A 57,671-nucleotide genomic window follows, 5' to 3' on the forward strand; every position below is an offset into this window, starting at 1 on the left:
CTTCGTTTCTCGATAAAAAATTTCGATGATTCAATGAGTAAGTTACTATCTTGTTTAGCTAAACCCATGTAGTACATTTTGAAAGGACTATTTAATTCTACATTTTCCAATAATTTTATTGCTTTATCGTTATTTCCTTTTGCAATTTCAATATGAGCTTGTTCCGTAATATCATTGGAAGTGATTCCATTTACTTTTTTAAAGATGGCTGATAGAAACGGAATGTTATAGTTCTCGATGGAATAAATTCGTTGCTTTAAATTATATCTTTTTGCAATTTTTAATGCTTCTTTTAAATGGTACATCCCTTGATAATACGTATCAAATGAATAGGTTAGCCCTAAGTTGATATGCATGTTCAATTTTGTTTTTGGGCTATTTGTCTGATTGATAGCACGGAATGCATACTTTCGAGCCATGATTAATTCATTTCTTTTCCAATAATAAATAAATAATTTCTGGTACAACCGTAAATTAAAAGAAGAAAGCATAAAATGGTCATCAATTGCATCAAACAACACTTGCTGCTTACTTAAAAAATTTCCAATTTTACTAAAATCGAGCTGATCATAATACGTATCGACAATTACAAACTCTTTGAGACATTTTAATTCAGGTTCATCAGTTTTTATCCGCTGCAACTCATGTCGTAATACTTCTGGAGGATATCGTTTGATACGTCTATCCAATACAATTTGGTAAACTTTCGCCCATAAACGATTAGAAATAGATTCTGACTCCTCATTGATATATATCAATTGCTGTAAATCATCATAAAAATTATTGATATATAAAAATTCCAAACCCTTCTTCTGAATTTCACTTGAAGTAGACTGCAAACAATATTTTCGTGTTAGATCGATAGCTACTTGATCATCATGTTCTTGGCTTAACAATAAAATCACTTGTCCCATCGTCAATTCTGTCATTGTGGACATATAACTAGTCGTTAACTTGATATTGTCAGAGTTCATCATCGGTGATCCTGCCTTTCCAATCTTAAGGAGATTTATTTCTAGCGCGTTGTAATCACGTAACGTTCTTTGGGGTGTTTGTCATTAGTAGTTTTTTCCTATTAGAAGAACACAAAAAAATAATTTTTTATGGATTTTGTTTCTGAAGAAGTATATCTTAGAAAATTATTACGATTTTTTTGCTAGATTCCTGAAATATGTGTAAGATAAACTAATATTATCACATATATCTCTAAAAACAAGGTAGAATCGTTCGACAATTTTCTAGGAAAATGATTGATAGAGAGAGTCTTTTGTCGAAGAGTGGTGAATAAATAGGATACTTTACACATAACCATGTTCCCATTCACCCGATTTGCCACCTAATTACCTAGTATTCTTCATCACTTCTACTAGTAAAGGCCCAAAAAAAAATCCTAGTAAAATAAATTTACTAGGATTAAAGTAAGGATTTACTCCTCATCGTCTGTAGAAATACTGCTTGTTTCTTCCTCATCTGACTCTTCGTCAGAATCATTGTCTGGTTCTTCCTCGTCTTTGTTTTCTTGTTGATCGCCACTGTTTTCTTCACTATCTTCTTCTTCAGTCGCGCCCTCATCTCCAGAAGCATCTAGCTTACTTAGAGGCTGGTTAAAAAAGTCTTCCGGATTTACATCTTGTCCATCTTTACGTAATTCAAAATGAACATGTGTCCCATTATCTTTTCCGAATAAATTTTCTCCAGCTGTTCCAATAACGTCACCCTGTTTTACTTCATCGTCTGGTTCTACATTAACTTCTCCAAGACTAGCATAATAGGTTGTAACATCATTAGCATGTGATAAGACTACGACATTTCCAAGTAAAGGATCTTCTTTTACCTCCGTAACCGTACCACTTAAAGATGCTAAAACGTCAAATGCATTGTCATCAGCAAATTTAATGTCAATACCTGTGCTCTGATAATAACGGTTGTTATACAGGATCAGTGCATTTGCTTGATCCGCTTCGTCTGCGTTGTAATCATAGTATTTAGTTACGATTTCTGCTTGGTCGTGATCATTTACAGGCATTTTAATAACCTCTTGCTGATCCATCACAGTTTCTGCATCACCATGTTCACTTGGTGAATAATTCTCTGTTAACTCATCGCCATCGGTAACTTCTTCTGGAATTTGATTATCCAGGTTTTGATACCATACAACTACAGCTAACAAAATTGCAGCAACCGTTAAATAAACTGCTGGGAAGAACCATTTTTTGCGGAAAATATTGCTCCACTTATTTTTTGAAGCGCCTTTGTTTTCCTCTTTCATTGATCATCACCTCAACAACCATTGTGATCAGAAAAAGGGAAAACTATACATCCAATACAATTTTTTTTACGTTTTTATGAGTTTTTTGTGAAAAATTGGGGATATTAAGCGTTTACTGCTATTATATGAAGCTTATTTTAGTAGTTTGGTTGGTATTTTGAACTAAAATAGCCAGCCTACTGACTGGCTATCTTCTATCTTACTACTAATGCTGGCGCAGAATCGGAGACTGTACTTATTTCTACATCTGTATAATAATATTGTACAATGTCCTTGTACGTTTTTCCTTCCTTCGCCATGCCGTTTGCTCCATATTGACTCATTCCTACACCATGCCCATTACCCTTTGTTCTAAAGATCAGGTGTTCATTCTTTTGTTCAACGGTAAAATCACTTGATCGTAATTCAAGTGCCTCTCGCACATCTCTTCCGGTAAAAGTATGATCTCCTAGTTTCAGTTCTTTTACACGATTACTTTCAGTTCGAGTTACTTCAATAGCAAATTGATTATTATCTGGAAGGTCCATTCCTAGCTTTCCTTCAACATCTTCAATCGTGAACGTCTCTTGGTCTAAAAAGTATGGCGAGCTCTCTTTATCCCAAGGACTTGCGACACTTCGTAAATAAGGCATTTCATTCTTATAATAGTCTTCAGAATTCTCGGTATAACCATTACTAGTAGAAAAAAACTGTGGGTCAATAGGTACATTATTATATGTCAAAATTTCTCCTTCTGTTGCAGCTACTGCTTCCATAATTTTTTTCATATTAGCATTATATTTATTCCCCCAGTTATCTCGAAGCTCACTTTCGCCTTTATATACTTGATCAAATTTGGAATCACTCACATCGGATTCTGCCCCTTCTTTTTGGTACAACAATTTATTCACGATATAGGTTCTAGCTGCAAGGGCTTGCGATTTCAATGCTTCCATCTCAAACTCCGCTGGCATTTCAGATGCCACAACTCGAGATACATAGGTTTCTAATGGTACATCTTCAACGCTTTCTGTCTGAGTACGCATAACGGAAACCGTAACTGCTGAGTCAGATTCCAGTATTTCCTCATAATTCGATTCCTGTTCAACTGTAGAAGCCTCATATGGGTCATTAGAAATGTATGGCACAACAATTAATGTAGGAATAACTAGAATGATAAATACGAGGCCAATAATGAGGACGCTTGGCAGTTTCCATTTTGAGTGGCCCTTGTTCATTTTTGCACCTAATGTTTTTTTCGGAATAGGCAGGTTATGATTAGAAGGCTTTTTAACTATTGATTTTTGGTGCAAACTGTTTTTTTGTTTTAATTTTTTCTGGATTAATTTATTGTAGTATTTCCTGTTTCGCACGATTGGGAACCCTCCTTTAAAATGATTTCACATTGATTACAGCATGTATAATTAATCTTTCTAGTATCCCTACTATTAAACTTATACAAGTAGAGGAAACAATAGAACTTGAGATTTATAAAAATCACGGAGAGAGCCTAGTAATAAAAATAGAGGCTGTCCAGGTCGGCAGCCTCATCTGATATGAACAATTGTTTCTTTCTTATGTTGATTTTCTACATCGTCTTGATATAAATGACATGCAACATGATGATTTGTTTCTACTTCCTGCCATTCGGGCTGTTTCTGTGAACAAACTTCCATGGCAAATGGACATCGTGTTCGGAATACACATCCGCTTGGAGGATTGATTGGGCTTGGTAGCTCCCCTTCGAGTATAATGCGCTCTCTTGATTCCTCGACGTCTGGATCTGGAATGGGAATCGCTGATAGTAGTGCTTGTGTATATGGATGTAATGGTTTTTTATATAAATCTTCACTGGTCGTCAATTCGACCATATTTCCTAAATACATAACACCGATTCGATCGGAGATTTGTTTAACCATAGAAAGGTCATGGGCAATAAACAAAAAGGTGAGTCCTTTTTCTTGCTGAAGTTCTTTTAATAAGTTAACAACTTGAGCTTGCACCGAAACATCAAGGGCTGAAATCGGCTCATCAGCTATAATAAAATTCGGTCGTAACGCTAAGGCGCGAGCAATTCCAATCCGTTGTCTTTGTCCGCCACTGAATTCATGGGGATAGCGATTAGCATGATCACGATTTAACCCCACTTCTTCCAATAATTGATACACTTCGTTTAGTTGCTCTTTTTTATTTTTATACATTTTATGAACTTCCATCGGTTCTGAAATTACTTCTCGAACGGTTGATCGTGGATTTAAGGAAGCATAAGGGTCCTGAAAAATCATTTGCATTTCCTTGCGAAGATTAAATTTCCTTTTTCCTTCCAATTCATGCACATTTTCCCCATCATAAATCACTTCGCCTGATGTACGTTCATACAATCCCATGATTGTTCGTCCGATGGTAGATTTCCCACAACCAGACTCACCAACAAGTCCAAATGTCTCCCCTTTATTAATATAAAACGTTACATTAGTGACCGCTTGGAGAATGCGGTTTTTACCAAGGTTAAAATGCTTCGTGAGGTTGTTTACTTGTAAAACCTTGTCACTCATTTGCTCACCTCCATTTCCAATACCGTTTTACGCTACAAAGTTCCTTTTCGTAGTTTGTATGATTTATGTTAGTGATTTCTATTGCTTTCCCTGTCTGTGGCGAATGGATCATCTTATCTTCACCACTATAAATTCCTACGTGATGGATACTTCCTTTCCCCTCCTCATAAGCAAAAAACAGTAAGTCTCCTGGGAGAATTTCATTTAACGGTATGTCTTGACCGCCATTCGCTTGATCAGTAGCATCACGTGGAATGAGATATCCGTTTGCTTTATGCATGGCATAAACAAAACCAGAACAGTCATAACCAAAAGCACTCATGCCGCCCCAAAAATATTCTAGGCCTAAAAATCGCTTGGCCATATCTACAATTTCATCACCGCTTCCTACTTCTGTAATCCCATTATTTGTATGAAATACAGCTACACTATCTTCAGGTAAAAAATAATGCCCATCAGGCGTTTTTACTTTGATCCGATCTGCAACCTGATTAATAACTGGCAAACAAGTCATAAAACTGACCTGTAGATGTTTTTCTCCATTTGCTGCTTCTAACCATATTTTCGGCTTGGTAACAGCAGCTGTTTTAGAACGATACCATTCATTTGCCTCAAATTTTTTTAGCTGCTTTCGTGGTACCCAACCTGGATAGCCTCTACTATCTTTTTTCGATGGTTGGGACGGAATAACGACATGTGCCCACTCGCCCTGTACTTCCGTAACGAGCACCGCTTCTCCATATAAGAGTTGCGTTTGCACCCGATTTTCATCACATAAGGCAACACTAGTTTCATAAGTTAAGCTATTGATCCATTCCTCCATATTAGTCGGGTTTTCTATTCCCAGAGAATCTATTTCTCTAGCTGACTCAGGGGATGTCCATACGGTAGCAACCTGAACTGCTGTAACCCATAATTTTTCAGATAATTGATTGAACGTTTGTTTAAACATGTAATAGTGCTCCTTTCTTTGCTTGCAGTGTGTGTGGATCGAGTTTTGGCGCGAGTCGCTCGACTTTGCGGGCGCGTGGGTCGAGTTCTGGCTCGGGTCGCTCGACTTTATGGCCGCGTGGATCAAGTTTTGGCGCGGGTCGCTCGACTTTGCGGGCGCGTGGCTTGACCGGTGTTCTCCCTAGTGCGTCCGATGTCCCACAAGAACACCATTTTGTGCTACTCCCTAACCCCTGGTGCCACACGTAGCAGCTTCCCAAATGTATCCAAAGTTGCCTCTACACCTAGTGGTACGGCAAAATGTGGATAACAATGGCCAATCTTAAATCCAGACATGACAGGAGATCCGAGTCCACCTAGGTAGTGATCAAAAACCTCCTGTAAAGTTAACGAGGGTTCTTTTTTTGGCTCTGACTTAGCAAAATCTCCTACAACAATTCCAACTGCTTCGTCTAATTTTCCTGCAAGTTTTAATTGATTTAACATCCCATCTACACGGTAAGGCACTTCATCAATATCCTCTAGAAATAAAAGCTTTCCGCTTGTATCAATTTCATACTGTGTTCCAAGCGTACTGACGATTAATGATAGATTTCCACCAACTAGTTCACCAGTTGCAATACCACTACCGATGACATGTAATGGTCCCATTTCTTCGGTATAGCAAAGCTCCGTTTCTTTCCATAATTGCGTGAACATGCTTGCAGATACCTCATCAAAATTGGGGTCAGCAATATCTGATGCTGGCATCGGTCCATGGAATGTTACTAAACCGGTTTGTTGATGGATCGCCGTATGTAGATAAGTAATGTCACTATAGCCCCATATGATCTTCGGGTTATTACGTATTTTTTCATAATCAATACTCGTAGCTATCCTTCCTGTTCCATATCCACCTCGGGCAAAAATAATCCCTTTAACATCCGGGTCTTCGATCATTTCATGAAAATCTGTTAATCGTTGCTCATCTGTACCCGCTAAATACCCATAAACTGCATCCACGTTGTTTCCCAACTTTACTTGAAGACCCATTTTTTCAAAAAAAGGAATGGCCATTCGTAAACAATACATATTGACAGAGCTTGCAGGGGCTACGATTCCAATTGTATCTCCTTTTTGTAAGGCTTTTGGATACAACATATGTATAACCTTCTTTCTATATACACTTTTTCCATGTAGGATAAAAAGGAGTGGCTCAGATACTTATGTAAATGAGCCAACACTCCTTTTTGTTAAAATTTTTATCGCTCGCTAGTTTAACTTAATTCTTATCTGCAAATTTCAAATCAAAATATCCAACTGGGTGACGTAAAATTCCATTTACGCCTTCCGCTTCTAATACGACCGTGTTATAGTAGCGAATTGGCATCGCAATCATTTCTTCTGCTAGCATTCTTTCCGCTTCATATAGGTATTCCCAGCGCTGTTCTTCATCTGTTTCCGATTTTCCTTTGGCAATTAATTCATCATACTCTGCGCTCGAGAATCCCGTGCGGTTCATGTAGGAATCCGTTATGAAGCTCTCTAAGAAGTTTACTGGATCACTGTAGTCATTGATGAATGAACTACGTGACAATTGCAATTCCAGGTTTTGCTGTGCTTCTGCAAAAACATTCCACTCTTGGTTTTCTAATGTCACTTCTACACCTAATGTTTCATTAAACATGCTTTGTAGTGCTTCTGCTACAGCTTTATTCGCATCACTTGTGTTATAAGACAAGACGATTTCTGGTAACTCGTCATAGCCTTCCTCAGCCATTCCCTGTTCCAAATAGTCCTTTGCTAATTCTGGATCAAATGATACCAGGTCACCGTTACCTTCACGGAAATCTGCACCAGTTGGGCTGGTGAATCCTGGTGAAACATAACCGTACGCTGGTTCTACACCATTTTTCACTACATACTCAGCAATGTCCGCACGATTAACAGCATATGCAAAAGCTTTACGAATGTTTTTGTTGTGGAAAGGTTCTTCCGTAATATTAAAGCGATAAAACTCTAACCCACCATAATCACCGATATATACATTGTCCCCATCAATTAACTCGTCGGATAATTCTGGTGGTATGCTCGCAGTGTCAAGCTCTCCACTTTCAAACATTTGATATTGGGTATTGTTATCGTTAACCATCGCAAATTCAACCTTATCCAACTTCACAACATCTGCATCCCAATACTGTTCATTTTTCGTAAATACCATTTCTACATCATGATCCCATGACTCCAATTTAAATGGACCATTTCCAACAAACGAATCTGCTTCCGCATGCCAATCTGTATTATCCTGTGCCACTTGATGATTGATCGGGAAAAATGCTGGATTTGTTAATAAATCTAAGAAAAATCCTGTTGGTGCTTCGAGTACAACTTCCAGCGTTTTTTCATCGACTGCCGTAATTTGGACATCATCTGCTGACCCTTCTCCACTATTGAACGCTTCTGCTCCCTTGATAAAGTATCCTAAAAATGCTGCAGAAGAAGCTGTTTCCGGATCAAGCATATATTTCCACGCATAGACAAAGTCTTCTGCTACGACTGGATCGCCGTTTGACCAATTAGCATTCTCTCGAAGGTGGAATGTATAGGTTAATCCATCATCTGAAATATCCCATTCCTCAGCGACTCCTGGTGCTGCTCTTGATTCTTGATCCAAACGGGTTAATCCTTCCATTAAATTGTTCAATGGATCCCATGATACTGCATCAAAGCCAATCGATGGATCAAGTGATGTTGGCTCGATACCATTATTTAATCGAAGGACTTTCTCTTCTGCTGGATCATCTGTTACATCGTCATCATTTGTATCTTCTTCGGTTGTGTCAGGATCTTCATTTTCCTTTGGATCTTCTCCAGCTTCATCATTGGCGGTACAAGCAGTAAAAATTAGAACCGTTAAAACTGCTAATAAAAATACGAGAAACTTTTTCATCCTTTCTCCCCCTTGGTAATTTATTTCGTGGCTGTACTAGCCAAAAGTTTTTTTCCCCGTTCATCCTGCAACCAACAGTACACTTGATGGGAATCATTAAGTTGCGTGGCATCCGGGTAAATTTTATTGCACACCTCCATTACTAAAGGGCATCTCGGTGCAAATGGACAGCCTTTTGGAGGTGAGAATAAATCTGGTGGTGTTCCATCGATTGGATTTAACTTCTCACCTTGTACATCCAATCTCGGAACAGATTTTAGTAACCCTTTCGTATACGGGTGTTGCTGTTCATAAAAAATATCCCGTTTTGTTCCTGTTTCAATGATCTTTCCGGCATACATAACAGCAATTCGATCAGCGATTTTTGCTACAACTCCCAAATCATGGGTAATTAGAATAATCGATACACCTGTCACTTCTTGAATTTTTTCAAAGAGCTCCAAAATCTGAGCCTGTATGGTTACATCAAGTGCAGTTGTTGGCTCATCAGCAATGAGTAACTCTGGTTCACAAATAAGTGCAATAGCAATGACGATTCGTTGCCGCATTCCACCACTAAACTGGTGTGGATACTGCTTCAATCGCTCCTCTGGATTAGATATACCAACGAGATCCATCATTTCTAACGCTTTTTGCTTTGCTTTGGCTCCAGATACATTTTGATGCTGTCGTAATCCTTCCATCAGCTGGGTTCCTATCGTAAGGGTTGGATTTAATGCTGTCATTGGATCCTGAAATATCATGGAAATGTCAACCCCACGAATGGAGCGCATTTTTTTCTCAGAAACGCTAGTCAAATCCTTTCCTTTGAAGAGAATTTTTCCAGCATTAATTTTTCCTGGTGGATTTGGTATTAAACGCATGATTGCATTGGATGTCACACTTTTACCGCAACCGGATTCCCCAACAATAGCAAGTGTTTCCCCTTTATTTAAATGAAAATCCACTCCACGAACTGCTTGGATCGTTCCTCCGTAAGTTGTGAAGGTTACATGAAGGTCTTTTACTTCAAGAATTTTTTCCATTATAGGCACCTACTTCCTCAGTTTCGGATCCAGTGCATCCTGAAGTCCGTCTCCTAATACGTTAAAGGCAAACATCGTAAATGATATGAAGAATGCCGGGAAGAATAATGTCCACCAATTTCCAGATAATATGGCACCTAATGAGTCATTGGCCATGACACCCCAACTCGCATACGGCGCTTGGATTCCTAGTCCAATAAAACTTAAAAATGCTTCAGCAAATATCGCAGATGGCACGGTTAAAGTCATTTGAACAATAATCGGTCCCATCGTATTTGGTAGTAGATTTTTCCTGATTATCCGTTGGGTTTTTGTACCAAACGATTTGGATGCAAGGACAAATTCATAGTTTTTAATCTGTAAAACCTGTCCTCTTACAATGCGGGCCATTCCTACCCAGCCCGTTACCGTAAGTGCAAGAATAATTGTCGATAAACTTGGACCTAGTACAACTAATAATAAAATGACGACTAATAAATATGGTAGTCCGTATAAGATTTCAATAATACGCATCATGACATTATCGGCTCTACCACCCTTATACCCAGAGAAACCACCATAGATAATTCCAATTGTCACATCAATCAGCGCTGCCATTAGACCTACAAATAACGATATTCTGGCTCCATACCATGTTCTCGTAAAAACGTCTCGGCCATGTAAATCGGTTCCAAACCAATGCTCCGCAGATGGAGGCTTGAATTGATTTGGTAGATCGGTAGTATTTACTTCATAGGGTGATAGAATCGGACCAAAAATGGCCATGATTCCAAGAACAATGAGAAAAAACAAGCCTGACATGGCTAATTTATTTTTAACAAGCCGTTTCCATGCGTCTTGCCAATATGACAACGATGGTCTGGACACCATTTCTGCTTGATAGTGATTTTTTTCTTTCCATCTGAACCATTCATCGGGCACTTCAGACCGTGCTTGAATGTGGCGGGGATTATGTTTCTGTTTCATGTTACTCCCCTTCCTTTTTATTTACTTTAATTCGTGGATCTAATATTCCATAGGCGATATCTACGAGGAATAGCATGATGATTAAAAATGCACTATAAAATACGGTCGTTCCCATAATGACTGGATAGTCTCGGTGATTAATACTTTCTACAAAATATTTCCCCATACCTGGAATGGCAAAAATTTGTTCGATCACGAACGTTCCCGTTAATATCCCTGCAAGCAAGGTTCCCATTATTGTAACTATAGGCATGAGTGCATTACGTAGTGCGTGTTTAAAAATAACCTTCCACGGTGTTAATCCTTTAGCTCGAGCCATTTTAATGTAATCTTGTGTCAGAACTTCTAGCATAGTAGACCTTGTTAGCCTCGCAATGATTGCCATTGGTCCTGTTGCTAAGGCAAGTACAGGTAATACCATATGTGCAGGACTTGACCAGGTAGCAACTGGAAACCACTCATTATTCACCGCTAGCTGTTGGATTAATAATGTAGCTAAGATAAAATTCGGGATGGATATACCGAGGACCGCAATCCCCATCGCTAAATAGTCGATAATCCCGTTATGTCTTAAGGCGGCTAATATCCCTAATACAATCCCGGAGATTACTGCAACAATGATTGTTACAATTCCTAGTTCAAATGAAATCGGAAATCCTCTTCCTAGTAGATCATTAACTGTTTGGTTTGGTTGTTTGATAGATGGTCCAAACTCCAATGTAGCAATGGATTTTAAATATAATAAATATTGAATGTGGTACGGTTTATCCAAATTATAATGGCGTTCTAGGTTGGCTTGGACAATCTCATTGGAAGTTTGATCACTATTGAATGGAGACCCCGGTATCGACACCATAAGCACAAAGGTTAATGTCACAATGATCCATAATGTAATAACCATAATGAGCAGTCGTTTTAAGATATATCGAAGCATTGTTCCCAACTCCTGTATCCTTCTTCATCTATTTGTCGTTAACATTGGAGCATATTTTTTTGCAGTCTACCTTACTGATACACTATGCTTGTTTCCTTTTAATTATTCAAAAAATGATAGATTTCAAGTCCGATGTCGGAGAATACTTGTAATGAGTGATCATCCTCGAGATCCTTTGATAGAACAGATGCAATCATCATTCGCTTACCAACATAAAAAATTCCAATTTCATGCCTAATGTGTGTGACACTCCCTGTTTTATGTGCAAATTCCCATGGATTGTTTTCACCTATAAATCGAGTATCCTGAGGTGGTAACTTTCCTGGAAGTCCGTTTCTGATTTGTTGTTGCTTTAAAATTGCTATCATTTGTTCACATGCATGTACAGAAATTACTTTACCTTCGGATATTTTTTTCAATAAGCTTGTTAATTCAAAGGCTGTAACCGTATTAATTCCTTCCCTATTGACCGGAACAGTCATTAATTTATGATAAAATGTGCTCGTTGATAAGCCTGTTTTTCGCATCGTATTTTGGATAGTAGGTTTACCTAGTTGTTCAATTAACATATTTGTCGCTGTATTATCACTTTGGATAATCATTAACGTCGTTAAATCATAGATGGATAATTCCATACCAGGAGTGAGATGTTGCAGTACGCCACAGCCTCCAACGATATCTTCTTTTTTCAAAATTAACTTCTTATCTAATGAAAGACTCTCATTCTCAAAAGCATGAAAAACAGCAACCATAATGGGAACCTTTATAATGCTTGCTGCATAGAATGGTTCATTTTCATTCCAATTCCATGAATCGTTCGTATTTAAATCCTCTATGGAAATACCCCATGTGCCTCCAGCTTGCTTGATTATTTTTTCTATACTTTCTGATAGTTCCTTCATCACTTCACACCCTTAGGAAAACTTAGTACACAAGGCTAATTCGATCATAACAAGCATTGCTTTATATGCTTCTATAATATTTTTCGCTTCATATCGAACTACCGTTGTTCCTGGGATAATTTCAGTTCCAGGCATTAAGTTTGCCCATTCTGCATGTCCATAGTTTGCAAATTCAATTTCTAAATTTGGATTTTCAGGTGGTAAAAGAGGTTCAACGTTGTGACGGTTTTCTAATGCTTGTGAAACTTTTTCCGTTAATAGTTCTCCAGCCTTTTTAGGGGTTAAACTTTTAACTGCAGACCGAGAAATTGCATTCTTAACAGTTGCAGTTGTTACGTTTGGTATTAGTTCAACCGCCTCGTTCGCAGCATGCTCATCCCCAGACACGAGAAGAATAGGAACACCATAATATCCAGCAACATATGCATTAAACCCCATTTCACCAACAGGGCGATCATTAATATAAAAGTTGCGGACAGCGTGAATCATGGAATGAGACATAACTCCTGGTTGTCCTGAACGTGCATGGTAACCAATAAGCACGGCCCCATCAAATGCGCTATCTAAGCCTTGAACCATAGACAACGGTTTTGCATCGCCAGTAATCAATTGTGCTTCTGGATGTAACTGATCTATTAACAGATTGTTCATTTTCGAATGACTATCATTTACTAAAATATCCGTACAACCATGCTTAAATGCTGCTTCGAGCACATAATTTGTCTCCTCCGTCATGATTTTACGAGCTCGTTCATAATTATGCTGAGATGAATCTACATATGTATAATCTGGCAGCCCTGTAATTCCTTCCATATCCACAGAAATATATAAGTTCATAGCTTATCCCACCTTTATCATTGTTTTTATATCTAGTATATGATTGGATGGTGCGATAGTATGCTGATGATGTTTAGGGATCTTGTACGTGGTTACTTTTTGAGGATATGAGGGGGGGATGATTTTGATTTTGTTTGTGGGTGGGGTTTGCACTCGGGCTCTTGGGTCCGATGTTTTCGCTCTTGAGTCCGATGTTTTCCCACGAGCGTCTGATGTTTCCACGCGAGCGTCCGATGCCACCTCGCGAGTGTCCGATGTTCCTGCTCATCCGTCCGATGTCACCTCTCCAAACACAAATTCTCTCCACAAAAAAATGAAGCCCCATCACTGAAGGGACTTCATCTTTAAATCTATTATGCTTTTATAATTTCAATCCTGCTACAATTCTATCAGTCTGAAAATCCATTTGAACTAAAGGATTCACGACATCACCATTTTCATCGACACGTTCAATGTCGGCTCCTAATGATGCGAGTTTACCCGAAAAGTCCACATAGCCACGGTCGAGATGAATCAATTCTGTAACTCTCGTTAATCCATCAGATCGAAGCCCAGCCAAAATTAATGCAGCTGCTGCTCGTAAATCTGTTGCAGCTACTTCTGCACCTTGTAGATCAGATGGTCCTTCGATAAACACACTTCTACCTTCAATTTTCATTCTTGCATTCATACGTCTAAATTCTTCCACATGCATAAAGCGATTTTCAAAAACAGTTTCGGTAATTACACTCGTTCCTTCAGCAAATAACATTAGTGCCATCATTTGGGATTGCATATCTGTCGGGAATCCCGGATGTGGCAATGTTTTAATATCAGTTGCCTTCAGTTTATCTGGTCCAATGACACGAATTCCGTTTTCTTCTTCTGTTACTGATACATTCATTTCTTGTAGTTTGGAGGTTATAGGACGTAAATGTTCACTTACTGCATTTTCTATCAATATATTACCACCTGTAATAGCTGCTGCAATCATAAATGTTCCAGCCTCTACCCGATCAGGAATAATTGAATGTGTTGCACCTTGTAGTGACTCTACACCTTCGATACGGATTGTATCTGTTCCCGCACCAACTACTTTAGCGCCCATTTTGTTTAAGAAGTTAGCTAGATCCACAATTTCGGGTTCTTTTGCACAATTTTCTAAAATTGTTTTTCCTTCTGCTAATGCAGCCGCCATCATTATATTTTCTGTAGCACCAACGCTTGGCATATCAAGATATATTTTAGCACCTTTTAAGCGACCATTAACATGAGCCTCCACGAAACCATTCCCAACGTGGACTTCAGCACCCATAGCTTCGAAGCCTTTTAAGTGTAAATCAATCGGACGTGAGCCGATTGCACAACCACCAGGCATGGCAACATTTGCATGACCATAACGTGCCAATAATGGACCTAATACAAGTACGGATGCACGCATTTTACGAACATATTCAAATGGTGCCTCTGTTTCTAATTTATTTGTAGCATCAACCATTACTGTATTTTCTTCAAAATTTACATCAGCATTCATATTACGTAGCACTTCATTAATTGTATAAACATCAGCTAGCCCAGGTACATCATGGATAACGCTATGTCCTTCACTAGCAAGAATACTGGCAGCAATGACAGGTAGTACTGCGTTTTTTGCACCTTCCACCCGAACAGTACCATTTAATTGCTGTCCGCCTCTTACGATGATTTTATCCATATTGCAATTCTCCTTCAGATCCAATTTCACTATATTAATATTCATTTATTAGGATAGGTGTTCCAATTGTGTATTTTTCATTGTCTTCATCAGTTTTTTCTACGACGATTTGTATATTTACAGGCTTATCCACGATGGTCATTTTATTTTTCCATTGTGACGTATAACCATAAATAATCTTTCTATCTTTTAATACCGTATCATCTTGTTTTCTAATATGTTGTAAATCTAGTTCTTCATCAAATTTAGACAAAAAATAATCACTTTTAATTATAGCATCATCACTCGTTGTCAGACAAGCAAAGATTTGAACATATTTTGTAAAATATTGACGTTGCAATGCATTTACCTTTTCCTTATAGTCTGCTTCACTCGTATTATTCCAAGAATCACCTTCAAGTACAGCAATGATTTCTGCTTGATATAATGGATTTTTAGGAATGACAGCACTATATCTTTCGATGACTTCTCCAGAATTGTGAGCGTCCCTAAATGAATATTTTATACTGTTTTCATCTTCCGTTCTAGTGAATAAATAACTATTTTTCAATTCTTGTATTACTTTTTCTACACTTGGTTTATCCATTTTTTCTTTAAGAATCACTTGCCAAGAATCAATATCCAAATCACTTTTCTGAACGATGGTTGCCATATCGATTAATTCATCAGTATAGGTTTCTTGTGCCATTACATTATTTGAAATTAGTAAAATAAATATGCTAATTAGTACCGTTTTCTTCATAGTTATATCTCCCTTGTTTAATATATTCAACAGTATGAACAAGAGAGTTAATTTACATACATAAAATCATAGATTAATAGAATCTAAAAAGGCAACACCGTTTTCACGATGCTGCCAACTAATTAAAATAGAAAATTCAAGTCTTGAGACCATTGAATAAATTCCAGGAAAAATCTACTTACTCCTGTTCCAATTACGATCGTAATAAGTAGCAGCAGAAGCTTTGCTTCGCCTGCTTTTCCTTTACGAATTAATGGATCCAGATTTAAGGTTTGAACTAATCTCCATGTAATTGTTATAAAAATTATATGTGAGATCATGCTCATTATCGCTATTTGACCAATTGAAGACATAATTTTACCACCTTGTTTTTCAGCTTATTAAATTCTAATCATCGATGTATAGAAATTTATCTTTAAAAAGCTTTGATCTGTGTTCAATAGTAACTTTGCCATTCATCGACTTAAATGTCAATAAAGAGACTATTATTGGATTTCGACATGGTTTTATTTTGACAACATATTATCCATTTCCCGGGAAATATCGACATAGTATGTGGAAATATTGTTGGTATCTTTGTAAGATATTGTCTGTGTGTCATAGTTTCGGTCTAGTTAAAGTGTGCGACACCGATATAGAAATGAAATTCCAATTATCCTATTTTAACCTAGGCTTTTCAAACCCGTCTACATACGACAAAAAATCCCCCACAAGTAATCATGGGAGATTTCTTCATAAACTATCGTTGAGCGGCATCAATTCGGTTTGCTGCTCGTTTGAGTGCTAATTCAGCCCTTAGGAAGTCGACATCGTCTTGATTAGACGCTAAGCGACGCTCTGCACGTTCTTTTGCTTGTTGCGCACGCTCAACATCGATATCTGAAGGTTTTTCAGCAGATTGGGCAAGAATTGTAACTTTCTCTGGTCTTACCTCTAAAAATCCACCGTTGATTGCTAGCTTTTGCACGTCAGAGCCATTTTTTAAACGGACAACGTTGATTGAAAGTGGAGCAACTAATGGAATATGTCCTGGTAAAATACCGAGTTCTCCACTTTCCGCTTTACAACTAACCATTTCAAAACTATCTTCCAATACCGGACCATCAGGAGTAACAACACTCACAGTTAGTGTTTTCAATGTAACCCCTCCTTTGACAGGTAGTTTAGATATCATGTTACGTAATATAAACGGACCATCGGATCACACAAATATTTTCGTAATTGTCTAAATTACCTTCTGTCTACATTATTATTCCATTGCTTTTGCTTTTTCTACAACTTCTTCAATACGTCCAACTAGACGGAATGCATCCTCTGGTAAATCATCGTATTTACCATCTAAAATTTCTCTGAATCCTTGTACTGTTTCGTTTACTGGTACATAAGAACCTTCTTGACCTGTAAATTGCTCAGCAACGTGGAAGTTTTGAGATAAGAAGAATTGAACGCGACGTGCACGAGATACGGTCAATTTATCCTCATCTGAAAGTTCATCCATACCTAGGATAGCAATGATATCTTGTAATTCTTTATATTTTTGAAGAGTAGACTGAACTTCACGTGCTACTTCATAATGCTCTTGGCCTACTACCTCAGGGTCAAGCGCACGAGAAGTAGATGCTAATGGATCCACCGCAGGATAAATCCCTTGCTCAGAAAGTTTACGATCTAAGTTTGTTGTTGCATCTAAGTGTGCGAATGTTGTTGCAGGTGCTGGATCTGTATAGTCATCGGCAGGTACGTAAATCGCCTGGATCGATGTAACTGAACCAGTTGCCGTTGATGTAATACGTTCTTGTAATTGTCCCATTTCAGTTGCTAGTGTTGGCTGATAACCAACGGCAGATGGCATACGACCAAGAAGTGCGGATACCTCTGAACCAGCTTGCGTGAAACGGAAAATATTGTCGATGAAGAACAACACATCTTGTCCTTGCTCATCACGGAAGTATTCCGCCATAGTAAGACCAGTTAAGGCAACACGCATACGTGCACCTGGTGGTTCGTTCATCTGTCCGAATACCATTGCTGTTTTCGTAATAACGCCAGAGTCTTTCATTTCGTAGTAAAGGTCATTACCTTCACGTGTACGCTCACCTACACCAGCGAATACGGAAATACCACCGTGTTCCTGTGCGATGTTATTGATTAGCTCCTGGATTAATACGGTTTTACCTACACCGGCACCACCGAACAAACCGATTTTACCACCTTTAATATATGGTGCTAAAAGGTCAACTACTTTAATACCTGTTTCTAAAATTTCTGTTTCCGTTGATAAATCCTCAAACTTAGGTGAATCACGGTGAATCGGATCTAAACGTGTGTCAGCTGGAAGTGGTTCATCAAGGTCGATTTTATCTCCCATTACGTTAAATACACGACCTAATGTTATTTCACCTACAGGTACCGAAATTGGTCTTCCTAAGTTTTCTACTGCCATACCACGTTGCACACCATCCGTTGATGACATTGCAATCGTGCGTACTGAATTATCTCCAAGATGAAGTGCTACTTCTAATGTAAGTTCTCCACCTACTTCTTCACCTTCAGATGCATTCAATTGGACAGTTAATGCATTATAAATATCTGGAAGCTGGCCGTCATCAAATTTTACGTCAACGACAGGTCCCATTACTTGTGTAACGTGTCCTTTGCTCATCGATTTCCCTCCTAACTAACTTTTTGAAGACTTGGATTACGCCAAGTCTTCAAGGCGAAAGACTAAGCCCGTCTTATGCAGGATAGAAGAGTTATATACTTTCCCATCTGCCATAAAGGTGAGAGCGCTATTCTAATGCAGCTACTCCACCAATAATTTCGGTAATTTCTTGCGTGATCGCTGCTTGGCGTGCACGGTTATAGGATAATGATAAGTCATCAATAAGTTCATTAGCATTATCTGTTGCACTACGCATCGCCGTCATACGAGCTGCGTGTTCACTTGCTTTACCATCTAGCAATGCCCCAAAGATAAGGCTTTCTGCGTACTGTGGTAAAAGTACTTCCAAAATTTGTTCTTGATTTGGTTCATACTCATATTGACTACCAGCTGAGCTATTTGCCATATCTGTAATTGGTAATATTTTTTTATTTGTTACCTTTTGTGAAATCGCACTTACATAGTGATTATAGAAAATGTTTAATTCATCAATTTCTTCATCACTAAACATTTGAACGGTTTCAGAAGCTAATTCTTTAATATCAGCAAAATCCGGTTGGTCAGATACCCCAAGTATACTTTTTGAAACTGGCAGCTTACGTTTTTTACAAAAATCAAAACCCATACGGCCAATTGCAATGATTGTATATTCATCAGAAGATTGATGACGCTCTTTTACTGTTTGATACAGGCTTCGTAACACACTACTGTTATAAGCACCTGCTAAACCACGATCAGATGTAATGACAAGATATCCCGTCTTTTTCACTTCACGTTTGGAGAGCATTGGGTGATCAGCATCTGTATTACCAGCGATACTTGCAACTACTTCTTGCATCTTTTCGCTATATGGCACAAATGATTTGGCATTTTGTTCTGCTTTACTCATTTTTGAAGCTGATACCATTTCCATCGCTTTTGTGATCTTTTTCATTTTAGTGGTCGAATCAATTCGACCTTTAATATCTCTAAGTGATGCCAAGCTATTTCACCACACTTTCATTGAAAGGTTGAAATTTATATTGAAGCGGGTAACTCCGGCTCTATGAGCAGTCGCCTCCGCTTTTGGTTTGACTAGCTTCATGAGCTAGCGCACCGTTTTCTATTTATTCCGTCGGCAAAAATGTTTTCTTAAATGATTCTACTGCATCGTTCATATCTGCAGCTTCTGGTAAGTTACCCGTTTCGCGGATGGATGCAAGAAGTTCTGCACGGTTAGAATCTAACCATGTATGGAATTCATCTTCAAAACGTACAACATCCTCAACTGGAACATCATCCAAGAAACCTTTTGTTAATGCGTAGATAATCATTACTTGTTTTTCAACAACTAATGGTTTATGAAGACCTTGTTTTAGTACTTCAACCGTACGTTCTCCACGGTTAAGTTTTGCCTGAGTTGCTTTATCAAGGTCAGATCCGAACTGAGCAAATGCTTCTAGTTCACGGAATGATGCAAGGTCTAGACGTAATGTACCTGCAACTTTTTTCATGGCTTTAATTTGTGCAGATCCACCAACACGTGATACAGAAAGTCCTGCGTTAATCGCTGGACGTACACCTGAGAAGAATAGATCTGATTGTAAGAAGATCTGCCCATCAGTGATTGAAATAACGTTTGTTGGGATATATGCAGAAATATCGCCTGCTTGTGTTTCAACGAATGGTAATGCAGTTAAGGAACCGCCACCTAAATCGTCATTTAATTTCGCTGCACGTTCTAATAGACGTGAGTGCAAGTAGAATACATCTCCTGGGAATGCTTCACGACCTGGAGGACGACGTAATAGTAATGAAAGTTCACGATACGCTGCTGCTTGTTTTGATAAATCATCATAAACAACAAGTACGTGCTTACCGTTATACATGAACTCCTCACCCATAGAAACACCGGAATAAGGTGCTAAGTATTGAAGTGGAGCAGGATCAGATGCACCAGCAGATACAACGATTGTGTAATCTAATGCACCATAACGGCGGAATGTTTCAACTGTACCACGTACAGTAGATTCTTTTTGACCAATTGCAACATAGATACAAATCATATCTTGGTCTTTTTGGTTTAAGATCGTATCAACAGCTACTGTTGTTTTACCTGTTTGACGGTCACCAATGATAAGCTCACGCTGACCACGACCAATCGGTACAAGTGCGTCAATCGCTTTAATCCCAGTTTGTAGTGGTTCATCAACGGATTTACGCGCCATAACACCAGGTGCTGGAGATTCAATTGGGCGTGATTTTGTTGTTTCAATTGGAGTTCCACCATCAATTGCTTGACCTAATGGATTAACAACACGTCCTAATAATTCCTCACCAACAGGTACTTGCATAATACGTCCTGTACGACGAACTTCATCGCCTTCTTTAATATCTGTATATGGTCCAAGGATAACGATACCTACGTTAGATTCTTCAAGGTTTTGCGCCATACCCATAACACCATTTGCAAATTCAACCAACTCACCAGCCATGACGTTGTCAAGACCATGAGCACGCGCGATACCGTCACCAATTTCAATAACTGTTCCGACATCACTAACTTTTAATTCCGAGTCATAATTCTCGATTTGCTGCTTTATAAGTTTACTGATTTCTTCAGCTTTGATGCTCATACCATTTCACCCCTATCTCATTTGTACGTTAGAAAACTTGGCTTTTCGCGGGTAGCAAAAGCCTAAGTTGTGCTTATGCAGCCTAAGAAAGTGTAAATTTTCTTAACTGCCAAGTTTCAGATTCCGCTCAAAGCTTCGTAGTTTACCACTAATCGTACCATCAATGATTGTGTTACCCATACGAATTTTCACGCCACCGAGTAACGAAGGATCAACTACATTTTCAAGGTTAATCTTTTGCTTATTAAAGCGCTTAGCAAATGTATTTTCAAGCTCCGTTTTCTCTGTATCTGAAAGTTCACGAACAGAATATACCTTTCCTTCTGCAATTCCTTTTGCATCATTTACCATTTGTGTAAAATGGTTAATTATTGCAGGGACAATTTCAGAACGACCGCGATCCACAAGTAACTTCAACGTGTTTAGAACTTCGGTAGAAAGTCCTTGGAACGCATTTTCAAGAAACTGCTTCTTCTTCGCATTATTTACACGAGGATGCTTTAGGAATATATTTAGTTGACTATCATTTTGAAATACATGTTGTACTACACGAAACTCTTCTAAAAGGTTATCCAGTGTAGATTTATCTTGACCTAGTTGAAAAAGAGCATCTGCATAACGTTTGGCAACTACTGCTTCACTCATCGCTCTTCTCCTACCTCTTTAATGTAATCGTTGATCAATTTCTCTTGATCTTGTGCACTAATTTCTTTTTCTATTACTTTACTAGCAATAAGAACGGATAATGATGCAACTTGATCTTGAAGTGCTTGTAATGCTTTCTCTTTTTCATTTTGAATTTCAGCTTGAGCCGATTCTTTAATACGGTTCGCCTCAAGACGTGCAGATTCAACGATGTCTTTTTCTTGCTTGACACCAGCGTTTTTAGCGTCTTCAATGATCTTTTGTGCTTCTTGTTTCGTTTGTTTTAATTGCTCTGCTGCATCCTTTGCTGATTTCTCAGCTTCAGCTCGGCTTTTTTCTGCAGACTCAATTTCATTTGCAACGTATTCTTCACGTTTTTGCATCATGTTCATTACTGGACCCCATGCAAATTTACCCACTAAAAAGAGTAGTACGATGAAGAAAAACAATTGCATTAACATGTCCCCTACGTTAAGACCACCAAGCCCATATATATATGAAGTTTCAGTGAATGCTTGCACAAAATTCACTCCTTTCACCCAGAATCGTGAACATTACTCTATCATTTAATAATTACAAGTATAAACAACGGCGAAGGTTCTAAAGGAAGATAATCTTCGCCATTCTTATTTTTGTTCTTTTAGAATAATTACATTACCATTAATGCGATAACTACTGCGATGATAGGCATCGCTTCAACTAAACCTACACCAATGAACATTGTTGTTTGCAGTTGACCTTTTAATTCTGGTTGACGAGCAATTCCCTCAACTGTACGACTAACGATTAATCCGTTACCAATACCTGCACCAAGTGCTCCTAAACCTACTGCTAATGCTGCTGCTAATGCTGACATAATATAATTCCTCCTTAATAATAATTGTATAATTTTTTAATAATTTCCCGTTTCAACAGGTCTTCCTATTAAAACTGGTTAATTAATTGATTAATGGTCCTCACTTACTTTATGCGACATGTAAACCATCGCCAGCATTGTGAAGATAAATGCTTGGATTCCTCCAATAAATATACTGAAGCCTTGCCATGCTAAGAATGGGATTGCCCCACCTAGGAAGCCAACTACTCCTGATGTTGTTAAACTTACCAATAATGCTAATAATACCTCTCCGGCATATAAGTTACCGAATAGACGTAAACCAAGTGTCAAAGTATTCGAAAATTCCTCAACTATTTTGATAGGAAATAGTGGCCACATTGGTCGGAAGTAGTCTTTTACATATTCTTTTCCGCCACGCAACTTAATTCCGTAGAAGTGTGATAACACAATAACCATTGCTGCTAGAGTAAGCGTAATACCCGGATCTGCTGTTGGTGATTTCCACCATACTTCATGATGCTCTCCTACCGTTCCATTTGTAATAACCCCTAACATATTTCCAACTAAAATGTATGAAAATATTGTTAGTGCCAGTGGTAAGAAAAGCTTTCCAGTTTTCCAGTCCATTGTGTCATTTACGATCCCTTTAACAAAGTCTAGGACCCATTCCATTACATTCTGCGCACCAGTTGGTTTCATTTGTAACTTTCTAGCACCTAATACACAAAGAATGAAAACAATTAATGAAGTAATGAACATCATCAATACATTTGACAAATTAAAATCAAGCCAACTTATACCAAAGACGTCATGTACTATCGGTGCTCCATGATCCACCTAATTCACCCCTCTTTCAAGCACTATCCTTATTTTTGAATAAAAGAAAATCTATCATAATGACTAGATAGGAAGTCATTAATCCAATAATGAGAGCAATCATATCAAAATATTCTTCGTAACGAAGTGCAATGATGACTGCTAATGCAGCTGCGGCAAGTCTCGATATAGAGCCTAACCCTTTTGCGGATTGGTTTTTAGCTACAGCATCTGCAAAGTCGCTCGTCTTTTTTTGTAATAAATATAGATTGTAAAAGCTGACGACACTTCCTAGCAGAAGACCGAGGAAAATACGTACATATGGGGTGAAGCCTGCCCCGAGCACCAAAATTGCGAGAAGAAATAACATCCACTTACGTTGTCTAGTAATCATATTTTCATATTGCTTCATGTATTATCTTCTCCTGTAAATATCCCTTTAACCAATCAATTGCCTTAAATTTTGAAGGTGGGTTGGCTTATGTAGAGACTAGATTTATCTCCACACAACTAATTTGATATCTATGTAAGAATAGATGTAAGAGTGAGGAAAATCACAACTTTTGTAGAATGATTGTGGGAAAATAATAACATAAGGTTCGCTATTTACTTTCTATATGAAACCCCTATCATTCCACACTTAGCAAGTGTACAATAGGCTCATGTTGTTGTCAATTGGTATATGGGTTATTTTACAGAGATTTTGTAACCCAATTTTTTCTATTCTAAGAAAGAAAAAATTCTTGTCGGGAAACCTACTAGAATAGGCTTCTTTTCTATATTATATCGTAAAGACAAACTAGCGTTTATGAACTTTCTGTGAACAGAGTTGTATACCTCCCTTTAAGGGGAGATATACAACTCTACTTCGTAACTTTCATATTTTCCACTTTCCAATTGGACCGTAATAAGAGCTTTATAATTTCCAGGATCTCCTATTTCGGATTTTTTCATGTATCCCTCATTCATTCCTACATTAACATCTTCTAAATGGAGTAACGTTCGCTCGTAGAGAAGTGAATCCGGATTATATAGGTCAACCTTTACACTTTCTGTTTTCTCCGTAAGATATATTTGATAAAAGTATTCTTCATCCGAAAATGTTTTCAAATGAAAGTCAAAACCTGCAGCTTTTGGATAATCTGCCGTTTCATTGATGAACAGATATGGTAAATGGTATTCCTCATTCTGTCCATGTATCTCCAACCACCCTTGATGAATTCCTTCTTCTAATTGTGATGCAGTCATAGACAATTCAATAGGAATGGTTTTCTTTTCCCCTTTTTCCAGGGTAATCGCTTGAGGTAACTTCCAACTCAGTCCCTTCTGCTTTTTCGGAATATCAATGTAATAGGTTTGTTGTTGGTCTGCAGTATTTTCCATCGTAATATCAATTGTTTTTGAATTATAAAAACCACCTATTTTTCCAAAGGCTAATAAAGGATTGTGGATAATCGTGGATGTTTCAATTGCTTTTTTCGGATCTACACTGCCCATTCCCTGGACTATAGGTTCATATGGCTCATCTTCCTCATTTTCCATTCTAAGTGCTGTCGTTCGTAATGCACCGAAAATCTGTTTATTTGTCCAATTCGGATGTGCTTCTTTTACTAATGCGATTGCACCTGTTACATGCGGCGCTGCCATACTTGTGCCCTGTAGTGCTTGGTATCCTCCTGGAACTGTGCTAATTATATTTGTTCCTGGCGCCAATACATCCGGTTTAATTTCCCAGTTTACTGTTACCGGTCCTCTTGAACTAAAGGCAGCAATCCCTTGCTCTGTTTGTTCAAACTTTGTATCTATATAGGAAAAACTACTTTGAGCATATTTTTCTAACCATTTGCCGTCCTTCTTAGATACAGAGACTACCGGAATTCCAATGGGATCCTCACCCTCGGCAATCGACCCTTGAAAACTCCCATCTTCATTATTGTAAATAAGTACAGCTACTGCTCCTTGTTGTTCTGCCTTTTTTGCTAAATCATAAAATGGAATTTCTCCTCGTGGGATAAGTGCAATTTTTCCTTGAATTGTTTGTTGAGAGGTATCGGTAAATTTCACAATTTGAAAATCCTTCTCTAGATCCCATGGTAATGACCCCATCATAGGCATCAGTTGTATCTTCTTGTCTTCTAAGGAATCATATAGATATGGTACTTCTTGCGGAATAGCCGTCGCCCCAACCGATAAAGCATTTGTGGCAGTTGCAGGCGCGCCTACTGTCCATCTATCTGGCCCATTGTTCCCGTTAGCGATAACCACTGCAACACCGTGCTCTGTTGCCCTATTCACAGCAATACTTGTTGGATAATCTGGTCCATTAACGGTATTCCCAAGTGATAAGTTTATAACTTCGACACCATCTTCTATTGCTTGTTCCATTGCCGCAATGATTTGAACAGAAGATCCAACTCCCCCTGGCCCAAGGGCACGATATGCATATATTTCTGCTTCTGGTGCAACACCTTGAAACATTCCGTTCCCTGCTATTATTCCAGCAACATGTGAACCATGAAGTGTTGGCATTCCTTCTGCTGCCAGTGTTTCCATTGGGTCATCATCCAAATCTACTAAATCATACCCGCCCATATAATTTATCTGTAAATCTGGATGCTTATAGTCGATACCTGTATCAATAACACCCACTTTTACTCCCTTACCTGTATACGTAGTATTATTTAATACAGATGGTAGCATGGTATTGGGCTGACTAGCTGCATTCTCATAGTCTGCTTCGGTAACATTGGTTATTCCATATTCACGAACGGGATGAATAGCTTTTACAAAATCTAATGCATCCACCTTCATTAGCCTTTCAGGTGGCGCTTGCAATGCGATGCCATTAAATAATTTATCATAGGTCGCAATAACTTCGATATATGGATGATAGGTTTCAAGGTACTTCTTATGTTCATGAGGGTCACCCTCTACTTCGATAATGATCGACTCTTTGTAGTCAGGCTCTTGTGCTTGAACGGTTGGGATAATTGCGGTGAAAGTAAATAGGATGAGAAAAGATAAAATGCGCATTAGGGTAACCCTCCTTTTTCTTTAGGTTGTGTAGTTTTAGGAGGAAACATACATACGTAAAAAGGGGAATCCGATATGTGATCGAATTCCCCTTTTTATAGTTTTATTTAAAATACGCCACAATTGCATCCGCAATTCGGCGCGAGGCTTCTCCATCTCCATATGGGTTGGAAGCCTTAGCCATGTTACGATGTGCATCATCATCAGATAATAACTCATTTGCTAGCTCAAATATTTTCTCTTCATCCGTACCAGCTAACTTTAATGTCCCAGCTTCAATTCCTTCCGGCCGTTCCGTCGTATCCCGTAAGACGAGAACCGGTACCCCAAGTGACGGTGCTTCTTCTTGCACCCCACCAGAGTCCGTCAAGATCAGGTGTGCTCGACTTGCAAAATTATGAAAGTCAACAACATCTAATGGCTCAATTAATTGAATGCGGTCATCATTTCCTAATACTTCATTCGCCGTTTGTTGTACTACAGGATTAAGGTGTACAGGATAAACGACATGAATATCATCATGCGTTTCTACTAGACGTTTGATGGCACGAAACATTTGTTGCATATTCTTCCCAAGATTTTCGCGACGGTGTGCAGTCATAAGTACAAGGCGTTTTTCCCCTAATTGATCTAGAATTGAGTTTGAATATGACTCATCAACAGTAGTTTTCAGTGCATCAATTGCAGTATTTCCAGTAACATAAATCGATTCTGCTGGTTTGTTTTCATCCAGTAGATTCTGCTTTGATTTCTCAGTTGGAGAAAAATGCAGATCTGCCATTACCCCTGTAAGTTGACGATTCACTTCTTCTGGATATGGCGAAAATTTATTCCATGTTCGTAATCCTGCTTCCACATGTCCAACTGCAATTTGATTATAAAATGCAGCAAGTGATGCAGCGAAAGTTGTACTTGTATCACCATGTACCAGTACAATATCTGGTTTTGTTTCTTTCATCACTTCATCCAGACCTTCTAATGCTCGTGTCATAATTTGAGCAAGTGTCTGTTTCTGTTTCATGATGTTAAGATCATAGTTTGGAGTGATATCAAAAATTTCTAGTACCTGATCGAGCATTTCACGGTGTTGAGCTGTAACCGTAACAATAGATTCAAATACATCGGAACGTTTTTGTAGTTCTAGGACAAGAGGAGCCATCTTAATCGCTTCCGGCCTTGTCCCAAAAATAGTCATTACTTTAATACGATTCACCATCTTGGACACTCCAACCTCATTATTTTTCCATCAATCGATCTTAATTACTTTGTACCAAATAAACGATCGCCTGCATCACCGAGTCCTGGCACAATATATGCATGATCATCTAACTTTTCATCTAATGCACCTAAATAAATATCAACGTCTGGATGCTCTTTTTTAATTACATCAACACCCTCAGGAGCAGCAATTAAACACATTAAACGAATGTTTTTCGCACCGCGCTTTTTCAAGGAAGCGATCGCATCATTTGCAGATCCACCTGTAGCGAGCATTGGATCAATTACAATCAATTCACGCTCTTCGATGTCAGAAGGTAATTTTATGTAATATTCTACTGGTTTTAATGTTTCTGGGTCACGGTATAGTCCAACATGCCCTACTTTTGCAGCAGGAATTAACTTCAGTACGCCATCAACCATTCCTAGCCCTGCACGAAGAATTGGAATCAAACCGATTTTCTTTCCAGCAAGTACCTTAGCTTTTGCTTCCATGACTGGTGTCTCGATCGTCGTTTCTTGTAACGGAAGATTTCTAGTAATTTCGAATGCCATTAACATCGCAACTTCATCTACAAGCTCACGAAATTCTTTCGTACCAGTACTTTTATCTCGAATGTGAGTTAATTTATGCTGAATTAACGGATGATCTAATACGTGTACATGTCCCATTGCTCACCACTCCTTAATTTTTATTTATATCTATAAAATTGTACTTAAAAAATGACACGCTTTCAAGTAAAGGGAGGTTTTTTTGAAGAATTGTGTTTTAAAATGTAACTAATTTGTTTATTGTGTTAGGAATTGTAGTGTGTTTGTGTCTGATGTTTAGGCTCTTGTGTCCGATGTTCTCGCTCGTGCGTCCGATGCCGCCTCTCTTCTACCAGATGCCTGCTCACCTAAGTCCAAACTAACAAAAAGGACACTCCACCTGGAGCATCCAACAATCATTTAGGCATATAGCGGAGACTTACTAGTTAATGCTAGTACTCGCTCTTCCGCTTCTGCTAGTACTTTTTCGTCCTCATGATTTTTAAGTGTTAGTGAGATAATTGCAGCAATTTCTTTCATTTCATCTTCTTTAAATCCTCTAGTTGTTACTGCTGCTGTTCCAATACGTATGCCACTCGTTACAAATGGGCTTTCTGTGTCAAAAGGTATCGTATTCTTATTCGTTGTAATGCCGATATCATCTAATACTTTTTCCGCTACTTTTCCTGTAAGATCTAGTGGAGTCACATCTAACAGTAATAGATGGTTGTCCGTTCCACCTGAAACAACGCGGATTCCTTCTGTTACTAAAGCTTCTCCCAACACTTTTGCATTGGTAATAACTTGCTGTGAATATACATTAAAGTCATCAGATAATGCTTCCTTGAAAGCCGTTGCTTTGGCTGCAATAATGTGCATTAAAGGTCCACCTTGCATACCAGGGAAAACTGACTTATCAATTTTTTTCGCAAATTCCTCTTTACATAAAATCATACCACCACGTGGTCCGCGTAGTGTTTTATGTGTTGTTGTCGTCACAAAATCAGCATATGGAATTGGGTTTGGATGCAGACCCGATGCTACAAGTCCTGCGATATGGGCCATATCTACCATTAAATATGCGCCAACTTCATCCGCGATTTCACGAAATCTCTCAAAGTCGATAGTACGAGAATAAGCACTAGCTCCAGCTACAATGAGTTTTGGTTTTACTTCTTTTGCTTTTTCAAAAATAGCATCATAATTAAGTTGCTCTGTTTCTTGATCTACACCATAATCAACAAATTTATAAAGCGTCCCACTGAAATTAACGGGGCTACCATGTGTCAAATGTCCTCCATGGTTTAAGTTCATCCCTAAGACCGTATCACCAGGTTCTAATACCGTAAAATAAACTGCCATATTAGCTTGTGCACCTGAATGTGGCTGAACGTTGGCATGATCAGCACCGAATAGTTTTTTCGCACGATCACGAGCTAAATTTTCCACAACATCAACATGCTCACAACCGCCATAATAACGTTTATCTGGATATCCCTCTGCATATTTGTTTGTAAGCACGGAGCCCATTGCTTCCATTACCGCTTCAGAAACAAAGTTTTCGGAGGCAATCAACTCAATTTTCTCTTGCTGGCGTTTTTTCTCTGCTTGTATTGCTTCGTATAGTTCCATATCTGCTTGTTTTACGTGATCCATTCGTAAAACCCCCTTGATCAAAATTTATTAAGTACACGATTTGTTATCTTTCGTAAGCTCGTACACTGCGCGACTTCCGCCGATCAGTTTTGGTCTTGTTCTAGCTGCATTAACACGGGCATTCCCGATATAACGATGATTCATGCGCAACGGAATAGCTACTTGTTTTAGATGCATGCCAATCATGGTTTCACCGATATCAATTCCAGCATGAGCATCCACTGCTTCTACGACTACTGGGTCATGTAAATTTTTATAGGCATAGGAAGCCATTGAGCCACCAGCAGCAGGAACAGGAATTACAGATACTTCGTCGAGCTGAAAGCTTCTCATCACTTTCCGTTCCATGACTAATGCTCGATTAAGATGTTCACAGCACTGAAAAACAAGATGAATTCCCGTATCTTTCGCTAGTTTTTTCATTGCCGTGAAAATATGTGCTGCGATATTTTCACTTCCTGCTGTTCCTATTTTTTCTCCAGCAACTTCACTCGTAGAACAGCCAACAACAAAAAGGTCATCCTCATGTAGGTAGGAAGACTGCAACCATTCAGAGATGATTGCATCTAAATCTTCTTGTATGTGATCCTGAATATTTTCCATCGATATCACCTACTAATTCTCATAGCATTACTGACCTTCGTATTCTGCGATTTTGCCAATGCGATTCGCATGGCGACCTCCGTCAAAATCTGTTTCCAACCATACTTTAGCAATTTCACGTGCCAAACCTGGCCCTATTACTCGTTCACCCATTGCAATCATATTGGAATCATTATGCTGACGTGTTAATTTCGCACTATACACATCATGTGTTAATGCACAGCGAATGCCTTTAACTTTATTTGCTGTGATTGACATTCCAATTCCTGTTCCACATATAAGTATGCCACGGTCAAATTCACCACTTGCCACACGCTGTGCTGCAGGAAGTGCATAGTCTGGGTAATCAACAGAAGTCTCACAGCTACAACCGCTATCTTCATAAGTAATACCCATTTCATCTAATAAATTCTTCACTTCATTACGGATTGTCATTCCGGCATGATCTCCAGAAATAATTACTTTCATATCAAATACGCTCCCTTACATCTTGATGTAATTATTATTGTACTTTAAATTTATGAATTTGTTTATTCAAGCTATTTGCTTGTTCTTCCAATGAATGTGCTAATGTCTCCACCATTTCAATTGTACTAGCCTGTTCTTGAATAGAAGCATTCACTTCTTCCGCACCTGCTGAAGTTTCTTCAGCAATAGCTGCAACCTCTTGTGATTGTGATGCTGTTGCTTGAATAGACTGTAATTGTTTATCTACTAACGAAGATATCGTATCAATTTCTCTTGCTACATCTTCTACAGAACCAGACATTTGTTCAAATGTTTGATTTGTGCTAACTCCGTTTTCCGCTTCTTTTTTCGCATATTGAACATTATCGTTAATTTTAGTAACTACTTGTTTAACGTCATCTTGGATTGCAGTAATTAGCTCTGAAATACGCTGAACAGCTTGGGCACTTTGATCCGCTAATTTACGAATTTCCTCCGCTACTACTGCAAATCCTCTACCGTGTTCACCAGCTCTAGCGGCTTCAATAGATGCATTTAGCGCAAGTAAATTGGTTTGTTCTGCAATTTCCCCGACCATCGAAATAATCGTTTCAACTTGCAAAGCATTTTCTTTTAAATGTTCGACATCCTGTAAAGATACCTCTTGATCACTAGCTAATTTTTGAATGCCAACAACTAATTGGTTTACTACGTTCTTACTATTATTTAGTGTTTCAAGCATCGTATTCGATTTTTCTTTCGATTGACCAGCTTTTTCTTGTACTTTCACTGCTAATTCTGAGGCTTCTTCAACAGCCTCTACTGTATTTTGAATCGCTTCGGAAGAACTTTCCGCACCTTTTGAAATATCGGTAATGGAGGAACGAATTAAATCGGAATGCTTTGCAACTTGGTCAGATGCATCTTTCATTTGAACGACAGATTGATTCGTATTTTCAAAGTGCACATCAATATTATGAACCATATCTTTTAAATTTTTAAGCATCGTATCAAATGATTCACTCAATGCATTGATTTCATCATCAGATCTTCCAATTTCTATCGTTTGATCTAAGTTTCCGCTAGCAGCCTGTGAAGCTGCTAGTTCAAGCTGTTTTAATCGTTTCGTAATAAAGCTAGCAGCGAAATATGACAGTAAACCAGACCAAATAATTCCTAACAATAGTGTGATAATCGAATAAACTTGAAATGATACTTGCCAAAAATCATTGATGTATTCATATAAAACATACATAAACAATGCACTAGTCGAATACGTAATAATTGCTAAAATTGTGGTGAAAAGCATCAATTTCACTCGCAAGCTAAAGCGGTATCTCTTTTTGTCCATTCTGTCTTCCCCCAAAAGTGTTGTTTATATTTTTTTTATTAATTGATCGATATAATCGTTTAGTTCTTCCAATGTATCCTGATATGTTTTTACGTCACCACCAAAGGGATCTGAAATATCATAATTGATCAGATTTTTTTCCAGCTGTTGAATCTCTTCCATATCTTCTTTTAAATAGTCCCGCAGTTGTTGATCAAGCACTATATTATCGAGTTTACGTTGATTATTTTGAATAAATAGAGATCGTTTTTCCTCAAACTCGGCATACCGTTTTTTGAGCTCATCCCATACCTCTTTATCGGATTCTGAAACGTATTCCTTAAGTGTGTAATATTTTTCTTGATATTTTGGGTATTGCAAGATTAGTGATTGTTTATGTTGTGTTGTCATCGTTAAGATAATATCTGCCCAATTCAGTAGCTTATCGTTTACTGCTTGGGAACGATGGTTAAGATCAATATTTTTTTGTTTTAGCACTTCAAGTGCATTATTGTTTGCTCTTTGGTTTTCCGCAGCAAAAATACCTGCTGATTTTACTTCAGCACCTGGCAGTTTATTTTTCACTAATGCTTCTGCCATCGGGCTTCGACATGTATTTCCTGTACATACAAACAATATTTTCATTTTTTGTACCTCCGAAAAAGAAGTAATTCCTATATAAAATATAACACAGAAGGGAAGCGTTGTCAGAGATAATAAGACAAAGAAAAAAAGACAGAACCTTATCTGTCTTCCGGTCATCCAAATATGATATGAAGGCCAAATCCACAAAGGATACTTCCTCCAAGTATTTCACTATAAATTCCTAATAATCCATGAACTTTTCTTCCTAATAACATTCCTGCCCATGTTAGCACTGTACTTGTTGCACCAAACATGAGTAAGGCAAGGGCTGTTTTCACACCAGATAATCCTAGACTTAATCCTACTGAAAAGCTATCTATACTTACACTAAGACCAAAAATAAAAAGACCAAATCCAGCTATTTGCATGACTTTTCTTTGTTCATGATTAAATGCAGATAATAGCATTTGTGTACCAATTCCAACTAACAGAAGGCCACCAGCCATTGTTGTTAAGTCACCGATTCGATTCGATATTGCTTGACCAACGATTATTCCTAAGAACGGCATAATCATATGAAATATTCCGATGATAATTCCGATAATTAATATTCGTTTTAATCTTATTTGCTGCATTCCGACTCCTAGACTGACAGAGAAGGCATCCATCCCTAACGCTACTGCCATAAAGAGTAACGAAATTAGTTCTCCTAAAGTGTGTGTTGACATTCACCATCCTCCTCGGACATGCTTATAAATTCTATGCATGTCCAAGAAAGAATATGTTAGCTAATTATTGTTCATCCATATAACGTGTTGCCGCTTTTCGCAAACGATTCATGACTGCTTGTCCTATACCTACCTCTGGAAATGCCTCACAAATGATTAAATCTACATCGCTTTGTTTGTACTTCCGAAGTCCATCATATAAATTGGCCGCGATTTCTTGTAAGGTATTTCCGAGTGAGATAGTTTGCTCGAATTCTAGTTGCTTTGCTGTATTGGTACTCACAAGCAATCCAATTCTTTTTCCAGTACTTATTTCTCTTGTCATTATATTTTTTAATTTATCCACAGAACCAGCTATAACCCATAACGGTACCTCTGGTGCATAATGAGTATATTTCATCCCTGGTGCTTTTGGTTTCTCTTGTTCATTTACTAAGGCAGGATCCACCATAACATGACCAACTACTTGTTCTAACTGTTCCTTTGTTACGCCACCTGGACGTAAAATGATAGGAATCTCTTGTGTACAATCCACAACGGTAGATTCAACTCCTACACCTGTAGAACCTCCATCAACAAGTCCAGCAATTTTACCATTCAAGTCATCCCATACGTGTGAAGCTGTGGTTGGGCTAGGCTTTCCAGATAGATTTGCACTAGGAGCCGCAATAGGAATATCGCACATTATTAATAATTGCTGTGCAACAGGATGATCCGGGATTCGAACTCCAACTGTGGATAACCCTGCCGTCACATTTTCCGCACACGTACCATTGCTAGGTAAGACAAACGTGATTGGTCCGGGAGTAAATTGATCGAGTAACTTATCCACATATCCTGGTATTTGTTCTACCAATTGCATGAGTTGTTTTTTTGTAGCAACATGTGCAATCAATGGATTATCCTGTGGACGACCTTTTGCTTGAAATATTTTGGCGACTGCAGCTTCATTTGTAGCATCTGCACCTAATCCATACACCGTTTCTGTTGGAAAAGCTACTGTCGAACCAGCCCTTAATAGCTGTGCAGCCTCCTCAATCAATTCTGTATTATTTATTTTATTATTTGTTACATTCCAGCGTATTGTTTCTGTCATCGAAGTCTACCTCTTTTCTACCCTACATTTTAAGCGATCCCCATTCGTTTCGCAAAAATGTTACCTTATCCACAACAAAACAAAAAATCTGTAGCATTTACCCACAGATTTTTGTTGATAATGTGAATATAAAACGATTACATCATAGAAATATATCATTTATACACAAAAATATTAATTAGTTCACAGTTTTTACACAAGTTATACACAAGTTGGTGTGGACAATGTGTATAACCTATCAGGAAACATCGTATGCCCACCAATTTCCTCGGGATCTAGGTGGATTATCAACAAGTAAGTCTCTCTCTTGTGGGTGAAATTGGAGCGCATCTAATAATATATCCACAACTGGCTGATGACTATGTACAAAAAGCTTTTTCGCGTGTAAACCTTTTGCCATCGTAATGATTGTTTCTAATAAAACGGGTAAATTAGCAGCTTCTTCTTGTGCCACATAGAGTTGTTTCAACCAAAATACTCCGTCATTTACTTGAGATAGCACAAAACAGCCCTTTATTTTCTGATCGATTTCCACGACATAGCCATCCTCCAGTAAACTATCTTTATGGATGTTATTTGGTGTCGTTTTTAAAAATTCCTCCAACTGAATGATAGGAGTGTCCTTTGCCGCTATAATGTTCATTCAAATCACCTCTACTTTTATTAATAGAAACTAAGAATTCTTTTTGTGTTTCTATCATTTTATGCATATAAGAGTGATTCTATGACCAACCTAACCATTCAAATAGAAAAAATTTTACTTTTACGGGTTCTTCTTCCTCTTCTTCTGGTTCCTCTTCCGATTCGTCTAAATCATCTGCACTAGCTTCCGCAACACTAATTCCATCACCAAAATCTAAAAAGCATAATGGTGGAAACAACACACACCACCAATTTGCACCTTGACCTTCACCTAATGTTATCAACACCGCTTCATATTCTCCTGCTGGATACAGATATGATCCATATAATTTTGTAGGAAAAGATACGTTCTTTCCATACTCTACATCGAAATCTCTTTTCTCTCCAGATTCTGCTAATGTGTTTTCTACAATGGATTCAATTTCCGGTATTTTACTTTCAATTAGCTTTCTTGCTTCATCGATATCGGTTAAATGGGCAACCCATTGATTAATTTCATCATTTACTTTATCTCGAACTGTATGTTTTATTTTTTGATCCGCATCCGTATCACTATTTGCTAAAATTCTTAGGCGGATCGCTTCATCAGGAATGACCTGGTAGTCCATTTCAGAAGCTGTTTGATTTCCTTGACCTTTAGCTGGCATCGATAAAAGTATAAAAATAAATATGAATACAAAAAATACTAGTTTCTTCATCTCATTTGCCCCGCTTTCCTTTGATTTACTATCAGTATGGTCAGCGGTAAAAGATTTTAAACTAGTAATCTAGTATTTTTTATTTTAATAGAATCATGATTTAAGTTGTGGCTTAAAGCCCAGTAGCCACAACCATTCTGTCCTTACCATTAATATCTTGGATTACGTTTATATTGCTAGTTGGAAACTGATTATTTAATAACGAAGACACTGCTTCCCCTTGTTCATGACCAATTTCAAATGCCACAGTAGCACCAGAATCAATTGCCTGCGGGAGTTGAGTAATAATCTTCTTATAGGCTGCGAGTCCGTTGTCATCTGCAAAAAGTGCAAGCTCCGGATCAAACTTTTTCACTGTATCCGTTAATGTCACTTCTTCTGCCTTCGCAATATAAGGCGGATTAGAAACGATAATATCAGCTTTTTTTTGATTAGAAATGAACGGTTGTAAAAAATCCCCTTGTAGGAAAGTAATGTTTGCTTGTAATTGGGTTGCGTTATGTTGCGCAACTGCAAGGGCTTGTTCAGAAATATCCGTTGCAAATACCGTTGTTTCAGGTAGTTCCTGTGCAAGGGTAATGGCAATTGCTCCACTTCCTGTACCAATATCCACGATCGTCTGTGACTTGTTCGGCATATTCTTAGACTGTTGGATTACTTGTTGTACAAGCTCTTCTGTTTCCGGCCTTGGAATTAGCACGTGTTCATTCACGAGAAATTCACGACCATAAAACGTTTCATAACCGATTATATGTTGAATCGGGACTCCAGTTTGGGCATGTCGCTCTATGTCTGTTTGGAAGCTTTGTACGATTTCGGCTGGCACTTCATCTCGCATTCGCATATAAAATTCGTTTCTAGATATGTTTAAATGGTGTTGTAGAAGTAATTCTGCAACACGTGGTTCCCGTTTGTTTTTTTCTAAAAAAAGAGAAGCCCACTGCAGGACTTCAAACTGTTTACGTGTATCCATACTATTCACCAATTTGCTCAAGTTTTTTAGCTTGTTCTTCCATAATTAACGCATCAATGAACTCGTTTAATTTACCTTCTAAAATTTGATCCAGCTTTTGAATCGTTAGACCAATACGATGGTCCGTCACACGATTTTGTGGGAAGTTATACGTACGGATACGCTCCGAGCGGTCACCAGTACCAACAGCTGATTTACGTGTTTCATCATACTCTGCCTGTGCTTCCTGTTGGAATTTATCATAAATACGCGCGCGAAGAACCTTCATCGCCTTTTCTTTGTTTTTAATTTGTGATTTTTCATCTTGGATCGATACAACTATCCCAGTTGGTTCATGTGTTAAACGAACGGCTGACATCGTTGTATTTACACTTTGCCCTCCAGGTCCACTGGACGCAAACGTATCGACACGAATATCTTTCTCGTGTATATCGATTTCCACTTCTTCTGCTTCCGGCAAAACAGCAACAGTTGCAGTTGACGTATGGATTCGTCCGCCGGATTCTGTTTCTGGAACACGTTGCACACGGTGTGCTCCATTTTCATATTTTAGCTTCGAAAAAGCACCTGTGCCTTTGATCATGAAAATGATTTCTTTGTATCCACCAACACCAGTTGTGTTTGCTTCCATAACCTCGGTCTTCCAACCTTGGCTCTCCGCATAACGAGAATACATACGGTACAAATCACCTGCAAATAATGCCGCTTCATCTCCACCAGCAGCACCACGAATCTCCATAAATACGTCTTTATCATCATTTGGATCTTTTGGTAGAAGTAAAATTTTCATGTTTTCTTCTAGGTCAGTTTTGCTCGTGGAGAGCTCGGAAATCTCTGCTTTCACCATCTCATACATATCACTGTCAAGATCGTCCTCCAGCATTTCCTTCGCATCATTTAATTGCTCGGTTACATCTTTATATTCACGATATGCTTGCACAACATCCTCAAGCCCAGATTGTTCTTTGGAATACTCGCGCAACTTATTCGTATCACTAATTACCTCAGGATCACTAAGTAGTTCATTTAATTTATTATAACGTTCTTCCAATGTTTGTAAGCGATCTAACATCACGGCCACCTCTTTCACGATTAACAGTATAATTATAGTATACTCGGCGGTTGAGGTCAAAGTTTGGGATGGTGGGTTTGGGGGCGCTGGTGTTGGTGGGTGGGTGCTGAGGGTTTGGTCTGTGAGTTGGGTGTGGGTTGGGTGTGGGTTGTGGGTTGTCGGGTGAGCGGTGATGGGCACTGGCTCTGTTGGTGGGTGGGTGAATTGTTTGTTCTGAGCGAATATTTCAGTTTTTGAGCGAATTCTTGCTGGTTGTGAGCGAATATTTCAATTTATGAGCGAATCCTTGCTGGTTCTGAGCGAATATTTTAGTTTCTGAGCGAATCGACTATTTTGTAGTCTCATTAATCTTGTCGAGAAGGTAATATGCACCTTTCTTGCCTCCTGAATTTTGACAACCTGCACTTTGTAACAGCCTTTTCACAGTATGCCTTGATTCAACTTGAAGAAATTCTCCTGCTTCCCTAATATTTATTCTGTTTCCAAACAATAATTTGTACTCAAGTAATGCTTTTACATGTGCATCTTTTGAGAAATAGTTACATAGTCTGCAGTGCCACTTTTGTTTGCTGCGAATCATAATGTTGGTTTGGCAGCAAGGACACTTTACCCCAGTCTGTATATCATCTCTTGAGATTTTATATTTTAATAATACATTTGCTGTTGAAGGACTGTGAGCTTGAATTAATATATTCGAAAGTTTCAAAAGTTGATCATGAACGTATAAACTTTGTTCATTTACTTGATTAAGCTCTCTTATTTTTAAGTAGAGTTTATTACTATGAATAATGTTACTAGGTATGTTTTCATCTGGAGAAATAGATTTAAGAATAGTAGAAGAGAAGCTAATTACAACGAAGTAGTGAATGGGGAGGTCTGAGAAACCAATGTTATGTAACCATTTCCGAAGCCGATATTCTTGCATTTTCACTTGCACAATTGGATTTGGAAATCCTTCTTCTTTTCCATCGTCACCGATACGAATAACGTTTCCTTCCTTATCAAAGAGTAGAGTTCCATACCAATTCTTAGCTTCTAATATTAATAAATAGCTCCGGTAAATAACTAAGGTATCAATTTGAAAAAAGCCATTTTCGTCTTGTATTCTAAGATTATGCAAAATTAGGTATTCTTGGTTATTTAAAAAACCTAATGGATAGTCTAGCTGTTCCTCCCCTCTTACTTCAGCAAGTTTGATCCTAAGATCATTTATAACCGTCTCCATTTGTGGGTGATTATAAATCAATCTACTTTCCAACACTTGTAATCGCAGTACCTCAACTAGTTTGTCATGAGGTTTTACAAACATTTCCTTTACCTCCTTTATTTTCATTTAGATATTAATTCTATATCTTCATTCATAAAACCTCTTTTTTATCGTTTATTGTGGTGAATGAAGGGGAGGATAATTGTTGGTTGTGAGCGAATATTTCAGTTTTTGAGCGAATCCTTGCTGGTTGTGAGCGAATATTTCAATTTATGAGCGAATTGCTCTTCACCAGCTTCCATCAACGTATCGATCGAATCTTGCCAAACCCTCGTCACCACCCGAACAAAAATAAGCAACAACCGAGGCGCCTAGTAGCTTGTGCTTTTTTTGATAGTAATATATTACAAATAATTAACACATAAAAATCACACTCCTAGTAAAATCTAATGTTTAAAGGAGTGTTTTTCATATGCAAAATGCAATTAAAAACCTGATGAGTCAAAATGTTATATCTGTAACACCTCAACAATCGTTAAAAGAAGCAGCAGAATTGATGGTACAAAATGATATCGGTGCAATTCCTGTTGTTGAAAACGGGATGCTTCGTGGTATTATTACTGACCGTGATATTACCACTCGCGGTACAGCGATGGGCAAAGATGGTAACGGTACTGTTGGAGAGTGTATGAGTGATCAATTAACAACAGCTGATGCGAGCATGGATATTCATCAAGCAGCTCAAATGATGGCTGAAAAGCAAATTCGCCGTTTACCAGTCACCGAAAATGGTAAGTTAGCTGGGATGATCTCATTAGGCGACCTAGCAACTCAGAACATATTCCAAAATGAAGCAAGTCAAGCACTGACAAACATATCTGTCCCAACACACAACAATCAAACTCAACAAGGTCAACAGATGGGACAGCAAGCTCAAATGAATCAACAGTATCAGCAACAAGCAGCTCAACAGCAACAGGCTAGTCAACAAGTTCAAAACCCACAAAACTATCAGTAATAAATTTAGTAACTCGCTAATGATATAGTGAGTTACTGTTTCTTTGAATGATTGGGGGAGGTAAGTTGTTTGTTCTGAGCGAATATTTCAATTTATGAGCGAATCCTTGCTGGTTCTGCGCGAATATTTCAATTTGTGAGCGAATCCTCGCTGGTTCTGCGCGAATATTTTAATTTATGAGCGAATCGCCACGCTTCACTCCAGCCCTGCCCCATCATCTCTCCGCTCTCGATTAGCCATTCACTCACCACCAGCTAACAAAAAAAAGCGCCCACCGAGGCGCTTTTTTCATCTATTTGGTTGCATTTATTAAACTTTTAACGATGTGGTTAATTGGTCTGTTTGGCACTTCGTGATGATGGCGGCATCGTGGTTCGTAGGATTCAGATGCGCCGACTAGGATGATTGGGTCATCATAGTTTGCAGGTTGTCCATTAATTAGACGTTGCGTGCGGCTTGCAGGAGATCCGCATACAGGACAGATCGCGTTCAATTTTGAGACTGATTCTGATAATGCCATTAATTTAGGCATTGGGCCGAATGGCTCTCCACGAAAATCTGTATCTAAACCTGCAACAATTACTCGTATGCCTTGGTTTGCCAGTTCATCAGCAACTTCTACGATATTTTCATCGAAAAACTGCACCTCGTCGATACCGACTATATCAATGTCACCAGTAATGTGATCAAGAATTTCATCCGAACTCTTTACAGGTCGAGCCATGGTAGATGTTCCATTATGAGAAACAACTGCTTCACCATCATAACGATCGTCAATAGCTGGTTTAAATACACGTACATTTAAATTTCCATACGTTGCGCGACGGACTCTGCGAATTAACTCTTCAGATTTACCAGAGAACATGCTTCCACAGATTACTTCAACCCAACCGCTTTGTTTCATTACATACATGAACTGGGATCTCCCTTCTACTATGTATACATTAAGTTTACCACTAATTTCTACATCAACAGCATAATTTTTTTATATAACAATGTGGTTTCCCACAAAAAAATCGTTATTTGAAAGTAAAAAAACAGGCAAAGTATAGACAATTTGCCTGTTTTTTTACAGTAATTAAATATGAGGTTGAGAAACTCAACCTTAGCATTAATCAGTTTTGCCTCCCAGGAGCTCACGCCATATGCGTTCGCCCCTAACCGGTCAGCTAAACTTTTTATTTCATATTATATTTCTTCTTGAATCGGTCTACACGTCCGCCAACTTTGTCAGCTTTTTGCTTACCAGTGTAGAATGGATGAGATTCTGAACTAATCTCAACACGAATTAATGGGTATGTGTTTCCATCTTCCCACTCAATTGTTTCTTCTGAGTTTTGTGTTGAACCAGTCAAGAATTTGTAATCAGAGCTTGTATCTAGAAATACAACTTTTCTGTATTCTGGATGTACGTCGTTTTTCATGTCTTTCCACTCCTTTTTGCCCTGATTCCTTTGGAAACAGAGTTTATTGTAAGAGCCGTCATAGGTGAAACACCTTATCTAAACTCACTTTAAAAATTATAACAGTGTCTGCATCTGTTTGCAATAGGATAGAATTAAATTCGTCCTATTTTCCCGTAAATATCCGATATACTCGGGGACCATTGATTAAATTATTTATTAATCCCTTTGCGCTTCATTTCTTCATCCATCTTATGAAGGAATTCTTCATTCGAGCTAGATGTCTTTAATTTTCTAAGGAATCGTTCTAGGAAATCGTGAGAATCTTGCATCGTTTTACGGATCATCCACATTTTATCTAGATGGCTTTTATCAACAAGCAGCTCTTCTTTTCGTGTGCTTGAACGTAACACATCGATTGCAGGAAAAATACGACGTTGTGCCAAGTTACGATCTAAATGTAGCTCCATGTTTCCTGTACCTTTAAATTCCTCATAAATTACGTCATCCATTCTGGAACCTGTTTCCACAAGAGCTGTAGCAAGAATGGTGAAGCTTCCACCTTCTTCAATATTTCTTGCAGCACCGAAGAATCGTTTTGGACGGTGAAATGCCGCAGGATCGATACCACCTGAAAGTGTTCTTCCACTTGGAGGAATAACAAGGTTATATGCACGAGCTAAGCGGGTAATGCTATCCATTAAAACAATAACATCGCGTTTATGTTCTACTAAACGCATAGCACGTTCTAATACTAGTTCAGATACTTTGATATGACTTTCAGGTACTTCGTCAAATGTTGAACTTACAACATCAACATCTGGATGTACGGAACGCTCAATATCGGTAACTTCCTCAGGTCGCTCATCAACTAAAAGGATAATTAATTTTGCTTCTGGATGATTGACTGAAATGCTATTGGCAATTTGCTTTAATAACATTGTTTTCCCTGCTTTTGGTGGTGCTACAATTAAGCCACGCTGCCCAAAACCTACAGGTGTCATTAAGTCCATTATTCGCGTCGAAATGTCATTCTGTTTTGTCTCTAGTTTCATTATGCGATCAGGGTATAACGCCGTTAAGGCAGGGAAATGAACTCGTTCTTTGGAGGTTTCAGGGTCTTCTCCATTTACAGCATCGACATGTAACAAACCGTAGTAACGTTCATTCTCTTTCGGAGGACGTACTTTACCAGATACTTTATCCCCATTACGCAAATCAAACCTACGAATTTGCGATGCAGAAATATATATATCTTCAGCACTTGGAGAGTAATTAATTGGTCTTAAAAATCCAAATCCTTCTGATGGAATGATCTCTAACACACCATCCATGAACAAAAATCCATCTTTTTCAGCTTGTGCCTTTAAAATAGCAAATATTAATTCTTTTTTTGTTAACTTTGCATAATACGAAACTTTATATTCACGTGCTAATGCATATATATCTTTCAAAGTTAATGTTTCTAGTTTCGCAATTGTTAATTCAGCCATAATCACCACGCCTATTCCTTTATACATTTTTACTATATTTGTAGAGTTTTTTATTGAATTGGTTAAATAATTAAAATTAATTGAAAACAGTTCGTGTTCTCTTGCCCGAAAGGTTGATTCTGATCAAGTTTGATGAGATTTTCACTTCTTTTGTTGGTAGTATTGTCTATTGAAGAAATGAAGGTTTCGGAAGATAGAATAGAAGTTTTTAAGTAAATACCTGAGAATTCATCCCATAATTATTCTATGTATTAAAATATTAACCAATCAACTGATATATTAAACATATACAATATTAACTGTTTTAATAGTAATATTCAACACTTTTTTTAACTTCCCCGTAAAGGAAGGAATGGATAAGGGGGACATATATACATGCTCCCCCATCTTTGGAACTTAAGGCTCCATTACTAAGTTTGGTTTTTTCCTCAGGCTGTGTTCGCCATCAATGAATCGAACTGTACCACTCTTTGCTCGCATGACCACTGTTTGTGTGGTTGCTCTTGTACCTTTAAATTGTACACCTTTTAACAGTTCGCCATCTGTTACACCAGTTGCAGCGAAAATGGCATCATCGCCACCACAAAAATCATCCATGTAAAACACTTTATTGATATCCGTAATGCCCATTTCCTTACAGCGGCTTCTCTCTTCATCATTGGAAGGTACAAGCTGTCCTTGCATCTCTCCACCAAGACATTTTAATGCAACAGCACCTAAAACACCCTCTGGAGCTCCGCCGATTCCAAGTAAAATATCAACACCGGTATCATCAAATGCCGTATTGATTGCTGCAGCAACATCACCATCTGGAATTAACTTAATTCTTGCACCGGCTTGACGAATTTCGTCTATTAATTGCTGATGACGTGGTCGATTTAATACAACGGCAACAACATCTTCTATGTTTTTGTTTTTCGCTTTTGCAATAGCTTTCAAATTCTCTATTGTAGAGGCATTGATGTCAATCTTGCCAACCGCTTCTGGTCCAACAGCTATTTTTTTCATATACATATCAGGTGCATGAAGTAATTTTCCTTGGTCGGCGATCGCAATTACTGCTAATGCATTCCAAGTCCCATTAGCAACAATATTAGTACCTTCTAATGGGTCAACTGCAACATCAACTAGCGGTCCAGCACCAGTACCAAGTTCTTCACCAATATAGAGCATCGGCGCTTCATCCATTTCACCTTCTCCAATAACAACCTTGCCTTGCATTGGAATGGTGTCAAACACGTCACGCATGGCTGAAGTAGCAGCATCATCTGCTTCTTCTTTTTTTCCTCTTCCCATCCAGCGTGCGGAGGACAAAGCAGCCGCCTCTGTTACTCGTACGATTTCCATTGTTAAACTTCTTTCCATGTTTGTTCCTCTCCCTTTGTTTAAAATAACCTCATCCCAAGAAGATTATTTTGTTAGAGGAATTTCGGAAAAAGCTCCAATCAAGAGTTCTGAAATTGTTTAATTTCTTCTTCAGTCATATCTTCTCGCCATACATTTGCACCAAGGCTTGTTAATTTCTCTGTCATGTTTTCATAGCCACGGTCAATATGGTCGAGTCCAGTGATTTCAGTTATTCCATTGGCCATTAATCCAGCTATAACTAAGGCTGCACCAGCACGAAGGTCACTTGCTTTTACACGTGCACCTTCTAACTGTGTAGGACCTGAAACAATAATCGAACCACCTTCAACCTTTATTATAGCATTCATACGGCGCAATTCGTCAATATGTTTTAGACGTGCAGAGTAAATCGTGTCTGTAACAATACCAGTACTATATGCTTTTGTTAGCAATGTGGTAAAAGGTTGTTGGAGATCTGTTGGAAAGCCTGGATATACCAATGTTTTTATATCCACACTTTTTAGTGGGTTTCGTGGTGCAATTAATAGCTGTTCATCGCTATCTTCTATGGTGACACCCATTTCTCTTAATTTAGCCAGCAGTGATTCTAAATGCTGTGGAATAACATTGTCGATAATCACTTCATTACCAGCTGCAGCTGCAGCAATTGCATATGTCCCTGCCTCAATTCGGTCGGGAATAATCGTATGGCGACAACCATGCAAGGTTGGAACACCTTCTATACGAATAACATCTGTTCCTACACCTTTAATTTTGGCTCCCATATTCGTTAATAATGTGGCTACATCAATAATTTCGGGTTCTTTAGCAGCATTTTCAATGATGGTTTTCCCTTTTGCTTTAACAGCAGCAAGCATAATGTTGATTGTTGCCCCTACACTAACTACATCTAGATATATTCTCGCTCCAGTAAGTTCTTTTGCACGAAGGTAAATTGCCCCTTGTTCATTCGTTACTTCCGCACCTAAAGCTTCAAATCCTTTGATATGTTGATCAATTGGACGAGGTCCTAAAAAACATCCTCCAGGTAAGCCAATAACAGCTTTGTTAAACTTACCGAGCATCGCACCCATAAAATAATAGGATGCACGTAATTTTTTTACTTTGCCATTTGGTAGTGGCATAGAGATCATATTTTCTGGGTCTATATGGACGGTTTGTCCAGGACCCCATGCTACTTTACCGCCAATTTCTTCTAAAAGTCCACCAAGTGTATCAACATCTGAGATATTAGGTAGTCCTTCGATTGTAACGTTTGAATCGGCTAAAATTGCGGCAGGAAGTAATGCAACGGCACTGTTTTTTGCACCGCTAATTCGCACTTTTCCATTTAGTAATTTACCGCCTTCTACTATCATTTTCTGCATGTCAAAACCCCACTTTTAGAGGTAATTCAAATGTATCATTTGAATACTCTTGTTTTCGAGTTTTTATAATTAGGCTGAACGGTACCTTATGAACCATTCAGCCTAAATTATACTTATATTACTATCTTTGACGTTTGAACATCTTTTCATGCTTATCTTAACTGTTTTGTTTATTCCAATCTGCAAGAAATTTTTCGATTCCTTGGTCTGTTAATGGGTGTTTTACTAGTTGTCCAAGCACGTTATACGGAATCGTTGCAATATGTGCTCCGTTAAGTGCTGCGTCTATAACATGTAGTGGATGTCTGATCGATGCTGCAATAATCTCCGTTTTAATATCATGACGGTCAAATATTTCAGATATCGTTGCTATTAAATTCATTCCATCGTGGCCAATATCGTCCAATCTGCCTAAGAATGGTGAAACATATGTAGCACCCGCACGAGCCGCAAGCAATGCTTGGTTGGCATTAAATATTAACGTTACATTCGTTTTTATATTTAAATCACTAAAAGCTTTTACTGCTTTTAAGCCTTCTAAGGTCATTGGAACTTTAACCGTGATGTTTGGAGCAATTGCTGCTAGTTCTTTACCTTCTGCAATCATACCTTCTGCATCTTCGGCAATAACTTCTGCACTTACAGATCCTGAAACTTCTGCCGTAATTTCTCTTAAGCGATCATGAAATGACACGCCTTCTTTAGCAACTAAGCTTGGGTTAGTTGTTACTCCTGCTAATATGCCAAGCTGATTTGCTGAACGAATATCATCAATGTTCGCAGTATCTACGAAAAATTTCATGAAAACACCCCACCCTTTTTTGGTTTAATTATGCTTTATTTGATGAACCAAATTCGCGCATTTTACCAACAACAGTTTCTTTAATTGCGTCGCGACCAGGTCCTAAGTATTTACGTGGATCGTACTCGTTTGGTTTTTCATTTAACACTTCTCGAACGATTTTCGCTTGTGCAATTTGGTTTTCTGTATTTACATTAATTTTCGCTGTTCCTAAAGAAACTGCTTTTTGAATATCTTTAGTTGGAATACCTGTTCCACCATGTAATACTAACGGTACGTTCACAGCGTTTAGAATTTCTTCCATTTCTTTAAATCCTAAGTTTGGCTCTCCTTGGTATGGACCGTGAACAGAACCTAATGCTGGCGCTAAACAATCAACCCCAGTTTCTTGAACAAGCTGTTTACATTCATCTAGATCTGCATAATTAATTCCGCCAATGACACCATCTTCTTCGCCACCAACTGTTCCCACTTCTGCCTCAACTGACACACCATGAATGTGAGCTAATTCCACTACTTTTCTTGTCATCGCAACATTTTCTTCAATTGGATGATGAGAACCGTCAATCATTACAGAAGTAAATCCAGCGTGAATTGCCTGAGCACACTTTTCAAAGCTTGATCCATGATCTAGATGGATCGCAACAGGTACAGTGGTACCATATTCTTCCATTAATGACTTGACCATTGCTACTACTACTTTAAATCCACCCATATATCTACCAGCACCTTCAGAAACCCCTAAAATCACTGGTGATTTTTCTTCTTCAGCTGCTTGTAGAATGGCTTGCGCATATTCTAAATTGTTTAAATTAAACTGTCCAATTGCATACCCATTCTCTTTCCCTTTTTCCATCATTTCTTTCATTGAAACTAATGGCATAATGGTATCCTCCTTCATTGATGAATGATTCATCTTTTGCAAAATTTATTTCCTCTTAAGAATACCAAGTCCAGACTCAACTAGCAAGAAATGAGGGCGTTTATCGATACAGGCAAACTTTTTTAAAAATTTGTTTGATTATGCCAATATTGATTCCACTTTAATAATAACATCAGCTATGTTAAATGGTTTTGACAAAATTGCTTTTACATTTGATATATCTTTCGTTTCATCTGCTATTTTTTCGACCAGTCCACTCATTACGATTGTAGGAATTTCCATTTTGTCCGTTTGTAATTTTTTTAGAACTTCCATCCCATCTACTATCGGTAATTTATAGTCGATTATCATTAAACTAATGGAGTGTTTTTGCAGTTCATCCAACGCTTCTTTACCAGTTTTTGCAGTAATAATGTGATATCCTTCGTTCGTTAAAACATCTTCAAGTAATAATCGGATTCCATGTTCATCATCAACAACTAGTACCTTTTTCTTCATCTTAAACTCCATCCCCCTTTTACTATAATAATTTAGTTCGACCAAATAGTACAAAATACCTTCTTTTTAACGAACATTTTTATGGTAATTAATGGCGTAATTACCATAAAAATGTCATTTGTTGTCGTTTGATATTTTGCACTAGAATTATCTTTTCATCTTACCGAAAGTTTTTTCCCTTTTTTTGGCATATTTAAACCCTATATGTTTAAATATAGCAAAAAAAGTCACGATAAGTACCATTTATGGACTAATCGTGACTTTGTTACTATTTGGGAAAGTTTTATTTATTTAGTTTTACAGATGCACCTACAAATCCTAAAAATAAATTTTGTGCTCTTGTAGGACGAGATTTAAATTCTGGATGGAATTGACTCGCTACAAACCATGGATGATCTTCAATTTCAATAGTTTCCACCAATCTACCGTCTGGACTTGTACCAGAGAAGATAAATCCATTTGCTTCCATTTGCTCTCGATACTCATTGTTAAACTCATAACGATGACGATGACGTTCTTCTACAACGTCTGCCCCATTATACGCTTCCTTCGTCTTTGTGCCTTCTTTTAAAGCACAAGGGTAAATGCCGAGACGTAATGTACCACCTAAATCCTCAATATCTTTTTGTTCCGGTAATAAATCAATAATCGGATAAGGTGTGTTCGGATCGATTTCTGCTGAATGCGCACCTTCTAAACCTAACACATTACGAGCATACTCTACAGTTGCAAGTTGCATTCCTAAACAAATACCTAAGAACGGAATTTTATTTTCACGTGCATAGCGAATTGCAGCTATTTTACCATCAATTCCACGATCACCAAATCCACCTGGTACAAGAATTCCATCAACATGAGAAAGCTCTTCTTGAATCGATTTTTCATCCAATTTTTCCGAGTTAATCCAATGTACACGGATATCAGAATCATACGCATATCCTGCATGCTTTAACGATTCTACAACGGAAATATAGGCGTCTGGAAGCTCAACATATTTTCCAACTAAGCCAATATCAACTGTTTTGGAAAGACCACGTACTTTTTCCACAAGTTCTTTCCACTCATTCATATCAGCTTTTTGACAATCAAGCCCAAAATGATCACAGGTTATCTGATCTAGCTGCTGCTCTTGCAATGCAATTGGTACTTCATAAAGAATTTCAGCATCGCGCATTTCTATTACTGCTCTTTCATTTATATCACAGAAAAGGGCAATTTTTTCTTTCATATCTTTACTTATCGCATGTTCTGTACGAAGCACGATCGTATCTGGTTGGATTCCAAGTGAGCGTAGTTCCTTCACACTATGCTGTGTAGGCTTTGTTTTCATTTCACCAGCAGCTCTAATATATGGAACAAGTGTACAGTGAATGTACATGACATGCTCTTTGCCGATATCACTTTTGATTTGGCGAATTGCCTCTAGGAATGGTAAAGACTCAATATCCCCTACCGTTCCTCCGATTTCCGTAATAACAACATCTGCTCCTGTTGCTTCACCTGCACGGAAAACTTGTTCTTTAATTTCATTCGTTATATGTGGGATAACCTGAACGGTTCCACCTAAATAATCACCACGACGTTCTTTTTTAATGACACTAGAGTATACTTTACCTGTCGTAATGTTACTGTACTTGTTTAAATTGATATCAATAAAACGTTCATAATGTCCTAAATCTAAGTCTGTTTCTGCTCCATCATCTGTTACAAAAACTTCTCCATGCTGATAGGGACTCATTGTACCTGGATCAACATTGATATACGGATCAAATTTTTGAATTGTAACTTTTAACCCTCGGTTTTTTAATAGGCGGCCTAATGAAGCAGCTGTGATTCCTTTTCCTAGTGATGATACAACACCACCTGTGACAAAAATATACTTAGTCACCTTCATCCCTCTTTCTGTTATATAGTTAATTAATTGTTATAAGTAAAATTGATTTCATTCTGCTCTTTTATATCCCTTATTGTGTACAATAAACGCTACAAGAATCGTGTTTCTTTGTTCCCAATGTCTCGGGTCACTTTCAGCTTTTGGGATTAAGTAAAACTTCTTTCCGTGTGGGGATTCTCTCCCCCTACTTATCTCTCTAAGTCTTGAAGTGTGGGTCTTACTGCGAGTTACAAGTGGGATAAAATAAGAAAAGCGCCTCCCTGGTTAGGGAAACGCTTTGGTAATAAATTTAAAGAGCCCAATAAGAATTGTACTTATATGGCATGAAAAAGTCAAGCAAGCTTTTTCTACCTTTATTATTTATTTATCAGAATCTGTTTCTTTTTCTTCCTCTTCGGTTTCGTCGAGATCATCATCTTCTTCATCTTCATCAAAATCATCGAAATCATCTTCTAAATCATCAAAGTCCTCTTCATCATCATCATCCGTGAAACCGTCAACTAGTTCCTCAACATCACCATCAACGATATCAAGATCCTCTTCAATAGCCAGATTTTCTTCTTCAAGTACTTCTTTCTTTTTCTTTTTCGGCTTTTTCTTTTTCTTTTTCGGAGACAAGTTAATTTCCTCATCAATTTGCTCAACAGGGTACCAACGCTTGAGCCCCCACATATTTGATCCAGGGGTCATGAAACGCCCATCAATATTTAGATCTGTATAAAATTGAGAAATAAAGTTTTCCTTTTGCTCTTCCTTAAATTCTTTTAAGTCTGCAATCTTTTTAAAAATATCTCTGAAGTTTATAGCTTTTTTTTCTTCTAATAAAATTAGTTGTGCCAATTCAATCATTGACATGCTTTTTAATTCCTCGCGGCTAAAGTTCTTTATGCTCACGTGACCGCACTCCCTTTTCTAATGTTTTTATGGCTATCGCCTTGTTAATCATTTTTATTTCATATGTATATTTAGGATAAACAAATAATCCTTTATAAAACGCAGTATAAACCATATCATACATTATAAACAAATCATAACGGATTATGCTACTAAAAATATCAATTTTATTACGAATTTATTAATCTTCTAAGAACAAAAGTTGAGAAGACAGCAAAGCCTTCTCAACGTAATCAATCTATTTCCGAGCTTACATATTTCTACGATACTGTCCGCCAACTTCATAAAGAGCGTTGGTAATTTGTCCAAGGCTGGCAACTTTTACCGTTTCCATTAGCTCTTCAAAGATATTTCCACCTGATGCTGCAACTGCTTTTAAACGATTTAGCGCATCATCAATTTGGGCTTCATTTCTCTGCTGGAACTTTTGAAGTTCACGAATTTGATGTTCTTTTTCTTCTTTTGTTGCACGAGCAAGCTCCATGGAATCGATGTCTTCTTCTGATGGTGGATTTGGGTTCAAGTACGTATTTACACCGATAATCGGCAATTCTCCAGAATGTTTTTTGCTCTCGTAGTATAAGGATTCCTCTTGAATTTTGCCACGTTGGTATTGTCGCTCCATTGCTCCGAGGACTCCGCCACGATCATTAATTCGTTCAAATTCTTGTAGTACCGCCTCTTCAACTAAGTCAGTCAGTTCATCGACAATAAAGGAGCCTTGTAATGAGTTTTCATTTTTGGTTAACCCAAACTCGCGATTAATTATCATTTGAATTGCCATTGCTCTTCGCACAGATTCTTCTGTCGGAGTTGTTATTGCTTCATCATAAGCATTCGTATGCAATGAGTTTGTATTATCCTGAATGGCAAGAAGTGCTTGTAATGTTGTTCGAATATCATTAAAATCAATTTCTTGTGCATGCAGTGAACGCCCAGATGTTTGAATATGATATTTTAGTTTTTGGCTACGTTCATTTGCCCCATACTTATCACGCATTGTAACTGCCCATATTCGTCGTGCTACACGCCCGATTACAGTATACTCTGGGTCGAGACCGTTTGAGAAGAAGAAGGACAAGTTTGGTGCGAATTTATTTATGTCCATTCCTCGACTCAAATAGTATTCCACATACGTAAATCCATTAGCTAATGTGAATGCCAGCTGTGTAATTGGATTTGCTCCCGCTTCAGCTATATGATAGCCAGAAATGGAAACCGAATAGTAATTTCGTACATCTCGATCAATAAAGTACTGTTGAATATCTCCCATCATACGAAGTGCGAACTCTGTAGAGAAGATACATGTATTTTGCCCTTGGTCTTCTTTTAAAATATCTGCCTGTACCGTACCACGAACAACCGCTAACGTTTCTGCTTTTAGCTTTTCATACTCACCGGTATTTGGTTCACGACCATTTTCTTCTTTAAACTTCATTAGTTGCTGATCAATCGCTGTATTGAAAAACATCGCTAATATGATTGGCGCTGGACCATTGATTGTCATCGATACCGATGTTTTTGGATCCGTTAAATCAAAGCCATCATATAATTTTTTCATATCTTCAAGGGTACAAATGTTGACACCACTTTCGCCAACTTTCCCATAAATATCTGGGCGATAAGCTGGGTCTTCCCCATAAAGTGTCACCGAGTCAAATGCTGTCGATAACCGTTTTGCATCTTCATTTTTCGATAGGTAGTGGAATCGACGATTTGTGCGTTCTGGTGTACCTTCTCCCGCAAATTGTCGTGTCGGGTCTTCCCCTTTTCGTTTAAACGGGAAAACTCCTGCTGTAAACGGAAATGCTCCTGGTACATTTTCTTTTAATAACCATTGTAGACGTTCGCCCCAATCCGTATATTTTGGAAAGGCAACTTTTGGTATTTTTAGACCGGATAATGATTCTGTCACAATGTCCATTTCGATAGCTTTATCTCGAACTGAGAATGTCATTGTTTCCTGTCCATAGGCATCCTTTGTATTTTCCCATGAATCTAACAGTTTTTTCGATTTCGGATCTAGTTCTTCTTCATAGGTCTGGATTTTTTCTTCTATGGTTGTAACTGTCGGGTCATCAGCTAGCACTTCTTTCGCGCCATGAAGCTGATACAGTTTTCTAGCTATATCACTCTGTTGCACGGAGTGTTTGTGATAATTACGGACATGTGTTGAAATTTCTCGTAAATAGTGACGACGTTCATTTGTAATAATTAAGTTTTGCTTTTCAGAAATTATATTACGATCAAAGTTAACGTCATTGCCCCAATTATACTTTTCATTCAATGTATCAATAATTGACGCAAATAATGCATTGGTACCTGCATCATTAAACTGACTTGCAATCGTACCAAAAACAGGAAATTGTTCTTTATCCTGGTGGAATAACATATGACTGCGTTCATATTGCTTCCGCACTTGATTGAGAGCATCCTCTGAACCCTTTTGTTCAAATTTGTTAATGACAATAAAATCTGCGAAATCAATCATATCAATTTTTTCTAGCTGTGTCGGTGCACCAAATTCTGCTGTCATCACATACATCGATAAATCGGTAACATCCGTGATTGCTGCATCACCTTGGCCGATACCACTAGTTTCAATAATGATAAAGTCAAAACCAGATGCGCGAACAACGTCGATGACATCCTGAATTGCTTTCGACAATTCACTTCGCGAATCTCTCGTTGCTAAAGAACGCATGTAAACTCGATCGGTAAAAATTGCATTCATGCGAATTCTGTCACCTAGTAAGGCTCCACCCGTTTTTCGTTTTGTAGGATCAATGGAAATAATAGCAATTTTTTTGTTTGGAATTTCATTAATAAAACGACGAATTAACTCATCGGTTAATGAGCTTTTCCCGGCGCCACCTGTTCCAGTAATCCCTAAAACTGGCGTATTGGTGTTTCCTTTTTCCTTGAGTGACTGTAATACGGATTCTTTTTCCAGTTCATCAACTGTTTCATTTTCCATATACGTGATGTAGCGTCCAATCGTTTGGCGGTCCCCTTGTGTTAGCTTCTCTATATCGTGTGTCACATCTAACGGTGGAATGAAATCACATTCCTCCAGCATCTGGTTAATCATGCCTTGTAATCCAAATTCCCTACCGTCATCTGGTGAAAATATTCTTGCCACTCCGTAAGCATGTAATTCTTTAATTTCACGTGGGATGATAACTCCACCACCGCCACCATAAACTTTAATATGATCTGCACCCAGTTCTTTCAAGAGATCAATCATATATTTAAAATATTCAACATGACCACCTTGATAAGATGAAATGGCAATCCCTTGAACATCTTCCTGGATCGCAGCATGAACAACTTCCTCAACCGAACGATTATGTCCTAAATGGATCACTTCCGCTCCACTTGCTTGAAGTATTCTTCGCATGATGTTAATGGAAGCATCATGCCCATCAAATAAGCTTGATGCGGTAACAAACCGAACATGATGCTTCGGTGTATAAGTTTCTACCTGTTGCATACTAAGCACCCTCCTTCTAAATTAAGCAATTTATTTTTCGATGGATAACGACTGCATGACGTAATGTATTTGGCGATCAATATATTCTTCCAGAGTGAATTGCTTTTGTAGCATCCATCGTCTAAATCCCCACATTTGACCTTGAATAAACACGTTATTGGCAATTAATTCAGCATCTTTTTTGGATATTTCTGTCGGTATGCACGTAACAATGACACGCTCTAACATGCCTACCATGTCCCGTTCCTTTTGCAAGACATATTCCTTCGTATCTTTCTTTAAGGACTTTACTTCCTGGTACATGATAACTACTTCTTCCTGCATCTCATCCATTAATTCAAAATAGGATCGAATGACATTGGTCAAGTTTTCAATGGAAGGCTGTTGCAAATCAATTTTTGCCTCCAAACGCTCATGAACTTGCTCATAAATCGAATCACATACGAGAAATAATACATCTTCCTTTTTACGAATATATTCATAAAGGGTACCAATACTGAACCCAGACTCTTTAGCAATTTCTCGTGTTGTTGTACGATGAAATCCTTTTTCTTTAAAAAGCGTTATGGCTCCTTTAATCATTTGGTTTCGTCTTTTTTCTACTAACTCCCGATTTTTTACGGAAGAAAGGACTTCGTTATCCGCCATCATTGGTCCCGCCTTCCTTTTTCCATTTTTCGAAGTATGTTTTCGCTAGCATATAGGGATCTTCATTTGGATCCATTGCTGAAAGATCATCACGGCTTTCGATAAAAATTTTCATATCACGCCAGATCTCTTCTCGAATTAACTCATAGACCTCGAGTTGCTGCTGTTGGACACGTCGTTTATGTCCTTCGGGTGTTCGATATAAAAATTCTCGATGCTTCTTCATCTTTTCCCAAAGTTCTTCTATGCCCTTGTTTTCTGTGGAAACCGTTTTGACGATTGCAGTCTCATGCTGCTCCGTCATTGTCATCATAACGAGTTCCCTCAAAAGCGCTTTTAGTTTTCCAACTCCAGGTAAATCTGCTTTGTTTATAACGAATAAATCGGCAATTTCCATAATACCTGCTTTAAATATTTGTAGTACATCCCCACTGTTCGGTGTTAAGACAACAGCAGTTGTATCCACGATTTTCATAATATCGAGTTCCGATTGTCCCACTCCAACGGTTTCTACAATAATGACGTCAAACCCATATGCATCACAAATTCTTACAGCATCCTTCGTTGCACGAGCTAAGCCCCCAAGACTGCCACGAGTTGCCATACTACGGATATACACACCATCATCAGTGAAATGTTCATTCATCCGAACTCGATCTCCTAATAATGCACCACCACTGAACGGACTTGTCGGATCGACAGCAATCACTGCTACAGTTTTGCCTTCTGCACGGACATGAGAAATTAGCCGGTTGACAAGTGAACTTTTTCCAGCTCCTGGTGAGCCCGTCAAACCAACATATATTGCATTTTTTTTCATAGAAAAAATATCACTCATTACTTGCAACTTATCCTCATGGTCATTCTCTACTAATGTGATCGCCTTTGCCAAAGCTCTAATTTCCTTTGCTTTAATCCGTTCAACTAAAGGGTGCATCGTGAAACTTCCTTTCTACTTGGTTACCATTCTTCCAATTACGAGACGTTGTATTTCTTGTGTTCCTTCATAAATTTGTGTGATTTTCGCATCACGCATATAACGTTCTACTGGGTAATCCTTCGTATAGCCATATCCACCGAACACTTGAACCGCCTCTACTGTAATACGCATTGCAGCGTCTCCTGCGAAAAGCTTCGACATTGCAGATGCTTTCCCGTATGGCAATCCCTCTGATTCTAACCATGCCGCTTGATAGGTTAGTAGACGAGCAGCTTCCACCTCTGTTGCCATATCTGCTAATTTAAAAGAAATCCCTTGATTATGTGCGATTGGTTTTCCGAACTGTTCACGTTCTTTAGCATAAGTTGCCGCAGCATCCAAAGCACCTTGTGCAATTCCTAGTGCCTGAGCAGCGATCCCATTACGACCACCATCAAGTGTTGTCATCGCTATTGTAAAACCTTCTCCTTCAGCTCCAAGTAGGTTTTCTTTTGGTATACGACAATTTTCGAAAATCAACTCGGTTGTTGGCGATGAACGAATCCCCAATTTTTTCTCTTTTTTGCCGAAAGTAAATCCTTCCGTACCTTTTTCAACAATAAATGCACTAATACCTTTATGTTTCGCATCTGTGTCGGTTTTTGCAAAAACAACGTAAATATCCGCAACCCCGCCATTGGTGATCCAAACTTTGCTTCCGTTAAGTATATAATGGTCACCATCGCGTTTAGCAGTTGTTCTCATAGAGGCAACATCACTTCCTGCCCCTGGCTCTGATAACGCATATGCACCTAATGCTTCCCCTGTTGCTAAACGATTAAGGAAGGTCTTTTTCTGTTCTTCATTACCAAATTTATAGATTGGCCAGCTAGCCAGTGATAGATGTGCTGAAAGTGTCACTCCAGTTGATGCACAAACGCGTGATAATTCTTCTACAGCAATGACATAACTAACATAATCTGCACCAATGCCACCATATTCTTCTGGCCATGGAATACCCGTTAATCCAAGTTCAGCCATTTTATCAAAAATTTCACGGTCAAAACGTTCCTCTTCATCACGCTCTGCAGCTGTTGGTTCTACTTCCTTTGTGGCAAAATCTCGTACCATTTTACGTAACATTTCTTGTTCTTCTGTCAATTGAAAATTCATTGGTTGTTCCTCCTTTTAATCCTTCAGTAAATGTTTAGCTATTACCATATGTTGAATTTCATTGGTACCTTCATAAATTTCGGTAATCTTCGCATCGCGGAAAAAGCGTTCTACGGGGTAATCCTCGGTATACCCATAACCACCAAATATTTGAACAGCTTCGATTGCGGTTTTCATTGCTGTTTTAGATGCGTACATTTTCGCCATCGAGGCTTCCTTCCCACAAGGAATATTGTTTTGTACGAGTGAAGCAGCTTGATAGACTAATAGTTTGGCAGCCTCCACTTCTGTTGCCATATCTGCCAGCTTGAAAGATATGCCTTGATTATGTGCAATCGGCTTCCCAAACTGCTGACGTTCCTTGGCATATGCCGCTGCAGCATCTAGTGCCGCTTCCGCTATCCCTAGCGATTGTGCCGCAATACCAATACGTCCAACATTAAGGTTTGCCATTGCAATTTTAAAGCCTTCCCCTTCATTACCTAGGAGCTGCTCTTTCGGTACTTTGCACTGATCAAAGCTAAGTTGGACCGTGCTCGATCCGTGTAGCCCCATTTTCTTTTCCTTTTTACCAATGGCTAATCCCGGTGTGTCCTTATCAATAATGAAAGCACTGATGCACTCAGGTTGATTTTCATCTC

At 38.3% G+C, this 57,671-nt stretch carries 55 protein-coding genes (2 of these 55 running past the window's edge); 1 reads left to right on the plus strand and 54 read right to left on the minus strand.

Going from position 1 to position 57,671, the window contains the following annotated elements:
• From ACFSTA_RS09190 to ACFSTA_RS09380, 39 genes are all read right to left on the minus strand, one after another.
• Window positions 1-977, minus strand: partial view of an AimR family lysis-lysogeny pheromone receptor gene (locus ACFSTA_RS09190; protein ID WP_377556324.1) — the 5' portion only. Its footprint begins 58 nt before the window's first position; the window shows 977 of its 1,035 coding nt (coding positions 1-977); the start codon lies at window positions 975-977; its stop codon lies off the left edge, out of view.
• A gap of 449 nt (window positions 978-1,426) precedes the next feature.
• Window positions 1,427-2,269, minus strand: coding sequence for a peptidoglycan DD-metalloendopeptidase family protein (locus ACFSTA_RS09195; protein ID WP_377556325.1), 843 nt, complete (start codon window positions 2,267-2,269; stop codon window positions 1,427-1,429).
• Between the two features lie 194 nt (window positions 2,270-2,463).
• The gene (spoIID, locus tag ACFSTA_RS09200; protein WP_377556326.1) at window positions 2,464-3,621 is read right to left on the minus strand and encodes a stage II sporulation protein D; all 1,158 of its coding nucleotides are present in this window, start codon (window positions 3,619-3,621) and stop codon (window positions 2,464-2,466) included.
• A 174-nt stretch (window positions 3,622-3,795) separates the two neighbouring features.
• Window positions 3,796-4,803, minus strand: a complete 1,008-nt coding sequence (locus ACFSTA_RS09205) for an ABC transporter ATP-binding protein (RefSeq protein ID WP_377556327.1) — start codon at window positions 4,801-4,803, stop codon at window positions 3,796-3,798.
• Between the two features lie 4 nt (window positions 4,804-4,807).
• A complete protein-coding gene (locus ACFSTA_RS09210) occupies window positions 4,808-5,755 on the minus strand; it encodes a C40 family peptidase (RefSeq protein WP_377556328.1) in 948 nt (315 codons plus the stop codon).
• A gap of 218 nt (window positions 5,756-5,973) precedes the next feature.
• The gene (locus tag ACFSTA_RS09215; protein ID WP_377556329.1) at window positions 5,974-6,894 is read right to left on the minus strand and encodes a S66 peptidase family protein; all 921 of its coding nucleotides are present in this window, start codon (window positions 6,892-6,894) and stop codon (window positions 5,974-5,976) included.
• Window positions 6,895-7,015: 121 nt separating this feature from the next.
• Entirely contained in the window at window positions 7,016-8,683 is a 1,668-nt protein-coding gene (locus ACFSTA_RS09220; protein ID WP_377556330.1) for a peptide ABC transporter substrate-binding protein, read from the minus strand.
• A gap of 20 nt (window positions 8,684-8,703) precedes the next feature.
• Window positions 8,704-9,708, minus strand: a complete 1,005-nt coding sequence (locus ACFSTA_RS09225) for an ABC transporter ATP-binding protein (RefSeq protein ID WP_377556331.1) — start codon at window positions 9,706-9,708, stop codon at window positions 8,704-8,706.
• A gap of 9 nt (window positions 9,709-9,717) precedes the next feature.
• Entirely contained in the window at window positions 9,718-10,674 is a 957-nt protein-coding gene (locus ACFSTA_RS09230) for an ABC transporter permease (protein WP_377556332.1), read from the minus strand.
• 1 nt (window position 10,675) lies between these two features.
• Entirely contained in the window at window positions 10,676-11,608 is a 933-nt protein-coding gene (locus ACFSTA_RS09235; RefSeq protein WP_377556333.1) for an ABC transporter permease, read from the minus strand.
• A 98-nt stretch (window positions 11,609-11,706) separates the two neighbouring features.
• Window positions 11,707-12,510 carry a serine hydrolase gene (locus tag ACFSTA_RS09240; RefSeq protein WP_377556334.1) on the minus strand — a complete coding sequence of 268 codons (804 nt, stop codon included), beginning with the start codon at window positions 12,508-12,510 and terminating at the stop codon, window positions 11,707-11,709.
• A 12-nt stretch (window positions 12,511-12,522) separates the two neighbouring features.
• Window positions 12,523-13,347, minus strand: coding sequence for a M55 family metallopeptidase (locus ACFSTA_RS09245; protein ID WP_377556335.1), 825 nt, complete (start codon window positions 13,345-13,347; stop codon window positions 12,523-12,525).
• Window positions 13,348-13,708: 361 nt separating this feature from the next.
• On the minus strand, window positions 13,709-15,040 hold the full coding sequence (gene murA / locus ACFSTA_RS09250; protein WP_377556336.1) for a UDP-N-acetylglucosamine 1-carboxyvinyltransferase: 1,332 nt from the start codon (window positions 15,038-15,040) through the stop codon (window positions 13,709-13,711).
• 34 nt (window positions 15,041-15,074) lie between these two features.
• Window positions 15,075-15,782 carry a YwmB family TATA-box binding protein gene (locus ACFSTA_RS09255; protein ID WP_377556337.1) on the minus strand — a complete coding sequence of 236 codons (708 nt, stop codon included), beginning with the start codon at window positions 15,780-15,782 and terminating at the stop codon, window positions 15,075-15,077.
• Window positions 15,783-15,904: 122 nt separating this feature from the next.
• The gene (locus ACFSTA_RS09260) at window positions 15,905-16,135 is read right to left on the minus strand and encodes a DUF1146 family protein (protein WP_377556338.1); all 231 of its coding nucleotides are present in this window, start codon (window positions 16,133-16,135) and stop codon (window positions 15,905-15,907) included.
• A 386-nt stretch (window positions 16,136-16,521) separates the two neighbouring features.
• Entirely contained in the window at window positions 16,522-16,920 is a 399-nt protein-coding gene (locus ACFSTA_RS09265; protein ID WP_377556339.1) for a F0F1 ATP synthase subunit epsilon, read from the minus strand.
• A gap of 111 nt (window positions 16,921-17,031) precedes the next feature.
• On the minus strand, window positions 17,032-18,444 hold the full coding sequence (gene atpD, locus ACFSTA_RS09270) for a F0F1 ATP synthase subunit beta (RefSeq protein ID WP_377556340.1): 1,413 nt from the start codon (window positions 18,442-18,444) through the stop codon (window positions 17,032-17,034).
• A 127-nt stretch (window positions 18,445-18,571) separates the two neighbouring features.
• Window positions 18,572-19,426 carry an ATP synthase F1 subunit gamma gene (gene atpG / locus ACFSTA_RS09275; protein WP_377556341.1) on the minus strand — a complete coding sequence of 285 codons (855 nt, stop codon included), beginning with the start codon at window positions 19,424-19,426 and terminating at the stop codon, window positions 18,572-18,574.
• Between the two features lie 124 nt (window positions 19,427-19,550).
• Entirely contained in the window at window positions 19,551-21,059 is a 1,509-nt protein-coding gene (atpA, locus tag ACFSTA_RS09280; RefSeq protein ID WP_377556343.1) for a F0F1 ATP synthase subunit alpha, read from the minus strand.
• 102 nt (window positions 21,060-21,161) lie between these two features.
• On the minus strand, window positions 21,162-21,704 hold the full coding sequence (locus tag ACFSTA_RS09285; protein WP_377556344.1) for a F0F1 ATP synthase subunit delta: 543 nt from the start codon (window positions 21,702-21,704) through the stop codon (window positions 21,162-21,164).
• Complete coding sequence (gene atpF, locus ACFSTA_RS09290) at window positions 21,701-22,225, minus strand: F0F1 ATP synthase subunit B (protein ID WP_377556345.1); 525 nt, start codon at window positions 22,223-22,225, stop codon at window positions 21,701-21,703. The genes ACFSTA_RS09285 and atpF overlap by 4 nt, the downstream gene beginning before the upstream one ends.
• Before the next feature lie 128 nt (window positions 22,226-22,353).
• The gene (gene atpE, locus ACFSTA_RS09295; protein ID WP_139177957.1) at window positions 22,354-22,560 is read right to left on the minus strand and encodes a F0F1 ATP synthase subunit C; all 207 of its coding nucleotides are present in this window, start codon (window positions 22,558-22,560) and stop codon (window positions 22,354-22,356) included.
• 90 nt (window positions 22,561-22,650) lie between these two features.
• Window positions 22,651-23,379 carry a F0F1 ATP synthase subunit A gene (atpB, locus tag ACFSTA_RS09300; protein WP_377556346.1) on the minus strand — a complete coding sequence of 243 codons (729 nt, stop codon included), beginning with the start codon at window positions 23,377-23,379 and terminating at the stop codon, window positions 22,651-22,653.
• A 16-nt stretch (window positions 23,380-23,395) separates the two neighbouring features.
• A complete protein-coding gene (locus ACFSTA_RS09305) occupies window positions 23,396-23,770 on the minus strand; it encodes an ATP synthase subunit I (protein ID WP_377556347.1) in 375 nt (124 codons plus the stop codon).
• 431 nt (window positions 23,771-24,201) lie between these two features.
• Window positions 24,202-26,391, minus strand: a complete 2,190-nt coding sequence (locus tag ACFSTA_RS09310; RefSeq protein ID WP_377556348.1) for a S8 family serine peptidase — start codon at window positions 26,389-26,391, stop codon at window positions 24,202-24,204.
• A 103-nt stretch (window positions 26,392-26,494) separates the two neighbouring features.
• Complete coding sequence (gene wecB / locus ACFSTA_RS09315; RefSeq protein WP_377556349.1) at window positions 26,495-27,607, minus strand: non-hydrolyzing UDP-N-acetylglucosamine 2-epimerase; 1,113 nt, start codon at window positions 27,605-27,607, stop codon at window positions 26,495-26,497.
• A gap of 44 nt (window positions 27,608-27,651) precedes the next feature.
• Entirely contained in the window at window positions 27,652-28,281 is a 630-nt protein-coding gene (gene upp, locus ACFSTA_RS09320) for a uracil phosphoribosyltransferase (protein WP_377556350.1), read from the minus strand.
• A gap of 279 nt (window positions 28,282-28,560) precedes the next feature.
• The gene (locus tag ACFSTA_RS09325; RefSeq protein ID WP_377556351.1) at window positions 28,561-29,796 is read right to left on the minus strand and encodes a serine hydroxymethyltransferase; all 1,236 of its coding nucleotides are present in this window, start codon (window positions 29,794-29,796) and stop codon (window positions 28,561-28,563) included.
• 27 nt (window positions 29,797-29,823) lie between these two features.
• Window positions 29,824-30,399: a TIGR01440 family protein gene (locus ACFSTA_RS09330; RefSeq protein ID WP_377556352.1), complete on the minus strand. Its 576-nt coding sequence runs from the start codon at window positions 30,397-30,399 to the stop codon at window positions 29,824-29,826.
• A 27-nt stretch (window positions 30,400-30,426) separates the two neighbouring features.
• Complete coding sequence (rpiB, locus tag ACFSTA_RS09335) at window positions 30,427-30,867, minus strand: ribose 5-phosphate isomerase B (RefSeq protein WP_377556354.1); 441 nt, start codon at window positions 30,865-30,867, stop codon at window positions 30,427-30,429.
• A 34-nt stretch (window positions 30,868-30,901) separates the two neighbouring features.
• Window positions 30,902-32,197, minus strand: coding sequence for a methyl-accepting chemotaxis protein (locus tag ACFSTA_RS09340; RefSeq protein ID WP_377556355.1), 1,296 nt, complete (start codon window positions 32,195-32,197; stop codon window positions 30,902-30,904).
• Between the two features lie 24 nt (window positions 32,198-32,221).
• On the minus strand, window positions 32,222-32,821 hold the full coding sequence (locus tag ACFSTA_RS09345; RefSeq protein WP_377556356.1) for a low molecular weight protein arginine phosphatase: 600 nt from the start codon (window positions 32,819-32,821) through the stop codon (window positions 32,222-32,224).
• A gap of 113 nt (window positions 32,822-32,934) precedes the next feature.
• Entirely contained in the window at window positions 32,935-33,489 is a 555-nt protein-coding gene (locus ACFSTA_RS09350) for a manganese efflux pump MntP (protein WP_377556357.1), read from the minus strand.
• Window positions 33,490-33,553: 64 nt separating this feature from the next.
• Window positions 33,554-34,585, minus strand: coding sequence for an L-threonylcarbamoyladenylate synthase (locus tag ACFSTA_RS09355; protein WP_377556358.1), 1,032 nt, complete (start codon window positions 34,583-34,585; stop codon window positions 33,554-33,556).
• Window positions 34,586-34,823: 238 nt separating this feature from the next.
• Window positions 34,824-35,228 carry a hypothetical protein gene (locus tag ACFSTA_RS09360; RefSeq protein ID WP_377556359.1) on the minus strand — a complete coding sequence of 135 codons (405 nt, stop codon included), beginning with the start codon at window positions 35,226-35,228 and terminating at the stop codon, window positions 34,824-34,826.
• A 79-nt stretch (window positions 35,229-35,307) separates the two neighbouring features.
• A complete protein-coding gene (spoIIR, locus tag ACFSTA_RS09365) occupies window positions 35,308-35,925 on the minus strand; it encodes a stage II sporulation protein R (RefSeq protein ID WP_377556360.1) in 618 nt (205 codons plus the stop codon).
• Between the two features lie 112 nt (window positions 35,926-36,037).
• Complete coding sequence (gene prmC, locus ACFSTA_RS09370) at window positions 36,038-36,898, minus strand: peptide chain release factor N(5)-glutamine methyltransferase (RefSeq protein WP_377556361.1); 861 nt, start codon at window positions 36,896-36,898, stop codon at window positions 36,038-36,040.
• A gap of 1 nt (window position 36,899) precedes the next feature.
• A complete protein-coding gene (gene prfA, locus ACFSTA_RS09375) occupies window positions 36,900-37,970 on the minus strand; it encodes a peptide chain release factor 1 (RefSeq protein ID WP_377556362.1) in 1,071 nt (356 codons plus the stop codon).
• 328 nt (window positions 37,971-38,298) lie between these two features.
• Window positions 38,299-39,279 carry a nuclease-related domain-containing protein gene (locus ACFSTA_RS09380; protein ID WP_377556363.1) on the minus strand — a complete coding sequence of 327 codons (981 nt, stop codon included), beginning with the start codon at window positions 39,277-39,279 and terminating at the stop codon, window positions 38,299-38,301.
• Between the two features lie 394 nt (window positions 39,280-39,673).
• Here ACFSTA_RS09380 and ACFSTA_RS09385 point away from each other — a divergent pair, with 394 nt between their 5' ends.
• A complete protein-coding gene (locus tag ACFSTA_RS09385) occupies window positions 39,674-40,195 on the plus strand; it encodes a CBS domain-containing protein (RefSeq protein ID WP_377556364.1) in 522 nt (173 codons plus the stop codon).
• Between the two features lie 292 nt (window positions 40,196-40,487).
• Here ACFSTA_RS09385 and ACFSTA_RS09390 read toward each other — a convergent pair whose 3' ends face one another.
• From ACFSTA_RS09390 to ACFSTA_RS09460, 15 genes are all read right to left on the minus strand, one after another.
• Window positions 40,488-41,108 (minus strand): thymidine kinase, encoded by a 621-nt coding sequence (locus ACFSTA_RS09390; protein ID WP_377556365.1) that lies wholly within the window; start codon window positions 41,106-41,108, stop codon window positions 40,488-40,490.
• Window positions 41,109-41,373: 265 nt separating this feature from the next.
• The gene (locus tag ACFSTA_RS09395) at window positions 41,374-41,619 is read right to left on the minus strand and encodes a type B 50S ribosomal protein L31 (RefSeq protein ID WP_377556366.1); all 246 of its coding nucleotides are present in this window, start codon (window positions 41,617-41,619) and stop codon (window positions 41,374-41,376) included.
• Between the two features lie 191 nt (window positions 41,620-41,810).
• Entirely contained in the window at window positions 41,811-43,091 is a 1,281-nt protein-coding gene (gene rho, locus ACFSTA_RS09400) for a transcription termination factor Rho (RefSeq protein ID WP_377556367.1), read from the minus strand.
• A gap of 396 nt (window positions 43,092-43,487) precedes the next feature.
• The gene (gene glpX, locus ACFSTA_RS09405; protein WP_377556368.1) at window positions 43,488-44,456 is read right to left on the minus strand and encodes a class II fructose-bisphosphatase; all 969 of its coding nucleotides are present in this window, start codon (window positions 44,454-44,456) and stop codon (window positions 43,488-43,490) included.
• 80 nt (window positions 44,457-44,536) lie between these two features.
• Window positions 44,537-45,826 (minus strand): UDP-N-acetylglucosamine 1-carboxyvinyltransferase, encoded by a 1,290-nt coding sequence (locus ACFSTA_RS09410; protein WP_377556369.1) that lies wholly within the window; start codon window positions 45,824-45,826, stop codon window positions 44,537-44,539.
• Between the two features lie 157 nt (window positions 45,827-45,983).
• A complete protein-coding gene (gene fsa / locus ACFSTA_RS09415) occupies window positions 45,984-46,628 on the minus strand; it encodes a fructose-6-phosphate aldolase (RefSeq protein WP_377556370.1) in 645 nt (214 codons plus the stop codon).
• Between the two features lie 28 nt (window positions 46,629-46,656).
• A complete protein-coding gene (locus ACFSTA_RS09420; RefSeq protein ID WP_377556371.1) occupies window positions 46,657-47,511 on the minus strand; it encodes a class II fructose-bisphosphate aldolase in 855 nt (284 codons plus the stop codon).
• A gap of 138 nt (window positions 47,512-47,649) precedes the next feature.
• On the minus strand, window positions 47,650-48,009 hold the full coding sequence (locus ACFSTA_RS09425; protein ID WP_377556372.1) for a response regulator: 360 nt from the start codon (window positions 48,007-48,009) through the stop codon (window positions 47,650-47,652).
• A gap of 283 nt (window positions 48,010-48,292) precedes the next feature.
• Window positions 48,293-49,897 (minus strand): CTP synthase, encoded by a 1,605-nt coding sequence (locus ACFSTA_RS09430; RefSeq protein WP_377556373.1) that lies wholly within the window; start codon window positions 49,895-49,897, stop codon window positions 48,293-48,295.
• A 366-nt stretch (window positions 49,898-50,263) separates the two neighbouring features.
• On the minus strand, window positions 50,264-50,797 hold the full coding sequence (gene rpoE / locus ACFSTA_RS09435) for a DNA-directed RNA polymerase subunit delta (protein ID WP_377556374.1): 534 nt from the start codon (window positions 50,795-50,797) through the stop codon (window positions 50,264-50,266).
• A 250-nt stretch (window positions 50,798-51,047) separates the two neighbouring features.
• Window positions 51,048-54,290, minus strand: coding sequence for a fused isobutyryl-CoA mutase/GTPase IcmF (gene icmF / locus ACFSTA_RS09440; RefSeq protein WP_377556375.1), 3,243 nt, complete (start codon window positions 54,288-54,290; stop codon window positions 51,048-51,050).
• Between the two features lie 30 nt (window positions 54,291-54,320).
• On the minus strand, window positions 54,321-54,938 hold the full coding sequence (locus tag ACFSTA_RS09445; protein WP_377556376.1) for a TetR/AcrR family transcriptional regulator: 618 nt from the start codon (window positions 54,936-54,938) through the stop codon (window positions 54,321-54,323).
• On the minus strand, window positions 54,928-55,875 hold the full coding sequence (gene meaB / locus ACFSTA_RS09450) for a methylmalonyl Co-A mutase-associated GTPase MeaB (RefSeq protein ID WP_377556377.1): 948 nt from the start codon (window positions 55,873-55,875) through the stop codon (window positions 54,928-54,930). Before meaB ends, ACFSTA_RS09445 begins: the two co-directional genes overlap by 11 nt.
• Before the next feature lie 15 nt (window positions 55,876-55,890).
• Window positions 55,891-57,030: an acyl-CoA dehydrogenase gene (locus ACFSTA_RS09455; protein ID WP_377556378.1), complete on the minus strand. Its 1,140-nt coding sequence runs from the start codon at window positions 57,028-57,030 to the stop codon at window positions 55,891-55,893.
• A 15-nt stretch (window positions 57,031-57,045) separates the two neighbouring features.
• Window positions 57,046-57,671: the 3' portion of an acyl-CoA dehydrogenase gene (locus ACFSTA_RS09460; RefSeq protein WP_377556379.1), read on the minus strand. The gene runs 517 nt beyond the window's last position; the window shows 626 of its 1,143 coding nt (coding positions 518-1,143); its start codon lies beyond the right edge, outside the window; its stop codon occupies window positions 57,046-57,048.

Source organism: Ornithinibacillus salinisoli, assembly GCF_042684965.1.
GTDB lineage: Bacteria > Bacillota > Bacilli > Bacillales > Amphibacillaceae > Ornithinibacillus > Ornithinibacillus salinisoli.

Coding starts and splice junctions, on each gene's coding strand:
- ACFSTA_RS09195 (WP_377556325.1), bottom strand. CDS start 2,269: ATGAAAGAGGAAAACAAAGGCGCTTCAAAAAATAAGTGGAGCAATATT.
- ACFSTA_RS09205 (WP_377556327.1), bottom strand. CDS start 4,803: ATGAGTGACAAGGTTTTACAAGTAAACAACCTCACGAAGCATTTTAAC.
- ACFSTA_RS09210 (WP_377556328.1), bottom strand. CDS start 5,755: ATGTTTAAACAAACGTTCAATCAATTATCTGAAAAATTATGGGTTACA.
- ACFSTA_RS09215 (WP_377556329.1), bottom strand. CDS start 6,894: ATGTTGTATCCAAAAGCCTTACAAAAAGGAGATACAATTGGAATCGTA.
- ACFSTA_RS09220 (WP_377556330.1), bottom strand. CDS start 8,683: ATGAAAAAGTTTCTCGTATTTTTATTAGCAGTTTTAACGGTTCTAATT.
- ACFSTA_RS09225 (WP_377556331.1), bottom strand. CDS start 9,708: ATGGAAAAAATTCTTGAAGTAAAAGACCTTCATGTAACCTTCACAACT.
- ACFSTA_RS09230 (WP_377556332.1), bottom strand. CDS start 10,674: ATGAAACAGAAACATAATCCCCGCCACATTCAAGCACGGTCTGAAGTG.
- ACFSTA_RS09235 (WP_377556333.1), bottom strand. CDS start 11,608: ATGCTTCGATATATCTTAAAACGACTGCTCATTATGGTTATTACATTA.
- ACFSTA_RS09240 (WP_377556334.1), bottom strand. CDS start 12,510: ATGAAGGAACTATCAGAAAGTATAGAAAAAATAATCAAGCAAGCTGGA.
- ACFSTA_RS09245 (WP_377556335.1), bottom strand. CDS start 13,347: ATGAACTTATATATTTCTGTGGATATGGAAGGAATTACAGGGCTGCCA.
- murA (WP_377556336.1), bottom strand. CDS start 15,040: ATGGATAAAATCATCGTAAGAGGCGGACAGCAATTAAATGGTACTGTT.
- ACFSTA_RS09255 (WP_377556337.1), bottom strand. CDS start 15,782: ATGAAGAAAACGGTACTAATTAGCATATTTATTTTACTAATTTCAAAT.
- ACFSTA_RS09260 (WP_377556338.1), bottom strand. CDS start 16,135: ATGTCTTCAATTGGTCAAATAGCGATAATGAGCATGATCTCACATATA.
- atpD (WP_377556340.1), bottom strand. CDS start 18,444: ATGAGCAAAGGACACGTTACACAAGTAATGGGACCTGTCGTTGACGTA.
- atpA (WP_377556343.1), bottom strand. CDS start 21,059: ATGAGCATCAAAGCTGAAGAAATCAGTAAACTTATAAAGCAGCAAATC.
- ACFSTA_RS09285 (WP_377556344.1), bottom strand. CDS start 21,704: ATGAGTGAAGCAGTAGTTGCCAAACGTTATGCAGATGCTCTTTTTCAA.
- atpE (WP_139177957.1), bottom strand. CDS start 22,560: ATGTCAGCATTAGCAGCAGCATTAGCAGTAGGTTTAGGAGCACTTGGT.
- ACFSTA_RS09305 (WP_377556347.1), bottom strand. CDS start 23,770: ATGAAGCAATATGAAAATATGATTACTAGACAACGTAAGTGGATGTTA.
- ACFSTA_RS09310 (WP_377556348.1), bottom strand. CDS start 26,391: ATGCGCATTTTATCTTTTCTCATCCTATTTACTTTCACCGCAATTATC.
- wecB (WP_377556349.1), bottom strand. CDS start 27,607: ATGGTGAATCGTATTAAAGTAATGACTATTTTTGGGACAAGGCCGGAA.
- upp (WP_377556350.1), bottom strand. CDS start 28,281: ATGGGACATGTACACGTATTAGATCATCCGTTAATTCAGCATAAATTA.
- ACFSTA_RS09325 (WP_377556351.1), bottom strand. CDS start 29,796: ATGGATCACGTAAAACAAGCAGATATGGAACTATACGAAGCAATACAA.
- ACFSTA_RS09330 (WP_377556352.1), bottom strand. CDS start 30,399: ATGGAAAATATTCAGGATCACATACAAGAAGATTTAGATGCAATCATC.
- rpiB (WP_377556354.1), bottom strand. CDS start 30,867: ATGAAAGTAATTATTTCTGGAGATCATGCCGGAATGACAATCCGTAAT.
- ACFSTA_RS09340 (WP_377556355.1), bottom strand. CDS start 32,197: ATGGACAAAAAGAGATACCGCTTTAGCTTGCGAGTGAAATTGATGCTT.
- ACFSTA_RS09345 (WP_377556356.1), bottom strand. CDS start 32,821: ATGAAAATATTGTTTGTATGTACAGGAAATACATGTCGAAGCCCGATG.
- ACFSTA_RS09350 (WP_377556357.1), bottom strand. CDS start 33,489: ATGTCAACACACACTTTAGGAGAACTAATTTCGTTACTCTTTATGGCA.
- ACFSTA_RS09355 (WP_377556358.1), bottom strand. CDS start 34,585: ATGACAGAAACAATACGCTGGAATGTAACAAATAATAAAATAAATAAT.
- ACFSTA_RS09360 (WP_377556359.1), bottom strand. CDS start 35,228: ATGAACATTATAGCGGCAAAGGACACTCCTATCATTCAGTTGGAGGAA.
- spoIIR (WP_377556360.1), bottom strand. CDS start 35,925: ATGAAGAAACTAGTATTTTTTGTATTCATATTTATTTTTATACTTTTA.
- prmC (WP_377556361.1), bottom strand. CDS start 36,898: ATGGATACACGTAAACAGTTTGAAGTCCTGCAGTGGGCTTCTCTTTTT.
- prfA (WP_377556362.1), bottom strand. CDS start 37,970: ATGTTAGATCGCTTACAAACATTGGAAGAACGTTATAATAAATTAAAT.
- ACFSTA_RS09380 (WP_377556363.1), bottom strand. CDS start 39,279: ATGTTTGTAAAACCTCATGACAAACTAGTTGAGGTACTGCGATTACAA.
- ACFSTA_RS09385 (WP_377556364.1), top strand. CDS start 39,674: ATGAGTCAAAATGTTATATCTGTAACACCTCAACAATCGTTAAAAGAA.
- ACFSTA_RS09390 (WP_377556365.1), bottom strand. CDS start 41,108: ATGTATGTAATGAAACAAAGCGGTTGGGTTGAAGTAATCTGTGGAAGC.
- ACFSTA_RS09395 (WP_377556366.1), bottom strand. CDS start 41,619: ATGAAAAACGACGTACATCCAGAATACAGAAAAGTTGTATTTCTAGAT.
- rho (WP_377556367.1), bottom strand. CDS start 43,091: ATGGCTGAATTAACAATTGCGAAACTAGAAACATTAACTTTGAAAGAT.
- glpX (WP_377556368.1), bottom strand. CDS start 44,456: ATGGAAAGAAGTTTAACAATGGAAATCGTACGAGTAACAGAGGCGGCT.
- ACFSTA_RS09410 (WP_377556369.1), bottom strand. CDS start 45,826: ATGCAGAAAATGATAGTAGAAGGCGGTAAATTACTAAATGGAAAAGTG.
- fsa (WP_377556370.1), bottom strand. CDS start 46,628: ATGAAATTTTTCGTAGATACTGCGAACATTGATGATATTCGTTCAGCA.
- ACFSTA_RS09420 (WP_377556371.1), bottom strand. CDS start 47,511: ATGCCATTAGTTTCAATGAAAGAAATGATGGAAAAAGGGAAAGAGAAT.
- ACFSTA_RS09425 (WP_377556372.1), bottom strand. CDS start 48,009: ATGAAGAAAAAGGTACTAGTTGTTGATGATGAACATGGAATCCGATTA.
- icmF (WP_377556375.1), bottom strand. CDS start 54,290: ATGCAACAGGTAGAAACTTATACACCGAAGCATCATGTTCGGTTTGTT.
- ACFSTA_RS09445 (WP_377556376.1), bottom strand. CDS start 54,938: ATGGCGGATAACGAAGTCCTTTCTTCCGTAAAAAATCGGGAGTTAGTA.
- meaB (WP_377556377.1), bottom strand. CDS start 55,875: ATGCACCCTTTAGTTGAACGGATTAAAGCAAAGGAAATTAGAGCTTTG.
- ACFSTA_RS09455 (WP_377556378.1), bottom strand. CDS start 57,030: ATGAATTTTCAATTGACAGAAGAACAAGAAATGTTACGTAAAATGGTA.